Below are 56,702 nucleotides of genomic sequence, written 5' to 3'. Positions count from 1 at the left end.
CGCCGGTCGAGGCGCTGCGGCGGCATGGCGCGCACATCGCCGTGGCGACGGACTGCAACCCGGGCAGCTCGCCGCTCACCTCGATCCTGCTGGCGATGAACATGGCGGCGGTGCTGTTCCGCCTGACCGTGCCGGAATGCCTGGCCGGGGTGACGCGCGAGGCGGCGCGGGCGCTGGGCCTGCTGGACCGGATCGGCACGCTGGAGACGGGCAAGCGCTGCGACCTCGCCATCTGGGATATCGAGCGGCCGGCGGAGCTGGTCTATCGCCTCGGCTTCAATCCCCTGCACAGCCGCGTGCGCGGAGGACGGTGATGCGCTTCCTGGCCGAAACCGCGCTGCTGGACGGCGAAATCCGACGCGACGTCGCCATCATCCTGGACGATGCGGGGCGCATCGCCGGCGTGGCGGCGGACAGCGACGCGGCCGAAGGCGACGAGCGCCTGCGGGGCCTCGTCGTGCCGGGAATGCCCAACCTGCATTCCCATGCCTTCCAGCGCGCCATGGCGGGGCTGGCCGAGCGCGCCGGGCCGGAGGGCGACAATTTCTGGCGCTGGCGCGAAGTGATGTACCGCTTCCTCGCCGTGCTGACGCCGGAGGATGTCGAAGCCATCGCGGCCCAGCTCTACGCGGAATGCCTGCGCCAGGGCTACACCGCCGTGGCCGAGTTCCACTACCTGCACAACGCGCCGGACGGCACGCCCTATGCCGATCCGGCGGAGATGGCCCGACGCATCGCCGCCGGGGCCGAGGCGGCGGGAATCGGCCTCACCCTGCTGCCGGTGCTCTACCGCCACAGCCAGTTCGGCGGCGCGGAAGCGGCACCGGGGCAGCGCCGCTTCGTCCTGCCGGTGGAAACCTGGGCGGGGATCTGCCGGGAGGCCGCATCCTGGCCCGGGGTGCGGACCGGCGTGGCGCCGCATTCCCTGCGCGCCGTGATGCCGGAGGAACTCTCCGCCAGCATCGCCCTGGCGGCGGAGCTGGGCCCGGACACGCCCATCCACATCCATGTCGCGGAGCAGGTGAAGGAGGTCGAGGACTGCCTCGCCTGGAGCGGTCAGCGCCCGGTGCAATGGCTGCTCGGCCACGCGCCGGTGGATGCGCGCTGGTGCCTGATCCACGCCACGCATTCCGACGCCGCGGAAACCCTGGCCCTGGCACGGAGCGGCGCCGTGGCCGGCCTCTGCCCCACCACCGAGGCCAATCTCGGCGACGGTTTCTTTCCCCTGCCGGACTACGCGGCAGCGGGCGGGCGCCTCGGCATCGGCACGGACAGCAACGTTTCCACCAGCCCCATCGAGGAGCTGCGCTGGATGGAATACGTCCAGCGCCTGCGCCGCCGCGCCCGCAACGTCACCGAGACGCGGCCCGGCGCCTCGGTGGGCCTCGCCCTGCTGCAACGCGCGGCGCTGGGCGGCGCCCAGGCGCTGGGCCAGCCCATGGGGCGCCTGGCGCCGGGCTGCCGCGCCGACCTCCTGGTGCTGGACACGGAACATCCGGCCCTGATCGGGCGGGAAGGCGACGCGCTGCTGGATGCCTGGGTCTTCTCCGGCAACACCACACCGGTCCGCGACGTGATGGCCGGCGGCCGCTGGGTGGTGCGCGACGGCATGCACCACCGGCAGGCCGGGATCGCCCGCCGCTTCGCCCGGGTGATGCGGCGGATCCGCGACCTGGCCTGATAGGGCGCGCTGGTCCGCCTGCCCCCCGGGATCGAGCCAGGGGCCGACCTTGCCACCCCGAACCAACACAAGGCGGGGTCCGGGGACATGCCATGTTCCCGGCGGTGGGGCTTCCGGGGGCAGGCGGAGCCTCGGCCGGGGGCTGCCACGAGGCGCGGCGCTACGACACCGATGCCTGAGGCCCTGGCAGCGGCAGTTCCGTCGTCATCTTGATCTCCGACATCACGATGCTGGAGATGATCTCGCGCACGCCGGGAAGCTGCGACAGGTGGTGTCGGTAGAGGCGCTCATAGGCATCGACATCCGGCACCACGATCCGCAGCAGGTAGTCCGTCCCGCCCAGCAGGGAGAAGCAGTCCAGCACCTCCGGCCGGCGCCGCACCGCGTCCTCGAAGCCCGGCAGCGTGTCGCGGCCATGGGTGGCGAGCTTCACCTGGGCGAAGACCATCAGTTCCAGGCCAAGCAGCCTGCGGTCCAGCAGCGCCACGCGGCGCCGGACCAGTCCGGCCTCCTCCAGCCGTCGCACGCGGCGCCAGCAGGGCGCCTGGGAGAGCCCGACCTGCTCGGCCAGTTCGGTGCTGGAAAGCGAGGCGTTCCGTTGCAGTGCGGCCAGCAGGCGCAGGTCGATGGCATCCAGGGCTATGCGCATATTCCAATCGCCGCGGCGGCTTTCAGGGGAAGAACCATGCCCGATCCTCCCGCCGGATGCGGATCGACGCAACGAAAGATGAGAAAGACCGATGTAAGATAAAAGTCAAAAGAAGCAGGAGAAGCGTCCATGCAGCGATCCGTCGCCAGCGTTTCACCTCTTGTCTCCGGGGGAAAAATCCCGGCCCGCCAGGGTCCGGGGCACCGGGACCATCCCGGCATGGCCCGCATGCTTACCGGCGGGGCGCCGCGCCATGCTTGACGCGCCGCTTCCCGCCGCCGCCCCGGCCACGGGGTTGCGCTATCTTTCCGGCATCCAGGCGCTGGTGCAGTTGCCGATGCTGCAGCGCGAGCGCGATGCCGCCGCCGGGCTCGACACGGCGGGCTTCATCTCCGGCTATCGCGGCTCGCCGCTCGGCGGGCTGGACCAGTCGCTCTGGAAGGCGCGCAAGGCGCTGGAGGAGCACCGCATCCGCTTCCAGCCCGGGCTGAACGAGGACCTCGCCGCCACCGCCGTCTGGGGCACGCAGCAGGTCAACCTCTTTCCCGGCGCGAAACATGCCGGCGTCTTCGGCATGTGGTACGGCAAGGGGCCGGGTGCCGACCGCACCATGGACGTGTTCAAGCACGCCAATGCCGCCGGCACCTCCCCCTTCGGCGGCGTCATCGCCGTGGTGGGCGACGACCACGGCGCCAAGTCCTCCTCCCTGCCGCATCAGAGCGACCACATCTTCGCCGCCGCCATGATGCCGGTGCTGAACCCGGCCAGCGTGCAGGAGATCCTGGATTTCGGCCTGCATGGCTGGGCCATGTCGCGCTTCTCCGGCTGCTGGGTCGCGCTGAAGGTCGTGGCGGACACGGTGGAGACCTCCTCCGGCATCTCGCTCGATCCCTTCCGCATCGCCACCCGCATCCCGGAGGATTTCCCGCTGCCGCCCGACGGGCTGGGCATCCGCTGGCCGGATTCGCCGCTGGCGCAGGAGATGCGGCTGCAGCGCCACAAGGCCTATGCCGCCATGGCCTATGCGCGGCTGAACGGGCTGAACCACGTGGCGATCGACAGCCCGCGCCCGCGGCTCGGCATCGTCACCACGGGCAAGTCCTATCTCGACGTGCGGCAGGCGCTGGACCAGCTCGGCATCGACGACGCGCAGGCCGCCGCGATCGGGCTGCGCGTCTTCAAGGTCGGCATGCCCTGGCCGCTGGATGCCGAGGGCGTGCGCCACTTCGCCGAGGGGCTGGAGGAGATCCTGGTCGTCGAGGAGAAGCGCCAGGTCATCGAGTACCAGCTCAAGGAACAGCTCTACAACTGGCGCGAGGACGTGCGCCCGCGCGTCATCGGCAAGTACGACGACAAGGGCGAGTGGGAGCTGCCGGTGCATGACTGGCAGCTTCCCGCCGCGGGCGAGCTGACGCCGGCGCTGATCGCCCGCGTCATCGCCCGCCGCATCGGGCGCTTCCACGACCTGCCCTTCGCGCTTGGCGAGCGCATCCGCGAACGGCTAGCCTTCCTGGCGGCGAAGGAGGAATCCCTCGCCCGGCCGCGCACCACGGCGCTGCGCGTGCCGCACTACTGCTCCGGCTGCCCGCACAACAGCTCGACCGTGGTGCCGGAAGGCAGCCGCGCGCTGGCGGGGATCGGCTGCCACTACATGGCCACCTGGCTGCGCGCCGAGAGCACGCAGACCTTCTCCCACATGGGCGGCGAGGGCGTAGCCTGGATCGGGCAGGCGCCCTTCACGGAAACGAAGCACGTCTTCGCCAACCTGGGAGACGGCACCTACTCGCATTCCGGCCTGCTGGCGATCCGGCAGGCGGTCACGGCGGGCGTGCCGATCACCTACAAGATCCTGTTCAACGACGCGGTGGCGATGACCGGCGGCCAGCCGGTGGAGGGCACGCTCACCGTGCCGCAGATCGTGGCGCAGGTGCGGGCGGAGGGGGTGGAGCGCGTCGTGGTCGTCGTGGACGACCTCGCCCGCTATGACGGCGTGACGCTGCCGGGGGACGTGCCGCTGTTCGAGCGCCACGCGCTGGACCGGGTGCAGCGCGATCTGCGCGAATATTCCGGCGTTTCCGTGCTCGTCTATGACCAGACCTGCGCCGCCGAGAAGCGCCGCCGCCGCAAGCGCCGGCTGATGGCCGATCCGGCGCGCCGCGTGGTGATCAACGAACGCGTCTGCGAGGGCTGTGGCGACTGCTCGGCCAAGTCCAACTGCATGTCCGTCGTGCCGGTGGAGACCGAGTTCGGCCGCAAGCGGCAGATCGATCAGTCCTCCTGCAACAAGGACTTCTCCTGCCTCGACGGCTTCTGCCCCTCCTTCGTCACGGTGGAGGGCGGGCAGTTGCGCAAGGGCAAGGCGCTGGCTCCGATCGGCGGCCTGGGCGCCTCGGGCGGTCAGACCTCCGTGGAGGGCAAGGGCGATGCGCCCGCCGCTCCGGCGGAAGCCGCCGCCGCCCTCCCGGCCCTGCCCGAGCCGCCGAAGCCGGCGCTGGCGGAACCCTATGGCATCCTGGTGACCGGCGTGGGCGGCACCGGCGTCGTCACCATCGGCGCGCTGCTCGGCACGGCGGCGACGCTGGAGGGCAAAGGCATCTCCGCCCTCGACATGGCCGGGCTGGCGCAGAAGGGCGGGCCGGTCTGGTCGCATCTGCGCATCGCCGCGCGGCAGGAGGAGATCCACGCCGCCCGCCTCGCCGCCGGGGAGGCGCATCTCGTGCTCGGCTGCGACATCGTCGTGGCCGCGGCGGAGGAAAGCCTGACGCGGATGCGCGCCGGCCTCACCCATGCCGTGGTGAACAGCGACTTCTCCGTCACCAGCGACTTCGTGCGCGGCTTCGCGGCCCAGGCCCGCAGCGGCGACGTGGCGCGGCACCGCGACCCGCAGTTCCCGCTGGCGGAGATGGAGCGGCAGATCGACGAGGCCTGCGGCGGCGAGGGCGCGGCGATCTTCGTCGGCGCCACGCGGCTCGCCACCGCCCTGCTGGGCGATTCCATCGCCACCAACCTCTTCATGGTGGGCTATGCCTACCAGAAGGGGCTGATCCCGCTGGAGGCCGCCTCGATCCTCAAGGCGATCGAGATGAACGGCGCCGCGGTGGCGATGAACCAAGGTGCCTTCCAGTGGGGCCGGCAGGCGGTGCTGGACCTGGAGGCGGTGCAGCGCGCCGCCGACCCGACGGAGCGCCGCGTGCCCTCGCTGCGCCTTTCCGCCACGCTGGACGAACTGGTGGAGCGCCGGATGAAGGAGCTGACGGCCTACCAGGACGCCACCTATGCCCGCCGCTACGGCGATTTCGTGGCCCGGATACGCGCTGCGGAGGCGGAGCGCGTGCCTGGCCGGGTCGAGCTGGCCGAGGCGGTGGCGCGCTATCACCACAAGCTCCTCGCCTTCAAGGACGAGTTCGAGGTGGCGCGGCTCTTCACCGAAACCAGCTTCCTCCGCCGTGTCGAGGAGCAGTTCGAGGGCGACTGGCGCCTGAACTTCCACCTGGCGCCGCCGCTCTGGGCGCGGAAGGACCCGGAGACCGGCGAGCCGCGCAAGCAAAGCTACGGCCCCTGGATGCTGCGCGCGCTGCGCGTCCTGGCCCGGATGCGTCGCCTGCGCGGCACCGTGCTCGACCCCTTCCGCCACAGCGCCGACGGGCGGATGCACCGGGAGATCCTGGCCGCCTACGAGCAGGACATGGAGGAGGTGCTGCGCCGCCTCAACCCGCACAACCACGCCGTGGCGGTGGAACTCGCCGCCCTGCCGGAACAGATCCGGGGCTACGGCCCGGTGCGGGAGCGGCATCTCGCCCATGCCAGTCAGCGCCGGGCGGAGCTCCTGTCCCGCCTCCGGGGGGAGGAAAGCCTCCAGCCCCGCCCCGGCCACCCGGCCAGAGGAGCGCAGGTGGTCATGGCCGGCTGATCCCGGCAGGCCTTGCGCCGTCCCGGGGGGCAGGCGGGCCTCCCCCGGGGCCGGCCACAAGCAAACGCCACACCCCCGGAACGGAACCGGCGCCCGGGGAGATTCCTCCCCAGGCGCCGGATTGCTTTTCGGAATGAAGGCGGCGGACCGCCCGGATCAGAGCCGGTCGGAGGTCAACCGGCCGATGACGAAGCCGACCACGCCAATGATGGCGAGCGAGAGCAGCGGGCGCTCCTTGATCGTCTCGCCGGCCTGTCCAGCCTTCTCGCCGATCGTGTCGCGCGCCTGGTGTGCATAGTCGCTGGCCTTGTGGGCGGCGTCGTTTAGGGCGGGCTTCACGCGCTCGCGCATCAGCTCCTCGACCTGGGCGCGCAGGCGGGCGATCTCGCCGGTGGCCCCTTCCGCCGCGTCGCTCACCGCGGCCTTGGCCTGGTCATAGCCCTCGCCCGCCTTCTCGGAGAGCTTGGCGGCCCCTTCCTTCGCACCGTCCGCCGCGTCGGCAGCGGCCTCCTTGGCGTCGCCATAGGTCTTCTGGGCCTTGCCGGAGAACTGATCGGCCTTGCCTTCCGCCTGGGTCTTGGCATCGCCGGTCAGCTTGCCCGTGGCCTCCTCGGCCTTGCCGCCGAGGTTCCGGGCCGTGCCTTCGATCTTGTTCTCGTCCATGTCCGTGTCTTCTCCGGGAATTTGCTGGAAAACTTGCCTGCCGGGCCTTGTTGCGCCGCCGGGAGCGGGTGGCTCCCGGGCGTCTTCAGACGGTCCGCCGGCCGGCCACCGCGTGGTAGATCAGCAACACGATGATCGCGCCGATCACGGCCACGATCATGCTGTAGATGTTGAAGCCGGTCACACCGGCTCCGCCGAAGGCGCTGAACAGCCAGCCGCCGACCACGGCGCCGACGATGCCCAGGATGATATCGAGCATCACCCCCGAGCCCGTCTTGTTGACGAGCTTGCTGGCGATGAAGCCGGCGATCAGCCCGAGGATGAGCCAGCCGATGATCGACATGTTCCGCTCCAGATCGTTGCGCGGCAGGCCTCTTCAGGGAGGCTGCCATATCGGCAACAAGCGCGCAGGCCGCCTCGGGTTGCCATATGGGTCACACAAAGCCGGCCGGACTTCCGTGGGGCTGTCCCACGGATACCTTCGGGTCCGCCCACCGAGGTGCGTCCGGGGATGCCGCTCCGGAAAGCCCTCGCACAGCTCCGGACTCCCGGCTTTCGGAGTGTGGAAATCCGCCCTTCACTCGCGCGATGCGCGAGTTTGCCTCTTGCGCGGCGGGGCCGGGCCATGCGACCCACCTGCCATGCGCACCGCCTTCATCGGCGCCTACGGCTACGGCAACCTGGGCGACGAACTCTGCCTCATCGAGGCGATGCAGGAATTCCCGCCGGGAGAGCCTCCCTCCGGCGGCGCCTTCGCCTTCACGCAGAATCCCGCCTGGACGAATCGCTGCGTGCCGGGTCTTGCCGGCACCTTCGCCACGCTGGAGGAAATGCTGGCGCTGGATCCGCAGCGCGTCGTCTATGGCGGCGGCGGCATCGGCGGGCGGGCGGATTTCGAGGAGTACCTGCCCTGGATGGCGGCCGCGCTGGATCGCGGCATCCCTGTCCATGTCCACAACATCGGCATCGCCCGCATCGCCGGGGCAGGCATGGAGTACGGACCGGGCGAGGGCTGGCCGCATCCGCTGCTGGGCCGGGTGCTGGAGAACCTCGCCTCCTTCACCGTGCGCGACCACCGCTCGGTGGACATGGTGGCGGAATGGGGCGTGCCGGTGGTGCCGGGCGTCACCCGCTACCCCGAGCGCGCCATCGCGGCGGAGGGCGATCTCGCGGAGGCGATCCTGCCGCGTGGCCGGAAGCTGCTCGGCATCTCCATCATCAACACGAACCAGATGGCCCGCTGCCTGGAGGCGGATGGCGGCACGGTGCGCACCCTGCTCGCCCGCTTCCCCGACCATGCGGTGGTGCCGATCTGCTCCACCCTGCATGTCGATTCCGACGAGGAGGACGACGGCAGCGGCTTCCACCGCTTCGCCGGGATGTTCCTTGGGGACCGGGAGATCGTGGCGCCGCAGCTCACCGAGCGCGGCTTCTGGGGCAGCGAGGTCACGCCGCGCCGGCTGAAGGGCATCATCGCCCGGCTGGACACGCTGGTCTCGCAGCGCAAGCACAACTGCATCCACGGGCTGGGCGCCGGGGTGCCGACCATCGGCCTCTCGCCGATGGAGGATGACAGCGTGCGCCGCGTCTTCGTGACCCTGGCCAACCAGCTTCCCGCCGGCTCGGCCTGCATCGGGCTGGAGGAGCATCCGGGATGACGCCCGAACCCACCCTCTTTCTCGGCGAGTTCGGGCGCGGCGATCTGGCGGGCGAGGCGGCGCTGCAGCACGCCGCCGCGCCGCTGGGCCGGGCCGCCCTCGTTGCCACCGACGATCCGGAGGCGACGGCGCGCATCCTGCCGCTCGCCAGCCTGCTGCCGCCGAACACCCCGACCCCGGCCGAGGCGCGGCGCGCCCTGCTGACCGGGCCCATGTCGGACCACAACCGGGCGGTGGACCTGATCCTGCGCCTGGGCCTGCTGCGCGGGCGGGGTTTGCGGACCGGGCTGCGCAGCCTCTCCATCTTCCCCTGGGGGCCGCTCTACCGCCCCGCGCCGGAGGTGCGCGCGGTGCTGGAGGCGCTGGACGAGGCCAGTGCCCGCGACCACCGCACGCTGGGCTCGATGGTGGAATGGCGCTGTCCCTGGTGGGCGGGGCTGGAAGCCTTCCCCGAGGGCGACCTGTTGCCGGAACTGCCCCAGGCTTCCCCTCCCGGCCCGAGGCTGGGCCTCTCGGTCAGCGACAGCCAGAAGACGCGCGAGGTCTTCGCGAAGCACGAAGCCCTGGTCGCGGAATACCTTGCCCCCTATGACGGCTGGACCGTGGTGCCCTTGCCGGTGGTGCGGCAGGGCGAGGGCGGCAGCGACGACCTGCGCGCCATCCGCGACTGCGCCGCCCGCTTCCTGCCCCGCTCCCCGGTCGTGGAGATTGGGCCGGAGGACGCCGCCTCCTGGCGGCGGGAGATGACCCCGGCCCGCCTCAAGGGCTGGGTCGCCGCCTGCGACCAGGTGATCGGCGGCCGCGAACTGCCGGTCGCCTTCGCCGCCAGCGCCGGCATCCCCTGTCTCGCCCTGGCGCCGCATGCCGACCACGAGGTCGGCCGTGCCGCCGGAACCCTCGCCAACCGCCTCGCGCCCGGCAGCCGCTACCGCGTGCTGCCGAGTTGAAGGGCGCGGCCATAGACCTGCCGCCGTGGCAGGCCGGTCGCCGCCGCCACCATCGCCGCCGCGTCGCGCAGCGAGGCCCCGGTGGCCAGGGCGGCGCGGATCTGCGCATCCAGGTCGGCCTCGCCGGGGACGGCCTCGTCCGGCGCTGGGCCGATCACCAGCACGATCTCGCCCCGCGGCGCATGCACGGCGTAATGCGTGGCGAGCTCGCCCAGGCTGGCCCGGCGCACCTCCTCGAAGCGCTTGGTCAGCTCCCGCGCCACCGCCGCCGGCCGGTCCGGCCCCAGCCCCTCCGCCAGGGCGGCCAGGGACTCCGCCAACCGGTGCGGCGATTCGTAGAGGATCAGCGTCGCCCGCAGCCCGGACCGCTCCAGCCCGGCGATGCGGCCGATCTCGACGGTGCGCGCCGCCGCCTTGGCCGGAAGGAAGCCATGGAACAGGAAGGGATGCGGCGGCAGGCCGGACAGGGTCAGTGCCACCAGCGCCGCGTTCGGCCCGGGAATCGCGGTGACCGGCAGGCCCGAATCGATGGCGGCGCGGGTCAGGCGGAAGCCCGGATCGCTCACCAGCGGCGTGCCGGCATCGGAAACCAGGGCCAGCCGGGCGCCGCCCCGCAGCCTTTCCAGCAGCCGGGGCACCATGCTCGCCTCGTTGTGGTCGTGCAGGGGGATCAGACTGGTCCCTACCCCCTGGCGCGCGAGCATGGGTCCGGTCACCCTGGTGTCCTCGCACAGGATGACGTCCGCCCCCTTCAGGGCGGCGACGGCCCGTGGCGAGAGGTCGCCCAGGTTGCCGATCGGGGTGGCCACCAGAACAAGGCCCGGAAGGCTGGCGCCGGAGCCGCCGCCCGGCGAGAGTCCGGGGGAAGCGTCATGTGTCTCGTCAGGAGGAAGCTCAGCCGGTGAAGCCGCAACCCCCTCGTCCTCGTCGCCGGCCATTTGGGAATTCCCCATCCCGGTCCCCATTCTGGTCCCCATTCCGGCATCTCCCGCTGCTGGCTGCGGTCCTCGCACTCGGCGCCTGTGCCGCGCAACCCCGCAGCCCCGCGGCCGGCCCCTATGCGGCCGGCGCCACCGCCCCCAACGCGCCGGAGCCACCGCGCGCCAGGGTCGCGCTGCTGCTGCCCCTGTCCGGCAGCCAGGCGCCGCTCGGCCAGGCCATGCTGAACGCCGCCACCCTGGCCCTGTTCGAACAGGCGAGCCCCGGCGTGGACTTCGTGCCGCACGACACGCGCGGCAGCGCGGCCGGGGCGGCCGAGGCGGCGCGCGCGGCGGTCTCCGAGGGCGCACGGGTGATGGTCGGCCCCCTGACCTCGGGCGAGACCGGCGGGGCCGCCGCCGTGTCGCGCGCCGCCAGCATCCCGATGCTGGCCTTCACCAACGATGCGAATGTCGCGGGCAACGGCGTCTGGACCCTGGGCGTGACCCCGGCGCAGCAGGTCCGCCGCCTGGTCAGCGCCGCCACCACGGCCGGGGTGCGGCGCATCGGCCTCGCCGCGCCGAACGGGGCCTATGCGCAGCAGCTCGCCGCCACGCTCCGCACCGCCAGCCAGGAGGCGGGGCTGCTGCCGCCGCTGATCTCCACCTATCCCGCCGGAGCCCTGCCGGCCATGGCGGCCAAGGACCTCGCGGCACGGCTGAAGCCCCCCGCCCCGGTCGTCGCCACCGATCCCGCCGCGCCGCCGCCGGTGGCCGTGCCGGAGGCCGATGCGATCGGCCTGCTGATCCTGGCCGAGGGCGGCAGCCGGGCGCGGCAGTTCGCCGCCGCCCTGGCCGAGGCCGGGGTGGTGGTGCCGCCGCTGCGCCTCGCCGGCACGGCGCTCTGGGCGCAGGACGCGGCCACGCTGGGCCAGGAGCCCGCGCTGGCTGGCGCCGTCTTCCCTGGCCCGGACAACACGGCGCACGAGCAGTTCAACAGCCGCTACCGGCAGGCCTTCGGCGACACGCCGCCGCGCCTGGCCGCCGTGGCCTATGACGCCGCGACCGTGGCGGCCCGGGCCACCCAGGGCGGGCCCAACGCCCCCGCCACCCTGCCGATCGGGGAGATCGTCCTGGGTGCCGATGGCGGGCTGCGCCTGAGCCCGGATGGCCAGACCCAGCGCGCCCTGGCCCTCTACGCCCTGCAGCTGGGCGGCGAGCCGCGGGTGGTGGAGCCGGCCACGCTGCCCGAGGCCGGGCTCTGACCGGCCCCGCCTGAACCGCGGCGTCGCGCCTGTTTCCGCTCCCCGGGGGAGGCGCCGCCCGCCCCCGGAACCCCTGTCGCTGGGGGCGTGGTATTTTCCTCCAGTCCCCGCCTGGGATTGGCCCGGGGTGGCGGGACTGCTGCGCCCCGATCCCGGCAAGGCGGCGGACCAACGAGGCCCTTTTCGAACCTTGTCCCGGCGTGACACCCGCCTGACAGATCCGTCACATAATCCCGGATGCCTCCCAACTCTGCTATCTGATATATTAGGCTCGCTGCTGCGGAGATAAGCCCCGGACAGGGTGTCACGAAGGGCGGCGGTCGAGCCTGGACCGCGTGCAGCGCGTCCCGGGCGCGAACGGAACAAGTGAGCGATACCCCGGCCGCCAAGGCCGGGATTCCCGAAAAGCCGGAGGAAACCGATGTCGTCTGCTCTCGCGGCCGAAGGGACGCGTGTCGGCCGGGTGCGTTTCAGCATCGTGGCCATGCTCTTCGCGGTCACCATCGTGAACTATGCCGACCGCGCCACCCTGGCCATCGCCGGCCCCGTTCTGTCCAAGGACCTGGGCCTCAGCGCCGTGGAGATGGGCTTCGTCTTCTCCGCCTTCGGCTGGTCCTACGTGATCGGGCAGATCCCCGGCGGCTGGCTGCTCGACCGCTTCGGCTCGAAGAAAGTCTATTTCTTCAGCATCTTCATCTGGTCGCTCTTCACCCTGCTGCAGGGAGAGGTGGCCGTGGTCGGCCTCGCCGCGGCGGCCTATGCCCTCTTCGTGCTGCGCCTGCTGGTCGGCTTCGCGGAGGCACCGTCCTTTCCGGCCAACGGGCGCATCGTGGCCGCCTGGTTCCCGGCCAGGGAGCGCGGCACCGCATCGGCCATCTTCAACTCGGCGCAGTACTTCGCCACGGTGCTCTTCGCCCCGATCATGGGCTGGCTGACCTTCACCTACGGCTGGCCCTCCGTCTTCTACTTCATGGGCTTCCTCGGCATCCTGGTCAGCTTTGTCTGGCTGAAGGTGATCTACGATCCCAAGGATCACCCGCGCATCACCCAGGGTGAGCTGCGCTACCTGGAGGAAGGCGGCGCGCTGGTGAACATGGACCAGCCCGCGAAGGCCGGCGACCAGGCCAGGGCCGCGACCTTCCGCTGGTCCTACCTCGCGGACCTTGTCAGCAACCGGATGATGCTCGGCATCTATCTGGGCCAGTTCTGCATCAACGCGCTGACCTACTTCTTCATCACCTGGTTTCCCGTCTATCTCGTGCAGCAGCGCGGCATGTCGATCATGAATGCCGGCTTCGTCGCCTCCATCCCGGCGATCTGCGGCTTCCTCGGCGGCGTGCTGGGCGGCGTCTGGTCGGATTCCCTGCTGCGGCGCGGCCACTCGCTGACCGTGGCGCGCAAGGTGCCGATCGTCGCGGGCATGCTGCTGTCGATGAGCATGGTGATCTGCAACTACACCGACGAGCAGTGGCTGGTGGTGCTGATCATGGCGCTCGCCTTCTTCGGCAAGGGCATCGGCGCGCTGGGCTGGGCGGTGATCTCCGACACCGCGCCGCGCCAGATCGCGGGCGTCAGCGGCGGGCTGTTCAACATGTTCGGCAACATCTCCTCGATCACCACGCCGATCGTGATCGGCTACATCATCCAGACCACCGGCTCCTTCAACGGCGCCCTGGTCTTCGTCGGTGCCAACGCGCTGGTGGCGATGCTCAGCTACCTCGTCATCGTCGGACCGATCCGGCGCATGGAGCTGCGCTGAGCGGCCGGATTGCCCGATGCCGGTGCGCGTGATGGGATGCCCGGCATGGCACGGCGCAGGACAGCGGCGATATCCGGCGACCCGGCCGGGGAGCAAGCCGGGCCGGGGCTGAGCATCCGCCTCGACCCCGCCCCCGGGCTCCGCATCGGGCCGGGGAAGGTACGGCTGCTGGAGGAGATCGGCCGCAACGGCTCGATCTCGGCCGCCGGGCGGGCGCTGGGCATGTCCTACCGCCGTGCCTGGGAGCTGGTGGAGGACCTCAACCGGGGCCTGGGCCGGCCCGTGGTGGAGACGGCGGCCGGCGGGGCTGGGGGCGGCGGCGCGCGGCTGACCCGGCTCGGCGAAAGGGTGATCCGCGAGTACCGATCCATCGAGGCAGAGGCCCATGCGGCCGCCCTGCCGCGCCTCCTGGCCCTGCTCCGGCCCGAGGAGGACGGGGAGCCCGGCGGGGCCTGATGGGGCCACCCCCTGGCTACCCCCTGGCCACCCCCTGGCCACCTAGCGGCAACCCGTGGCGCGGCGGATTCGTTTTCCTTCCACCACGGTGCTCCGCAAGCATCGTGACCCCTTATCGGCGAACGACCATGCGGAAGGAAACAGGATGAGCACCACGATCGGCGACCCCAACCTCTCCGGCATCCCCGCCGTGAGCACGCCGGCGAGCCCGGAAGGCGACGTGCCGAACCGCCTGATCTCGGCCAGCAAGGTCGAGGGCACGGCCGTCTACAACCGCGAGGGCGAGCGCCTCGGCACCGTCGAGGACGTCATGCTCGACAAGGTCAGCGGCAAGGTGGCCTTCGCGGTAATGAGCTTTGGAGGCTTCCTCGGCATCGGCGAGAAGTACCACCCGCTGCCCTGGTCCACCCTGACCTACGACACCGCCCAGGGCGGCTATGTCGTGGACATGACGCGGGAACAGTTGCAGTCCGCGCCTTCCTACGGGGCGGATGAAGGCATCGACTTCAACGACGATGCCTATGGGCGCCGGGTCTACGACTACTACAAGGCACCCTACTGGAACGCCGGCTTCTGAACGGCGATCCGGTCCGGTGGCTGGAAAGGGGGCGGAGGAAACTCCGCCCTTTCTTCATGCCGGCCTTTCCGCGGAATGATGGCTGCGCCCGCTGCGCTCGCCGGGCCGGCGATGGACGCCGCCCCTGATCTGTTGCATGGGCCGGCGCCGGGCGAACCGCGCCCGGATGGGACAAGGCAGGGATGTGATGGCTGCAGCGGAGACGAGCCAGGTGGCGGCACGGATTGGGATCCTGGGGATCGCGGGCCGCATCGGTGTCCTGCTGGCCGAGGAAAGCGCGAAGGCCGGTGCCATTGTCTCCGGTGGCACGCGCCGTTCCGGCGAGGCCGGGCCCTACCGCATCTTCCCCGATGCCGCTTCCCTCTGCGCAAACAGCGACGTGGTGATCGACTTCACCCGCGCGGAGGCCGTGGAGGCGCACCTCGCCGCCGCGATGGCGGCGAAGCGGCCCCTGGTGCTGGGCACCTCCGGCCTTTCCGCGGCGCAGGAAGCCGCCGTGGCCGAGGCGGCGACACAGATCCCCATCGTCTATGCGGCCAATTTCGCGCCGGGCGTGAACCTGCTTTTCGCCCTGGCCGAGCGCATGGCGGCGGCGCTGCCACCGGAGCAGTACGATGCCGAGATCGTCGAGATGCACCATCGCCAGAAGGTGGACGCCCCCTCCGGCACGGCGGTGGCGCTCGGCCGTGCCGTGGCGCGCGGGCGCGGCACCACGCTGGAAAAGGCAGGCACCGAGAGCGGCCGCGATGGCCATACCGGCCCGCGCCGCACCGGCGCCATCGGCTTCGCCGCCTTGCGCGGTGGGCAGGTGGTGGGGGAGCACACGCTCCTCTTCGCCGCCGGCACCGAGCAGATCGCCCTGACCCACCGCTCCTTCGACCGCCGCGTCTATGCCACCGGCGCGGTGCGGGCAGCGCTCTGGCTCCTGGGCCAGTCCCCGGGCCTTTACGACATGAAGCACGTGCTGGGCATGGGCTGATCCGGCGGGTTCCAGGGGCGTTGCGCTTCGTGGTTGGCCGCCGGAGGAGAGGCTCCGCCTCTCGCCCCGGGGACAGAGCGACGCAGGAAGTGATGCGTGACCGCCGACGGGATTTGACCCGGCGCCGGCGGGACGGCATGAGCCTTCACCATGTCCCTCGACCCTGATGCCCTGATCGACCGGCGCCGCCTGAAGCGGAGCCGGGCGCTGTGGCGCGGCGGCGCCGTGCTGGCGGCGCTGGCGCTCCTGGCCGTGCTCTTCGCGCCCCGGGACATGGAGGGGTTCGGCACCGGCTCGCCCGTGGCGCGGCTGGTGGTCAGCGGCACGATCACCGACGACCGCGACGTCGTCCGGGCGGTGGACCGCGCGGCGGAACGGGCCGGGACGCGTGCCCTGCTGCTGTCCATCGACAGCCCCGGCGGCACGGTGGCGGGGGGCGAGGCGCTGTATTCGGCGCTCATGCGCTTCCGCGAATCCGGCAAGCCGGTGGTGGCGGTGATGGGCGGCACGGCGGCCTCGGCGGCCTACATGGTCGCCATGCCGTCGGAGCGCATCTTCGCGCGCGATGCCACGCTCACCGGCTCGATCGGGGTGCTGCTGCAGAGCTTCAACGTGAACCAGCTGATGGACACGCTGGGGGTGAAGGCGGAGACGCTGACCTCCGGCCCGCTGAAGGCGCAGCCCAGCCCCTTCTCGCCGCTGACCGAGCAGGGGCGGGAGGTGCTGCTGGGCGTGGTGGCGGATATCCAGTCGCGCTTCGTGGAGATGGTGGCCAAGGGCCGCAACCTGCCGGAAGCGCGGGTGCGGGAGCTGGCGGACGGGCGAATCTACACCGGGCGGCAGGCTTTGGCCCTCGGCCTGGTGGATGCCATCGGCGGCGAGCGCGAGGCCCGGGCCTGGCTGAAGGAGAAGCACGGCATCCCGGAAACGCCCGAGGCGCGTGACCTGGATACAACGGGACGGCGTGGACTGTCGCGCTACGTCACCTCCTTCGCGAAAAGCCTTGTTTCCGAAGGGCTTGCATCGATCGGGATCGTTGACGGCGCCCTGGCGCTTTGGCAGCCTGCCGCACGCTGACCGGCTGCGGGGGGTTTTGGACGGGATGACCAGATCGGAGTTGATCGCCGCGCTGGCCGCGGCGAACCCTCATCTGCGCCAGCCCGATGTGGAACTGATCGTGGCCACCATCCTGGAGGAAATCTCCGCCGCCCTGGCACGGGGCGACCGGGTGGAGTTGCGCGGTTTCGGCGCCTTCACCGCCAAGCGCCGCGATCCCCGGACCGGCCGCAACCCCCGCACCGGCGAGGCGGTGGAGGTCACCGGCAAGGCGGTCCCCTATTTCAAGCCGGGCAAGGAGTTGCGGGAACGGGTCAATGGCGGCCCGTTGCAGAGCCGGGGCGGCAAGGAACGCCCGGTCGCCGGGGACTGAGGCGCGGTCACGGGCGCGGGTCGCGGCACCGCCAGGGCGCGCGGCCACAGGCCCGGCCAGGCGGAGCCGGAAGGCGGCCCCCGGGGTGCCCCCGGCACCCCTCGTTCCCGGCACTTTCCTGGCAGCGGAGCCGGCCTCTCCCCGTTTTGCCCTTCCGGACGCCCCGAGGGCCTTGCCCCTGCGGCCCAAGGGGGGCACTTCTCCGGAAGCCTGGGGATCGGCGGGGCTGAAACAGAAGCGGAGTGACGAAGACGATGTGGCGCTGGCTGTTGATCGGGCCCCTTTTGCTTGTCCTGGTGCTGTTCGCCCTGTCGAACACGGCGCCGGTCCCTGTCCGTTTCTGGCCCTTCGACCTCGCCTGGGAAACGCCGCTCGCCGTCGCGGTGCTGTCGGTTTCTGCCTTCGCCTTCCTGCTGGGCGCGCTGGTGACCTGGATGGCCTCGCTGGGCGCCCGCCGGCGGGCGCGGCGCCTGGCCCAGACGGTGCGACAGCTCGAATCGGAACTGGCGCAGCTGCGGGCCCAGGTGGCGCGGCAGGTGCCGGAGGGCGGCGAGGCGATGGGACGCCGCCCCGCCAAGGTTGCGCTACCGGCCCCCTGAGCGAGCCCCTATAACCCCGGCAGCCGGCCGGGCCGGAGCGGACCTGCTTCCGCACCGCGCGATCCGGCCGGCTTCCTCCTTCGCCTCCCGCCCATGCCCGCCCCGAGGCAAGGGGCGATCCAGACCCGTCCCGTTGCCCCCGAGGTGCCTATGCCCCTGATCGCCCGCCCCCGCCCCGGCCGGAAGCAACTGATCGTGGCCATCGACACGCCCGACCCGGCGAAGGCCGCCAGCCTGGCGCGGCACCTTTCGCCCGAGGTGGGGCTGCTGAAGCTCGGGCTGGAGTTCTTCGTGGCTGCCGGACCCGGCGCGGTGCGCGACGTGGCCGGGGAGATGCCGGTCTTCCTGGACCTCAAGCTGCACGACATCCCCAACACCGTGGCCGGCGCGGTCCGCTCGGCCTGTGCGGTGCGGCCGGCCATGCTGACCATCCACGCGGCGGGCGGGGCGGCCATGGTGGCGGCGGCGCGGCGGGCGGCGGAGGAGGCTGGCGGCGAGGCGCGCCCGGCCATCCTGGCGGTGACGGTGCTGACCAGCCTGAGCGCCGCCATGCTGGCCGAGACCGGCGTGTCCGGCGGCACGTCGCAGCAGGTGCTGCGCCTGTCGCGGCTGGCGCTGGAGGCCGGGGCGGACGGGCTGGTCTGCTCGCCGCACGAGGCCGCGCTGATCCGCAACGCTTTCGGCGACCGGCCGATGCTGGTGGTGCCGGGGGTGCGGCCCGCCGGTGCGGAACCGGGCGACCAGTCGCGCGTGGCCACGCCCGCCGACACGATCCGCGCCGGTGCGGACTGGATCGTGCTGGGCCGCCCGATCACCAATGCCGCGGACCCCGTGGCGGCGGCACGGGCGGTGGTGGCGGAACTCGCCCCGCTGGGCGACGCGCCCTGAGGTCCCGGCGATGACGCTGGTCAAGGTCTGCGGCATCAACGACCCCGCCGCCATGGCGGCGGTGCGCGAGGCGCGGGCCGAGATGCTGGGCTTCGTCTTCTTTCCCCCCTCGCCCCGCGCGATCTCGCCGGAACGGGCCGCCGAGCTCTCCGCCCTGGCGCCTGCCGCCGCGGAAGGCGGGCCGCTGCGGGTGGGGCTCTTCGTCGATCCCTCCGAGGAGGCGGTGGCGGCCGTGCTCGCCGCCGTGCCGCTGGACATGCTGCAACTGCATGGGGCGGAAACCCCGGAACGCTGCGCCGCGCTGCGTGCCCGCTTCGGCCTGCCGGTGATGAAGGCGCTGGGGATCGCCGTGCCGGAGGACCTCGCCGCCCTGGCCGGCTACGCCCCTGTGGTGGACCGCTTCCTGCTCGACGCCAAGCCGCCCGCCGGGGCCACCCTCCCCGGCGGCAATGCCGTCACCTTCGACTGGCGCCTCCTGGCCGGACGGGACATCCCGCGCCCCTGGCTGCTGGCCGGGGGGCTCACCCAGGGCAATGTCGCGGCGGCGGTGCGGCAGGCCGGCGCCCCGGGGGTGGACCTTTCCTCGGGCGTGGAGCGCGCGCGCGGGGTCAAGGACCCGGCGCTGATCGCCGCCTTCGTGCAGACGGTGCGCGAGGGCGGCCGGGCGGGCTGATCCGGCCGCGCTTCCCGTCGGCCTCGCCCCACACCGGCTCCGGCGCTCCCGCGGTCCTCAGCCCAGTGCCTGGCTGACCAGGGCGAAGCGGCGCAGCGTGCCGTCCAGGCGTGGCGGCGTGCCGTGCGCCATGCCGGTGGCGGGCCCGGCATCCTCCAGCCCGAGGCTCCGCAGCCAGCCGGGCAGGCCGGTTTCCGCCGGCACGTCCAGCCGGATGAACTGCCCGGGACGCGAGGACAGCCAGTGCGCGACCAGCGCCCGCGCGCCGCCTTCGTCCGGCGCCACCACCGGGCCGATCACCTGCCCATGGCCGAATCGGCGCAGCAGCGCGAAGCCCACCGCCTCGCCCTCCCGCTCCAGCACCACGCCCTCCGCCACGGACAGCAGCGCCGCGATCAGCGCCTGGCGCGGCATGCCGGTGGCGCGCTCGTCCAGCGCCGCCAGCATGGTGCCGTCGCGGGGGTCCAGGGGGCGCAGCCGGTGCCCGGGCGGTGGCGCCACCGATGGCGGGGAGAAGGATGCGCCCTGGAACTGGCGGATCTCCCATCCCGGTGCGAAGCCCAGGGAGCGGTAGAGCGGCAACCCGTCGCGCGTGGCGTTCAGCAGCACGGTGCGGCGTCCCAGCCGGTCCAGCACGGCTGCGGTCAGCGCGCGGCCGATGCCGCGTCCCCGCGCCGCCTTGGAAACGATCACCAGCCCGAGCGTGGCGAAGCCCGGCCCATAGCGCCAGCCGAGCGCTGTGCCGGCGAGTTGTCCGTCATGCTCCGCCGCCACCCCTTCGCCGAGTCCGAGGACGAAGCGCCAGTCCTCTTCCCGGTGCGGCCAGCCCTGGGCGGCGGAAAGGGCCCGGGCCGCCGGCAGGTCCGACAGGACCAGGGAGCGCAGGATGGGGCGCGCGACCGCGCCGCCGGGCGGGGGGCTTTCCTGCCGGTTGGCCATGCGTCACTCCTCGGATCTCGCCATGCTCACCGGAGAGGCCCCCCAGGAAGGCGCCGGCACCGGAGGAACAGCCATAGAGGCGGGACGGCGGCAAGGGCATCCGTTTTCGCGCCGCTCCGCCAAAGGGGAATGCACGCGGCCCGGGCTTCGCGGATAGGATCGCCCCCGTCCCGGCCAGCGCCGGATTCGGATGGAAAGGCAGCGCCCCATGCCCCGCCTGCGCCCCAGCTTCATCACCTTCGACTGCTACGGCACGCTGACGAACTTCCGGATGGGGGAGGTGGCGCGCGCGCATTTCGCCGGCCGCGTGCCGGCAGCGGAGATGGACGCCTTCCTGGGCAGTTTCAGCGCCTATCGCCTCGACGAGGTGCTGGGCGCCTGGAAGCCCTATGCGGAGGTGCTGGACAACGCCATCCGCCGCACCTGCCGCAAGCACGGCATTGCCAGCCAGGAGGGCGACGGCGACGTCTTCTACCGCGCCGTGCCGGGATGGGGGCCACATCCGGACGTGCCGGAGCCGCTGAAGCGCGTGGCGAAGGAATTCCCGCTCGTCATCCTCTCCAACGCCTCGGACGAGCAGATCCACAGCAACGTGGCGAAGCTGGAAGCACCCTTCCACGCTGTCTTCACCGCCGAGCAGGCGCAGTCCTACAAGCCGCGCATGAAGGGCTTCGAATACATGCTCGACCGGCTCGGCACCCGGCCGGAGGAGGTGCTGCATGTCTCGTCGAGCTTCCGCTACGACCTGATGACGGCTCATGACCTCGGCATCACCATGAAGGCCTGGGTCAACCGCGGGCACGAGCCGCGCGGCAACACCTTCTACGGCTACCACGAGATCCCCGATATCGGCGGCCTGCCGGGCCTGCTCGGCCTCTGAGCCGGTAGGCGCCGCCCACCGGGTCGCGCTTCACGGTCTGGCGTTGCGCTGTCCCGGGGGACAAGGCTCCGCCTTTTCCCCCGGACCCCCTTATTCGCCAGGACACTGCGTGCCCTGGACCCGATGAGTTGGTTCTCGCTGACGCCGGATCGCGCCGGAGAGCATGGCTCTCCGGCGGACTGCCGGTGCCACGGGCGTGGACACGGTATGCGGGTCAAGGCCTACGGGCAAAGCGAACTGCCGCGCAACAAGACCGACAAACTGGACGCAGCCTCAATCGCCCGGTCCTGCCGGGCACATGACCCTTCGGCCTGGGTGCCACCGGCCACTCACCTGCGGGGGTTGCGCGAATTGGTGCGCCGCTGCGAGGGGCTGAAGGTCGCAAGAGTCCAGGAGATAAATCGCCAGAAGTCCGGAACAGCATCACCTGCGGTTGCTGCTTCGATCGCGGCTCACCTGGATTGGCTGGATCGGGAGATCGAAGCTGTCATGAATGCGGTGCAGGAAGCGGTGGCATCCGATCCTGTGCTGAGCCGTAACCATGAGCTGTTATTGAGCATACCAGGGATCGGGACAGTCACTGCCCCTGTGCTGCTGGCCGAAGTGCCAAACATTGATAGGTTCCCCCCGAAGGCCCTTGCAGCCTTTGCCGGTTTGTCCCCTCAGGAGTACAGCTCCGGCAGCACAGTACGCCGCCCAGGCCGCATCAGCAGGATGGGATCGGAGCGCCTTCGTCGTGCGCTGTACATGTGTGCGCTTAGCAGCAGGCGCCGCAAACCTGCCTTGGCCGACTTCGTGCAGCGCATGAGGGCGGCGGGTAAGCCCCCAAAAGTCATTCTATTGGTGATCGCTCGGAAGCTCCTGGTCTTCGCGCACGCGATAGTTCGATCGCAAAAGCCTTTTGCATTGAAAGCCGAGAACCATGACGGTCATCTAATCCGGGGAAGCGCCGGGTAAGGTGGACAGCAGACTTAGCTTCGGCGGCAAGCCGCTTCCGAAAGGCCCTTAACGAGCAGACACGGTCAGCCCTTGGCCAAACCTAGCAGGTGACCGAAGCGGCGCCGTACGGCGCCGTAGCACTCGCAGGCGACGGCTTCGAGGCCGTCGCGATCGGCGATCACGATCCGGCCCTGGCCGTAGCGGATCAGTCCAGCTTGCTGGAACAGCCGAGCCGCCACGGTGACGCCAGGACGGTGCACGCACAGCATCAGGGCGAGGAATTCCTGCGTCATCGGGAACTCGCCGCCCTCGGCCCGGTCGTGGGACATCAGCAGCCAGCGCGCCAGCCGCTGGTCCAAGGCGTGGTGGCCGTTGCAGGCCGCGGTCTGGGTGACCTGCTCCTGGAAGGCCAGGGCGTAGCGCATCAGCAGCCGCTCCAGCTCGGGGATCTCCTCCAGGGACTGTTGGAAGGCGCTGGCGCCCAGCCGCAGCATGGTACCGGGTCCCTGCACCAGGGCCTCCACGGCGCCGCTATCAACTCCCAGCAACAGTGGCAGGCCAATCATGCCCTCGTTGCCGATGAGGCCGACCTCGGCGGAGTTGCCGTCCGCCAGCAGTGCCAGCATCGAGGCCCAGCCCACCTCGGGAAAGTAGACCGCCGTGATCGGCTCGTCCGGCATCATCAGGTTCTGCCGGACGGCCATCTCGACCGGCTCCAGCTGGGGCCAGAGCCTATTGAGGCTCTCGGCTGGGAGGGCAGCGAGCAGACGGTTGCGCGGCACGGGCGTGGACGAATGGGCCAAGAACAGATCCCAGGCGACAGGTGTCGGCGGGAGCGCTTGGCATCTCTCAGCCACCCGCGCCGGAGGGTCTCCGCAGGTGATGCCCAAGACATAGGGGACAGAAGGTCTTGAGCAAACCCTCGGCCCAGAATTATTGGTGAATCGCATCTCCCCCAGTTGGATCCGATGATGCTGGCTTGCCCGTGCCAAGTGTACGGAAGCCGACAGTCAACCGCTGCCGTGACTGGCAGGGGAGAGGCCCTGCGAACGTGTTACGTGGAGCCTGCGAGTGTCGACGGAGCCTGCCACCGGTGCCACACCGAACCTGGACGGGCACACCTCCTCCGAGACGTCCTCACCCTGGGTGGACGGAGGCGGGCATCAGCCTGATGAGCTATCGTCCGACTCTGTCGCGGCCCTCAGAGCCGAGAACAGGATCCTGCGGGCGAAGCTCGAGCACGCCGAGCGGCTGCTGCACAGCGCGACCGACTACGCCGTGATCACTATGAACCTCGGCGGGCGGATCACCGGCTGGAACGCCGGGGCACGCGCCATCCTGGGCTACGCTGAGCCCGAAATCCTCGGCCGCTCGGGCGAGGTGTTCTTCACCGCTGAGGACCGCGCCGCCGGCGTATTCGTGGGCGAGCTGTGCCGGGCGAGGGAGCACGGGCGCGCGCTCAACGAGCGCTGGCACCTGCGGCGTGACGGCGCCCGCTTCTGGGCCAGCGGGTCGATGATGCCGCTGACCGACGGCGACGGGCGCGTGGAGGGCTTCCTCAACGTGTTCCGCGACGACACCGCGGGCCGGACCGAGGAGGAGCGCCGGGCATTGCGGCTGGCCGAGATGGGGCACCGGGTAAAGAACGTCCTGGCCACCGTACAGGCGGTCGCGGGCCAGACCCTGCACCGGGCCGGCGTGAGCCCGGAGGTGCGGGACGTGCTGACCGCCCGGCTAATCGCCCTGGCGCGCTCGCACGAGCTGCTCACCAGCGGCGACGGGGACGGGGCTCCGCTGGCCGAGGTGGTGGAGCGCGCACTGCTGCCTTACGGCGACGCCGAACGCGTGACCCTGGAAGGGCCGCCGGTACGGCTGCCGGCCAGCGCGGTGGAGATGCTCGGGCTGGCCTTCCACGAGCTGGCCACCAACGCGGCGAAGTACGGCGCGCTGTCGGTGCCCGAGGGCGGCGTGGCTGTCCGCTGGAGCCTGCGCAAGGGCAAGGGGGGCAGCCGGTTCGTGGACATCCTGTGGCGCGAGCACGGCGGCCCGCCCGTTATCCCGCCGCCCAGCCGTGGCTTCGGTTCGAGGCTGCTGGAACGCGGGCTGGTGCATGATCTCGGCGGCACGGTGAAGCTCGGCTTCCATCCCGAAGGCGTGGAGTGCCACATCTGCTTGCCAATCAGCGTGGAAGCAAACTGACATCGTGGACGGAAGCGATGGCCCGCTTTCGGTCGGGAGCACGTATACCCTCTCATCCCTCTTGCCCTTCAACACGGTGTCTTTCTTTTCAGGCACCCCGTGTCTCCACCTGCGCCCAGGGATCAACCCGAGGGCTGACGGCCACCATGTGGAGCCAACGCAAGCCCGGGGTCCGGGGACCGGCTTCGGTCCCCGGCGAAGAGGGGGTCCGGGGCGAGAGGCAGAGCCTCTCCCCCGGGGGCCAACCCGGAGCGCGACGTGGACCGGTCAGCCGCGCGCGGCGGTGACCACCACCTCGATCAGCGTGTCCGGTCCGAGATCGGCGACGCCGATGGTGGCGCGGGTCGGCAGGTCCTCCGCGCCGAACCATTCGGTCCAGGCGGCGTTCATCTCGTCCTTCAGCGCCATGTCGGTGATGTAGAGCGTGGCGGCCAGGACCTTGCCCTTGTCGCTGCCGTTCTCCTCCAGCAGCTTGCCGACCTTGGCCAGGATCTGCGCAGTCTGGCCCTTCATGGAAAGGGAACGGTCGTCGGCGACAATGCCGCCGAAATACAGCACGCCGTTATGCTCCACCACGCGGTGCATGATGGGGGTGCGGGCATGGCGTCGGATCATGGAATGACTTTCGGTTGGTGGCAGGAATTCCGGGCGGCGCCTCCGGCCACCCGGTCAGCGGGAAGTGCCCTGCTGCCTGCCGCCGCCGGATGCCGGCGGCGGCAGGCGCTCAGGCCACTTCCTCCGGCGGCAGGGCAGCGAGCTCGCCCACCGTCAGCGGCTTGAAGGGCGCGCGGGGGCGCAGGGTCCCGGCATCCTCGATGGAGATGCCCCGCTCCGCGGCGATCAGCGCCGCCACGGTGGTGCCGCACATCCGCCCCTGGCAGGGTCCCATGCCCGCGCGCAGATAGGCCTTGGCCTGGTTGGGACCGGTGGCACCCAGGCGGGCGGCGAGGCGGACCTGCCCCGCCGTGACCTCCTCGCAGCGGCAGACGACTGTGGCGTCGTCGCGCGGGGCCAGAACCTCCGGTGCCGGGGCATAGAGCGCATCGAGGAAGGGGCGCAGCGACAGCGCGGCGGCGAGGGCGGCGTGATGCGGTCCGGCGCGGTGGTCGCGCTCGGCCTCGGAGATCCGGCCCAGCCGCCGTGCCGCGTCCAGAGCCACGAGCCGCCCGGTGGCCAGCGCCGCCTCCCAGCCGCCGATACCACCGCCATCGCCCGCGATGGCGATGCGCTCCTGGCTGGTGGCGCCCCAGGCGTCGAGCACCGGGCGCCAGCAGAGCTGCGCCGTGTCCCAGCGGTGCTCCAGCCCGATGGCGCGCGAGACATGGGTGGAGGGGATCACCCCCTCATGCAGCAGCAGGGTGTCGCAGGGCAGGCTGCCGCTCTCCCAGCGCACGCGCTCGACCCGCGCCTCGCCCTCGGCACGGAGGCCGCGGACGTTGCGCACCACCCTGAGCCCGCGTCGCTTCGCCTCGCGCACCAGGGCAAGGCCCTTGAGCAGCAGCCCGCGCCCGTTCCACAGCCCGCCGGGATGCCGCAGCCCGACCCCGGCCGCGCCGCCGCGCGTGGTTTCCAGCAGGGTCACCGGCCCCGCCCCGGCGCGCAGGAGCTGCACCGCCAGCAGCCAGGTGAGCGGCCCCTGCCCGGCCAGGACCACCGGCCCTTGCGGCACCGCGCCCGCAGTCTTGAGCAGGATCTGCGCCGCGCCCATGCCCATCACGCCCGGCAGCGTCCAGCCAGGGATCGGCACCGGCCTTTCCTGCGCTCCGGTCGCCAGCAGCACGCGCCGCGCCTCGATCTCCGAGGAAGCGCCGCCATGCAGCACCGAAAGCAGCCCGGCTTGCCGGTCGAGGTGCCAGAGCGTGGTGGAGGGGCGGTAGCCGATGCCCTTCGTGGCCCGGAACTGGCGCGCCAGCGCGGCGCCCTGGGTGGCGAATTCGCCCTGGAGGGCCGGGTCGCCGGAGGCGGCCTCCACGGCGCGGAAGACCTGCCCGCCCGGCGCCGGCTGCTCGTCCAGCACGGTCACGGAAAGGCCCAGTGCCGCCGCCTCGATGGCGGCGCCCATGCCGGCCGGACCGGCACCGACGATGGCCAGATCGACAATGGAACCGGCGGCCATCACGCGCCCTCCCCCACCATCTCCGGCCGCGCCCGGCGCGCGCCCTGCTGCGGCACGATCCGCATGCCCGGCGCCACCGTCACCATGCAGGACTGCCGGTTGGCCACGCCGTCGATCTCGGCGAGGCAATCGAAGCAGACGCCCATCATGCAGTAGGGCAGGCGCGGCGAGCCCTTCACCGGCGTGCTGCGGATGGCGGGAAGGCCCGCCAGCAGCACGGCGGCGGCGGCGGAAGCGCCTTCCGGCACCTGCACGCTGCGCCCATCCACGAAGACCTCCACCTGCGCCGCGCCGGGCGCGCGGGCCTCAGGCCGCTGTGCGAACATCGTTGAAACGCCTTGCGCTGAAGGGGGCCATCTCCGGCGGAAGCTCGCCGGCGGCGATCATCGGGGCCAGCCGGTTGGCATGCGCCCCGGCCAGGGTGACGCCGGAATGGCAGTTGGCGATGAAGGCACCGGGGAAGCGTTCGGACTGCTCATAGAGCGGCAGCCCGTCCGGCGACATGATGCGCAGCGCCGACCAGGCGCGCACGATGTTCAGCTCGGCGATCCAGGGAAAGGACAGCACCGCGCGCCGTGCCATGCCGCGCATGATGCCGGGCGTCTGGGTCAGGCTGTCGTAGCCCGCCTCCTCCTTGCTGTCGCCCATCATCACCGAGCCCTCGTCGGTCTGCCGCACCGTGGTGGTGGGCATGGGCAGCAGCATGCGGGTGCGCTCCGTCACCAGCACCTCGCCCCGCTGCGGCCGCACCGGCGCGGAAAGGCCGAAGCGCGGCGCCAGCTCCAGGTTGCCCAGCCCGGCCGCCAGGACCAGCCGCGGCGCGCGATGCGCCTCGCCCGCCGCCGTCACCGAGAAATCCCCCGGCGCGGCGGTGCTTTCCTCGACCTTCGCATTCGGCTTGTACACGCCTCCGGCCTCGCGGAAGGCGGCGTGCAGCCCGCGCAGGAGGTAGAGCGGGCTGGCATGGCCGTCATAGGGCGTCCAGCTCGCGCCCACGACCGCCTTGCCGATGCCGGGCATCATGTCGCGGACCTCGGCATGGCGCAGCATGCGGTATTCCATGCCGAGATTCCCGGCCTCCCGCTGCAGCCGCGCCATGTAGCCGGCGCGGGCCTCGAACTCCTCCTCGGAGAGGCAAATGTGCAGGCCGCCCGGCTGGTGCAGCGCCGTGTCGAGCCCGGTGCGCTCCGCCAGCTCCCGCGCCAGCGCCGGCCATTCCTCGGCCGAGCCGCGCGTCCAGCGCTGGTAGTGCGGCGCGCCCAGCCCTTTGGACTGGACCCAGACCAGGCCGAAATTGCCGCGGCTGGCGCGGTGGGCGACATCGCCCTCATCCAGCAGCAGCGTCGCGAGGCCCTGCTTCGCCAGGCCATAGGCGATGGCGGTGCCCACCAGCCCGCCGCCCACCACGATCGCGTCGTGGGTGCTCATCGGTTATCGTCCTTGTTGCAGCGGGGATGCCTTGTCGGGCCCCAGGGAAGGCTCTGCCTCCCCCAGCCCCCCTCCGCCGGGGAGAGAGTGTCTCCCCGGACCCCGCCTGAGTTTGGCGCCGCCTGGAACGCCGGGGCCGGATGCATTTCCGGTGCTTTGGCGGACAGGCGGGACTCATGGAAGTAACAGACCGGCCTCAGCGCGCGTGGCACCGGCAGTTGCCGAAGGGCGAGGCCCTTCGGCGCGATCCGGCAACAGCTGGAATCAGCGAATGGGAGGTCCAGGAACCTCAGGTTCCTGGCGGATAGGGGGTCAGGGGGAAAGGCGGAGCCTTGCCCCCGGGACGGCGAGACGCCGGACAACGCAACGCGCATCACCGCCGCTCCCCGGTCAGCAGACGATCGATCGGGTAGAACCGATCCAGCACCACCAGCACCAGCGCGGTCAGCCCGATCAGCGCGGCGGAGACGGCGGCCACGAGCGGGTCCGTCATCTGGTCGATATAGGTGAAGAGCCGCACCGGCAGCGGGGTGGAGGAGGGCGAGGCAAGGAAGAGGCTCACCGTCAGCTCGTCGAAGCTGGTGATGAAGGCCAGGATCCAGCCCCCCGCCACGCCGGGCAGGATCAGCGGCAGGGTGATGCGGCGGAAGACGGTGAGGCGCCCGGCGCCCAGGCTCTCGGCGGCGCGTTCGACACGCGGGTCGAGACCGGCGAGGCCGGCGGTCACCAGCCGCACCATGTAGGGTGTCACCACGATCAGGTGCGCCGCCACCAGCCCGGCAAAGGAGCCCGCGAGGCCGAGGCCGGAGAAGAAGCGCAGCAGCGCCACGCCCAGCACGACATGCGGGATCATCAGCGGCGAGACCAGGAAGGCCGCGATGGCGTCGCGGCCAGGAAAGCGCCCACGTGCGATGGCCAGCGCCGCCGGTACGGCGATCAGCGCGGAAAGCGTGGCCGAGACGAGGCCGAGTTGCAGGCTGACCCAGAAGCTGTCCAGGAACTGCGGATTTTCGGCGATGGCCCGGTACCAGCGCAGCGATGCACCGTCGAAGGGCATCGCCATGAAGCCCTTGTCGGTGAAGGAGACCAGGATCACGACCACCAGCGGCGCCAGGATGAAGGCGATGAAGAGCCAGTGGAAGGCCAGGGACAGCGGACCGTTGCGGTTCATGCCCCGACTCCCAGCCGGCGCAGCGCGCGGCGTTCCACCAGCCGCGTCCAGAGCAACGTGCAGAGCAGGATGGCAATGAGCAGCAGCACGGCGATGGCGGCGCCCAGTGGCCAGTTCAGCGTGTTGAGGAACTCGTTGTAGGCCATGCTGGCCACCACGCGCAGCCGCTTGCCGCCCAGCATGGCGGGCGTGGCGAAGGCGGAGGCCGAGAGGCAGAAGACCATCAGCGCGCCGCCGAGAACGCCCGGCATGATGTTGGGCAGGATCACCCGGCGGAAGGTGGTGAGGCGCCCGGCGCCGAGGCTTTCCGCCGCGCGGGCCAGGGCGGGGTCGAGCCGCCCCAGGCTGGCCCAGACGGACAGCACCACCAGCGGCACCATGACATGGACGAGGCCGATGACGATGGCGAGCTCGGTGAACATCAGGCGGAAGGGCGCGCCGGGGATGCCAATGGCCACCAGCGCGTCGTTGACCAGCCCGTTGGTGCCGAGCAGCACCATCCAGCCGAAGGTCCGCACCACGACGGAGACCAGCAGCGGCCCGACCACCACCAGCAGCATCAGCCCGCGCCAGCGCGGCGCCATGCGGTGGACGATCCAGGCCTCCGGCACGCCGATCAGCAGGCAGATGGCGGTGGTGACGAGGGAAAGGCGGAAGGTGCGCTCCAGCACCTCGCGGAACAGCGAATCCGTGGCTAGGTCGGCGTAGTTGGCCAGGTTCCAGCGCGGCAGGATGCCCTTGTCGAAATCGAAGCCCTGCAGGCTGAGCACAGCGACGCCGATCAGCGGCAGCAGCAGCACCAGCGCATAGACGAGGCCCGAGGGCAGCGTCAGCAGCAAGGGGGAGGCGAGGCGCCTGCTCATACCGCCCCCCTCATGCCGCCAGCCGGCGCAGGCTGTGCGCGTCCCAGTCCAGGGAAACGGGGGAGCCTTCCTCGACCGGCGCGGCGCCGGTGTTCTGCGCCGTCACCATGACCGCGCCCAGCGCCGTATCGACGCGGTAGAGCCAGGAGCCGCCCAGGAAGACACGCGAATGCACCTCGCCGCGCAGCCCGGGCTCGGTGGCGGGACGCAGGCGCAAGCGTTCCGGGCGGATGGTCAGCAGGATGTCACCGGGGGCGGCGGCGAGTTCCGGCGGCAGGGCGAAGCGGTGCCCGCCGGCCTCGGCCTCGCCCCGCCCGGTGGCACGGGCCGGCAGGCGGTTGCTGCGGCCGAGGAAGTCGGCGACGAATTCGCCCGCCGGCTCCTCATAGGCACGCCAGGGCGCGTCGATCTGCATCAGCCGCCCGCCCTGCATCACCGCCACGCGATCGCAGAGCGCCATGGCCTCGTGCTGGTCATGCGTCACCATGACGGTGGTGACGCCGACGCGGCGCTGCAGCTCGCGCAGCTCCACCTGCATCTCCTCGCGCAGCTTGGCGTCGAGGTTGGAGAGCGGCTCGTCCAGCAGCAGCAGGCGCGGCTCGATCACCAGGGCGCGCGCCAGGGCCACGCGTTGCTGCTGCCCACCCGACATGTTGCGCGGGAAGCGGTCGGCCAGGTGCGCGAGATGAACAAGGTCCAGCGCCTCGCGCACCCGCTTCGCGCGCTCCGCCTTCGGCACCTTGCGCATCTCCAGCCCGAAGGCGACGTTCTCCGCCGCGGTCATGTGCGGAAAGAGCGCGTAGGACTGGAAGACGATGCCCATGCCGCGCTTCGCCGCGGGCACGGCGGCGAGGTCGCGGCCCTCCAGCACGATGCGCCCGGCACTCGGCGCCTCGAAGCCCGCGATCATCTGCAGCGTGGTGGTCTTGCCGCAGCCGGAGGGGCCGAGCAGGCCCAGGAACTCCCCCTGGGCCACGCGGATGGTCACGTCCTGCACCGCCGTGACGGGGCCGTACTGCTTGCCGACCCCGTCCAGTTCCAGAAAGGCGGGCGCCATGCTCAGCGCTCGACCTCACGCTGCCAGCGGCGCGTCCACTCGGTGCGGTTCTTGTTGATCACGTCCCAGTCCATGGTGACGAGCTGCTTCACCTGGTCCTCGCCATAGATGACGCGCCTGGCGACATCCTCGGGCAGCTTCACCTCCTTGTTGGTGGGGCCGGAGCCGTAATAGGTGGAGAAGGCCACCTGCACGGCGGGCGAGAGCAGGTGCGCGACGAATTTCTGCGCCAGCTCCGGCTTCGGCGCGCCCTCCACGGCGCAGGTCGCGGTCATCAGCACCACCGCGCCCTCCTTGGGCCGCACGATCTCCAGCGGGAAGCCGGATTCCTTCATCGCCGCGACGCGGGAGGAGCCCCAGACGGAGAGCCAGATCTCGCCGGACTGGAACATCTCGCTCATCTTGCCCGGGCTGCTCTCATAGGCGAGCACGTTCGGGTTGATCTTCTCGCGCATTACCTTGAAGCCCGGAGCGATGTCGTTCTCGCCGCCGCCATTGGCGCGGGCCATCATCACCAGCGTGTGCAGGCCATAGGTGTTGTCGATGCCGGGGATGGAGAGGCGCTGCTTGTATTCCGGCTTCGCCAGATCCATCCAGGAGGCGGGAACCGGCAGGTTGCGCTGCTTGAACAGGTCGGCGTTGTAGGCGATGCCGGTATAGCCGAAGCCGGTGCCCACCGCCTTGCCGCCGCCCATCACCGCGATGGGATAGACGCTGTCCAGCGCCTTCCGGTCCGAGACCTGCTGGCAGAAGCCGAGCGAGACGGCCTGGGCCATCGGCCCGTCATCCAGCAGCACGACGCCGATCTCCTGCCGCCCGCGCTGGGCCTGCAGCCGTGCCAGGCTGTCCGAGGAGTTGCCGGCGAGGTAATCGACCTTGACGTTGTTCGCCTTCTCGAATTCCGGGATCACGCTTTCCCGCATGATCTTCTCGTAGGAGCCGCCATAGGCCGCCACCACGAGCCGGTCCTGCGCCGAGGCTGTGCCCGCCGCACCGATCGACGCCCCCATCAGGGCCGTCGCCGCCAGAAGCAGTCTGCGCATCATTGTCGTCTTCCCTGCTGCCATCCCCGGGCCATCCCCGGACGCCCGATCCGTTGCTGCACGTGCGAAAGGCGCATCGCCCAAAACCCATGCATCCCGGCACCGGATCGGTCCCGCATGCCTTCCAGGCTGGCATTGGCGGGAACGGAAGCGCAAATTCATAATCGTCCCGGTTTCATTCCCTGAGGTAGCGAACCCGCCATGACGCCCCGCCGACTGCACCAGCTGGAAGCATTCCGTGCCGTCATGCAGAGCGGTTCGGTCACGCGCGCGGCGGAGATGCTGAGCCTGTCGCAGCCCGCCGTGACCAAGCTGCTGCGGGCGCTGGAGGAGGAGACACGGCTTGCCCTCTTCGACCGCAGCCGCCGCCGCCTGACGCCGACGCACGAGGCGCGGCGCTTCGAGGCGGAGGCGGAACGCTTTTTCGCCGCCGCCACCCGCATGGACCGGATCGCCAACGACATGCGGAGCGGCGGGATGGGCGAGCTGCGTGTCGCCACCCTGCCCTCCTTCGGCTTCAGCTTCGTCCCCAGTGTGCTGGCCCGCTTCGCACGGCAGGTGCGGCAGCTCCGTGTCTCGGTGACGGTGGCCAGTTCGCTGGAGGTGCATGAGATGGTGGCGGGCGGTCTGGCCGATCTGGGCTTCGCCCTGTCGCTCTCGGCCGCACCGGCCAGTGCCGTGGCGGAGCCCATCCGCCTGCCCGGCATCCTCGTCCTGCCGCCTGGGCACCGCCTGGCACGGCGGCGGCGCGTGATGCTGGCGGAGCTCCAGGGGGAGCCCTGCATCTCCCTCGGGCGCCAGTACCGGCTGCGCGACCTGGTGGACGAGCTCTTCGAGCGGCACGGTGTGGCGCCCGTCCCGGTGGCCGAGACGCAGAATGCCGCGGCCGCCTGCGCCATGGCGGCGGAAGGGCTGGGCTTTACCGTGGTGGAGGCCATCACGGCGGCGCAGTTCGCCGGGCGGGTGGTGCTGCGCCCGCTGGAGCCGACGGTGGAATTCCCGGTGAACGTGCTGGCCCCGCCCGGCCGGCCCGTCGCCGTGCTGGCGGCGCGGTTCCTGGAGATGCTGCGTGCCGAGGCCGCAGCGCAGTCCGCCCGGGCCGGCCGGCGATAGGGGAGATGGCGGGCGGCCCCGGCGGAATCGCGGCACCGGGGCGACGGCAGGCGGCCCGGCGATGTAGGCTGGCGGGCGGATGCTGTTGACTGCGATCAGCCCTGTCAGGGAGTACCGTCCGGCGTGACCTCTTCGCGGCAGAGTTTCATCGGCCTGTTCGACCTGTTCCGGATCGGCATCGGCCCTTCCAGTTCCCACACGGTGGGGCCGATGGTGGCCGCGCGGCGCTTTCTGGAGGAAACAGCGGGAGCCGGGCTGCGGATCGCGCGGCTGCGGGCAGAGCTGTTCGGCTCCCTGGCCCTGACCGGGCGCGGCCATGCCACGGATACGGCGGTGCTGATCGGCCTGACCGGCGCCCAGCCCGACACAATCGACCCGGACGAGGCGGCGGAACGGGTGCGGCGGCTCCGCGCCACGCACCGCCTGCCCCTGCCGGATGGGCGGGAGATCGCCTTCGACCCGGCGCAGGACCTCGTCTTCCACATGCGCGAGAGCCTGCCGCGCCACCCCAACGGGCTGCGCTTCACCGCCTGGTCAGGGGGCTCATCGGAGGGCCTCGCGCGGGAATACTTCTCGGTCGGGGGCGGCTTCGTCGTCGGCGCGGCGGAGGAGGCGCCCACCGATGCCTCCGGCGGCGTCCCGGAGGTTCCGCACCCCTTCGCCGATACCGCGGAGCTGCTGACCCGGGCGGCGGGGGCTCGCCTGTCCATCGCCGCGTTGATGCGGGCCAACGAGGAAAGCCTGCGCCCGGCCGCCGAGGTCTCCGCCGGGATCGCGCGCCTCTGGGCGGCGATGCGCGCCTGCGTCGAACGCGGTTTGCGCGGGGAAGGCGAATTGCCCGGCGGGTTGCGGGTGCGCCGCCGCGCCCCGGCCTTGTGGCGCGCCTTGCAGGCGCGGGAGGGGCGCAACGAGGCCGACCCGCTGATCGGCATGGACTGGGTGAACCTCTATGCCCTGGCGGTGAACGAGGAGAACGCCGCCGGCGGGCGGGTGGTGACCGCGCCCACCAACGGTGCGGCCGGGATCGTGCCGGCGGTGCTGCATTACTATGAACGCTTCGTCCCCGGGGCGGGCGCGGCGGGGGTCGAGACCTTCTTCCTGGCCGCCGCCGCCATCGGCGCCATCATCAAGCGCAATGCCTCCATCTCCGGCGCCGAGGTCGGCTGCCAGGGGGAGGTCGGCTCCGCCTGCGCCATGGCGGCGGCCGGGCTGGCCGCGGCGCTGGGCGGCAGCAACGCCCAGGTGGAGAATGCCGCGGAGATCGGGCTGGAGCACAATCTGGGCCTGACCTGCGACCCGATCGCCGGGCTTGTGCAGGTGCCCTGCATCGAGCGGAACGCCCTGGCGGCGGTGAAGGCGATCAACGCCGCGCGCCTCGCCCTGCATGGGGACGGGGCGCATCTGGTCAGCCTGGATCAGGTGGTGCGGACCATGCGCCAGACCGGGCTCGACATGTCGCACAAGTACAAGGAGACCTCGCTGGGCGGCCTCGCGGTGAATGTCATCGAATGCTGAGACGGCCGCCTATGGTCTTTGGAGACACGCACGGCAACGTGGGGTTCCGCTGCCCACAGGAACATGGCTAGGCTCTTTGCGGCAACAATTCCAGCAAGCGAGATTCCATGGCGATCAAAGTCAGCGAGCCAGCCTGGGTGCGCGAGTTCAAGACCTTCATTCAGCGCGGCAATGTCGTCGACCTGGCCGTCGGCGTGGTCATTGGTGCCGCCTTCACCACCATCGTCGGCAGTCTCGTCGAGGACATCATCAACCCGATCATCGGCCTCCTGGTCGGCGGGATCGACTTCTCCAACGTCTTCGTCGTGCTGTCCGGCGAAAGGCAGCCCTCGCTCGAAGCCACGCGCAACGGCGGCGCCGCGGTGCTCGCCATCGGCCGGTTCATCAATGCCATCATCAAGTTCGGCATCGTGGCCCTGGCCATCTTCTTCCTGCTGAAGCTGCTGGCGCGTTTCCACTTCACCACCGCGCTGGAGGAGAAGGCGCCCGCCGGGCCGACGCCGACCGAGAAGCTGCTGACGGAGATCCGCGACGAGCTGCGCCGGGATGCTCCGCCCTCGACGCTGCCGGCCTCGCCCGGCACCCTCTGATGCGGCGCCCAGGGCCGCTGGCTTTCCTGCTGCTGGCCCTGGCACTGACGGCCTGGCTGCCGCCGGGCCCCGCCCTGGCGCAGCCGGCCCTGGCCCCGGCGGCACCCCCGCCGGGCTTCGCCGACCGGGAACTGGTGATCGGCACGAAGGACGCGGCCCCCTTCGCGATGAAAAGCGCGGAGGGGCAGTGGCAGGGCATCAGCATCGATCTCTGGCGCCATGTCGCCGACGGGATGGGGCTGCGCTACCGCTTCGAGGAGTTGCCGACCGTCCAGGCCCTGGTCGATGCGGTCGCGGCCGGGCGTGTCGATGCCGGCGTGGCGGCGATCACCGTCACCGCCGCCCGCAAGCGCGTCATCGACTTCACCCAGCCCTTCTATGCCACCGGCCTCGGGGTGGCCGTGCCCTCCGAGGGGGTGACGGCCTGGCTGCCGGTGCTGCGGACCTTCCTGTCCTTCAGCTTCCTGCAGGCGGTGCTGGCGCTGCTCGGCATCGCGCTGGCGGTGGGTGTCCTGATCTGGCTGTTCGAGCGGCGGCACAACAAGCCCTATGGTGGCGGCCCCGTGCGGGGCCTGACGGCGGGGGTCTGGTGGTCCGCCGTGGCCATGACCCAGGCCGGTGCCGCGCAGGACGGACCGGTGACCACGCCGGGCCGCATCCTGGCCACGGTCTGGATGATCGCTTCGGTCGTGACCATCGCGGTCTTCATCGCCGGCATCAGCTCCGCCCTCACCACCCAGCGCCTGCAGGGCCTGGTCCGCAACGTGAACGACCTGCGGGGCATGCGGGTCGGCGTGGTGGAGGGCTCCTCCGCCGCGGAGTTCCTGACGGCGCAGAGGGTGAGTTGGCGCGGCTTCCCCAGCCCCCGGGAGGGGCTGGCGGCCGTGCAGAAGCATCAGGTCGATGCCTTCGTCCACGATCGCCCCCTACTGAGCTGGATGATCCGGCAGGATTTCTCCAGCCTCCAGCTTCTCGGCATCAATCTCGACGTGCAGAACTACGCCGTGGCCCTGCCGGAGGACAACGCGCTGCGCCGTTCCCTGGACGTGGCCCTCCTCGACTCGCTGCGGGGCGAATGGTGGCAGCAGACACTGTTCCGCTATCTGGGCTCGGCGGAGATAGAGGGCGCCGGGCGGTAGGGGGCTGCCAACCTCTCGGCCCAGGTACCTGACCTGCTTTCCCCGGGGAATGGTTCCGTGCCCGCCACCTGCCGTGCTTGGCCATCGGTGCCTGCCTGGAACGCGGCTTCTCGGCAAAATGTCAGCGATTTCACCGGCGATCGGGTCCGCCTTCCCGGGCAAACCATGGGCAGTACGCGCCAAGGTTGCTGTGATGAATACATAGGCAGATGGCGAAAGCCAAGAGCATTGGAAATATACTGACGGCTATGGCAAGGATTTCCTCAGGTCAGCATGAAAAATTCGCGCTTTTCGGGAGAAATTTTCTACTTATTCTTTGTTGCTATGCAGCATTTATGAGATTTACATAATGCGCTATTTTTAATTCAAGCAAAAAATAATTTCTAATACTTAACACGAGTAAATAAAAATAAAATTGAGAGAAATAATATAATAACTACATGAATTTTTTGAAAACAATGCGTTTTTTATTGTTCTATTCAAAAAAATTTCTTTGTGATAATAGTTTATTACATTGCCTGCTTCGTAATTACAACATAATGTCCACAGAATTTTTTGCGCTTGAAGTATAAATGCAGCAGGTTGCTCCCGCACAACAACAACACCGCAATCTCAAACTCACGAAAAAAGTATCATTAATGATACGTCGTTACGATTTTTGATGTTGATTTTTGTCTCTTAACCATGCACACCCTTTTTCGGAACCCGCCCTGGCCCGGCACAACCGCCACCGGAGCCGAGACAACCCGTAGGAACAACCTGGAGGCCACAAAGTCATGACCTCGCGCTTCGGCGTGCCTCTTTGCTCTCCATCAAAGAGATGCGGCGAGAATGAGGCTGGCATGCCCAGTCTCCGGTTGAATTCGGCCCGTGGCACGAAGAAGCCGGTCGCCGGCCCGTGCGGCGCCGCGGCCGATCGACTTTATACCCCGGCCTTCGGCCAAGGTCATGATTCCAGGTCCGCCGCCAACCGCTCCGAGTGGAAGAACGCCATGAGCCCCGTCCACGCCATCCCGCGAGGCCCCATGCGGGCCACTCAATTGTTGGAACCGGCCCATCCAGTGGCCATTTGCCCGGAGAACGCCGCATGAACATGCTGCCGAGTTCCAACCAGCCCCAGAATGTCCGCGCGGAGATCGTGCAGAACGCACCGCGCGAGATGTCGATCGGCATGGTCATGCAGTCCATCTGGCGCCACCGCTTCTTCATGCTGGTCTGGCTCATCCTGGTGGTCGGCCTGGCCTCGCTGGTCATCTTCAACCTGCAGGCCAGCTACCGCTCCACCGCCCTGGTGGCGCTGGACACGCGCCAGATCCGCTTCACCGAAGTGAGCGCCACGCTCGCCAACCCGTCGGCGCCGATGGATTCCAACGTCGTGCGTACCGAGGTGGAGATCCTGAACAGCGATGCCGTGGCGCGGGAGGTCGTAAAGGACCTGGATCTCGTCAACGATCCGGAATTCCTGCCGCAGCCTTCGCTGCTGACGCGAATCGCCTCGCGCATCCCCTTCCTGGCGGGAATCCTCCCTGCCGCCGAGGAGGAGAAGCCGGTGGACGCGGACACCCGCCTGGCGCAGGTGGTGAACGCCTACAGGAACCGCCTCACCATCTTCAATGACGGCCGTTCCTATGTGATCTCCGTCTCCTTCGAGGCCTCCTCCCCGGCCGATGCCGCGCGCATCGCGAACCGCCATGCCGAGGTCTACATCGCGCGCCAGCGGGCGGTGAAGGACCAGGCCCTGGCCAGCGCCACGAGCTGGCTGGACCGTGAGGTCGCCACCCTGTCCGACCGGCTGAGCCAGTCCGAGCGGGCGATCCAGGCTTATCGCGAGCGCAACGGCCTGCTCAGCCTGGGCGGCGGTGCCGGCGGCGGCAACCGCGCCGGCTCCACCCTGGCGCAGCAGCAGCTCGCCGACGTGGCCGCGCAACTGGCCCAGGCCCGCGCCGACCTTGCCTCGCGGGAAGCGCGCCTGCGCCAGTCCCGTGACCCGAGCACGGCCGGCAGCGTGACCGAGGTGGTCAATTCCGACGCCCTGAGCCGCCTGCGCGACGCCGAGGTGCAGGCCCGGGCCCGGTTGGCCGAGGTTGCCGGTCAGGCCGGTCCGAACCTCCCGACCGCCCAGCCGCTTCGCGCGCAGATCGCCGAGATCCAGCGCATGATCGGCGCCGAGCAGGCCCGCATCCAGCGCAGCCTGGCCAACGAGGCGACCATCGCCCGGACCCGCGTGGCCGAGCTGACGCAGACGGTGCAGAGCCTGCAGTCGCAGCTCGCCACCAGCGAGCGCAGCGGCGCCGAGCTGATGGGGCTGGAGCGCGAGGCCTCGGCCACCCGCGCCCTGTATGAGAGCCTGCTGAGCCGCCAGAAGCAGGTGGCGACGCAGGTCGGCATCCAGCAGGCCGATGCGATCCTCACCTCCCGCGCCACGCCGGCCCTGTTCCCCGCCTTCCCGAACAAGAAGATGTTCCTGGGCGTGGCGATCCTGGTGGCCGTGGCAACGGGCGCGATGGTCGCGCTGCTGCTCGACCGCCGCCGCAAGGGCTTCGAGACGGTGGAGGAGACGGAGGCCGAGATCGGCGTGCCGGTCCTGGCCGCCCTGCCCAAGCCTGCCCGCCGCAACATGACGCTGGCCAACGAGGTGGCCGACCATCCGCGCTCCATCGGCGCGGAGGCGGTTCGTACCCTGCGCAGCATGCTGGCCACGCGGGAGGGCGGCATCCCGCCGGTCCTCGCCGTGACCTCCTCGCTGCCCGCGGAAGGCAAGACCAGCGTCGCCCTGTCGCTGGCGCGCAGCCTGGCCAGCTCCGGCTTCCAGGTGCTGCTGATCGAGGCGGATTTCCGTCGCGGCAACCTGGCCCGGACGCTGTTCAAGAAGCCGGTCGATGTCGGCGCCATCGCGGTGCTGGAGCAGCGCGTCTCCCTGGTCCAGGCGACGCGGGAGGACCCCTCCTCGCCGCTGCACGTGCTGGCCTCGGAGGGCACCAACGCCACGCCGCAGGACCTGCTGGAGCCGTCGCGCCTGCGCCCGCTGATCGTCGCGGCCCGGTCCACCTACGACTACGTCATCGTGGACACGCCGCCGGTCTCCGCCGTCTCCGACGCGCTGCTGATCGGCCGCTCGGTGGACGAGACGCTGCTGGTGGTGCGGGCGGGCTCCACGCCGTCCGCCGCGGTCGCCGCCACGGTGAAGGCCTTCCGCACCGCGCGGCTGCCGATCGCGGGCTTCGTGCTCAACGCGACCGACCCGAAGCGGACCGGCCCCACCGGCTATCCGACCAACCAGCTCTCGCTTTCCTACCTGAACGGCTGAAGCAGAACTCCATGACCGCAGTGTCCCTGCCAAACTCCGCCTTCGCGTCACGCCTGGAGCGCGACGCGGCATGAGCGGGCGGAGCGAAACCGGGGGGCGCCTGCTGGGCCTTCGCCAGGGTTCCACCCGGCTGGTCCGGGGCGTGCTGGGCGGGCGGGGCACCAGCTTCGCCTTCGCCCAGACGCTGCTCACGCAGTTCCTGGTGCTGGCGCTGAACGTGGGGACGGGCATCATCACCGCTCGTCTCCTCGGGCCGGAAGGTCGGGGCGCCTTTGGCGCCATCACCCTCTGGCCCACCTTCCTGTCCACCATGATCATCGGCGGGCTGCCGCTGGCGCAGGTCTACTACATGCGCAACGCGAAGCCCGAGGAGCAGGCGGAGGTGCTCGGCGCCTCCATCCTCCTGGCCTTCGTGCTAGGCATCATCGGCGCGGTGGCGGCGGTGGTGGCGATCCCGCTGGCCATGTCCGGCCATTACCCGGCGGAGGTGGTGGCGCTGGCACCCTATGCCGCCGTGGTGACGGTGATGTCGCTCTTCGCCGTGTTGCTGAAGAACTCCTTCACCGCGCTGGACCGCTTCGGCTCCTTCAACACGATGAGCTGGCTGGACCCAGCGCTGTACCTGGTCTTCCTGGTGGCTGTGGCCTTCGCCATCGGGCTGACGCCGGCGGTGTCGGCCTTTGCGATGTGGACCTCGACCGCGGTCTGCCTTTGCGTGATCGCGTACAAGCTCTGGCGCATCCTGCCGCCGCGCTTCAGCCATCCGGGCCGCTGGCTGCCGGGGCTCGTGTCCTACACCGTGCGCGCGGTGGGCATCGGCACGTTGGGCAGCCTGACCTTCTACCTGGACCGGCTCTTCCTGGTGGCGGTAATCTCGCCAGAGGAGTTCGGCCTCTATCTCGTGGCCTTCAGCCTGTCGCGCCTGCTGATGGTGCTGCAGACCGCGGCCAGCGCCGTGATGCTGCCCGCCATGGCCGGCAAGTCTCCCGAGGAGGCGAGCGCCCTGCACGACCGGACCTTCCGCCTGATGCTGGTGGCGGTGATCCTGGCCGGCATCGGCGTCTGGGTGCTGGGCGGTCCGGCGCTGTCCCTGCTCTACGGCAAGGAATTCGGCGCGGCGCATGCTCTCTTCCTGGTGCTGGTGATCGAGGAGGCCTTCTCGGCCCTTGCCCAGGTCTCCAGCCAGCTCTACCTGGCCATGGGGCGCCCCGGCTATGTCTCGATCGCCCAGGTGGCGGCCTTCGCCACGTTGGGCCTGGGGCTGTTCCTGCTAGTTCCCGTGATGGGGGCGATGGGTGCCGCGGTGGCGGCGACCATGTCCTCGCTGGTGCGCATGATCATGATGCTGGCCGGCATGCCACGCGTCCTTGATCTGCCCCGTCCCCGCCTTTCCGTGCTGCCTGCAGAGCTGCTGGGCTATGCACGGAAGCTCGCCCGGTCCTGACCGAGCACAGAAACGAGGTTCGCTGGCGTGTCGATCACCTTCACTGCCGCAAGAAGCCGCTATTCCCGCCCGACGCTGGATGATCGGCTGGCCGATCCGGGGCTGCTGAGCCTCGGCGCCTTCCTGTCGGTATCGGCGGCGCTGCTGGTCCCGATCGTCCTCTATCTCGGCGGGGCGGCGCCGCTGGCGCGGATCCTCTATCCGGCCATGGCCCTGTTCCTGGGCGGCTTCCTCTACCTGCACCGCTCGCCCTGGTATATCGGCTACACGATCCTGCTCTTCTGCTTCGCCTCGCTGGTGCGGCGGCTGGCCGACTACCAGGGCGGTTTCCAGGTCTCCAGCCTGATCCTGACCGCGCCCTACCTGATCTGCATGCTCGGCGCCTTCTCGGCCCTGCGGTACCTGGCACCGGGGCGCAACCCCTATACGGGGCCCTTCCTGGCCATCCTGTGCAGCATCGCCTATGGCGCGTTGCTCGCCGTGCTGCAGGACCGCTTCATGCTCGGCATGACCGACCTGCTGAAATGGGCCTCCGGACCGCTGGTCGCGATCCACATCCTGTCGCAGTGGCAGCGCGGCGCGGCCATGCGGCAGGTCATCACCTCCACCCTGCTGGTGGTGGCGCCCGTCATGGGCATCTACGGGCTGATGCAGTTCATCTATCCCACGCCCTGGGATGCGGAATGGGTGAACAACGTCCGGTTGCTGGGCTTCGATTCCGTCGGCGTGCCCGGCGCCTTCTCGCTGCGCGTCTTCTCCACCATGAATGCCCCGGGCTCCATGGCGGCCTATCTGATGATCGCGCTGCTGATCGCGATGAGCCGGTCGTTCAGCATCTCGGTGCCGGTGATGATTGCCTGTGCCCTCGGCCTCGCCCTGGCACAGTACCGCACGCTCTGGGGGGCGACATCGCTGGGCCTGGTCCTGCTCCTTCTGTGGGGCACACCGCAGGAGAAGATGCGGATCTCCCTTGGCGCCATCGTGCTGGTCTTCAGCGCCGGTTTCCTGGCCCTGATACCGGAGATGCAGTTCGCCCTGGAGCAGCGGTTGAATTCGCTGAGCAGCCTCAACTCCGACGCGAGCGGAGCGGAGCGCATGATGCAGTACGTCCGCTTCTTCATCGACAACGACAACCTGCTGATCGGCGACGGCTTCGGGCTGAACTACTATGCCAGTGTCAGCGGCTCGGCGAACGCGGTGGTGGACAGCGGCATCCTGGACAGCGTCCGCGCCCTGGGCATCTTCGGCGGTGCCTTCTACTTCATCAGCCTGTTCATGCTGATCCTCTCGACCTTCCAGTCCGATCCGACACCCGGTTCCAAGCTCTATCTGTACCGCGTGCTGGTGATCATCGCCTTTATCCAGATTCCGCTGGGGGCCGTGCATATCGCCGAAGTCGGTGTCCTGAACTGGATCATGCTCGCCACCGCCCTGACCTTCACGGCCAGCCGTGTTAGGATGGCTTCATGACGGCGATGGCCGCATGACAGTGCGGTGAAGCACAGGTGGGGGAGCCCCAGGCTATGACGAACGCATCGCCCGCGACATCCCACCGGATCGAGTGGATCGAAGCCATGCGCGGCCTTGCGGCTGTGCTGGTCGTGCTGTTCCATGCGCAGGTTGTCGTGGGGCAGAACCCGGTTGACGGGATCATGGGACGCATCCTGTCCAACGGCGCCCTCGGCGTGGACATCTTCTTCGTCCTGAGCGGCTTCATCATCACCCTCGTCCACCAGGCGGATCTCGGGCGGCCGGACCGTTGCGCACGCTATCTGTGGCGCCGCTTCTCGCGCATCTATCCCGCCGTCTTCATCATGAGCGCCCTGGCCCTGGCCACCTATCTGACGGGCGCGCATGCCAGCGAAACGCAGAAGCTCAATGCCTGGAGCGTGGTGGCGAGCTTCCTGCTCCTCCCCCAGGCCAACATCCCGCTGGTCAACGTGACCTGGACGCTGGTCTATGAGGTCTTCTTCTACGCGGTCTTCGCGCTGGCCATCCTGAACCTCCGTTTCGGCATGGGGTTGATCCTGCTCTGGCAGGCACTCATCGTGCTGCTCCATCTGATCGGCGCCGACCTGACCGCGCCCTGGGCGCAGTTCCTGCGGCCGCAGGCCCTGGAATTCGGGATCGGCGTGCTTGGCGCCTGGCTGGCCTTGTCGCCGCGGCTCCGCGGCAGCCCCTTCGCCGGCATCCTGTTGCTGGCCCTGGGCTGCGCCGGCCTGTTCTGGCTGATCGCGCTGCGGGCGCCCGAGCCTACCAACACCCTCGACTTCCACACCGCGATCCTGGCCGGCGGCTTCTCCGGTGCGGCGCTGCTCGGCGGCACCCTGGTGGAATGGCGTGGGAAGCTGCGCATGCCGGCATTCCTGATCATGCTCGGTGCCATCTCCTATTCGGTCTATCTGGTCCACTTCAGCACGCTCGTGCTGATGGGCAAGTTCATCTGGAAGTACGGCCTCATGCCGGCAGGCTTTCAGGTTCCAGTGATCCTGGTGACCTCGGCGATCGCGATCCTGATCGGCTATGCCTTCCATCACCTCGTCGATACGCCGCTGCAGCAGGCGGCGCGCCGCTTCGGGCAGTCCTATTTCGGCGCCCCGAAGGCGAAGCTCGCCCCCGCCTGGCCTGCCGCGGCCTCCGATCCCTCCGACCGGCTGCGCTGAGCGATGCCCGACCGGAATCCGCCCGTAGCGGGCACCCCCATCTTGCCAGGACCGGTCCGTGCCGGCCGATGGCCATCGCAGGCGATGCCCCGGCGGGCAGTGCCCATGGCCAAGGCCGTCCCGGCGGAACCGCGACGTCAGTGAGGCGCTGATCCATGACCACCCGGAAGCCCACCATCTTCATCGTGCATCCGTCCGACCTGCTGACGGATCATCGCCTCTACGGGGATGGGCTGATCGCCTGCGGCTTCCTGCGCGAGCTCGCGAACCGGGGCTACCGCCTGCATGTCGCCTGCCAGGAGGTGGACCTGAAGGAGCCCATGCCGGGCAACGTGACCTTCCATCCGATCCGGCAGTCCTGGCCGGGCCCTCTGAAGCGCCTGGAATACATGGTCCGGACGCGGCTGCTGCTGGAGAAGCTGCGCAAGGAAGAGACGATCGACATCGTCCACCAGATGAATCCCGTCTTCGTCGGGCTCTCGCTCGGCATGGTGGCATGCGGGCTGCCCGTGCTGCTCGGCACCTATGTGGCACGCTGGCCGGACCAGAACCGCGACAGCCTGAAGGTGCGGCTGGAGACCGGTGTGCGCTGGGCGATCTGCTTCCTGCAGCAATGGCAGGCAACGAACCTGATGCTGACCACCCCGGCCGCGATGGACCGAATCGCCGCACCGGGAATGGTGAAGGACAAGATCGTCACCATGCATCACGGCATCGATGCCGATCTCTTCTCCCCCTCCGGCGAACCGCCGGAGAAGGGGCCGCTGAGCATCCTCTTCTACACCAGCGTCGCCCGCCGGAAGGGCATCTTCGACCTGCTCAAGGCCTTCGAGATCGTCAGCCGCGAGGTGCCCGAGGCCACGCTCAGCATCATCGGGCGGGGCGATCACTGGGAGGAGGTGAACGCGCTGATCGCGACGCTTCCCTGCCGCGACCGCATCCATACCAAGGGGCATGTTCCCCGCGACAGCTCGGTGGAGTTCTTCCGCCAGCACGCGATCTACGTCCTGCCTTCGCATGGCGAGCCCCTCGGCACGACGGCGATCGAGGGCATGGCCTGCGGCAAGCCGCTGGTGGTGACGAACACGGGCGGCCTGCCGTATCTCCTCCCGCCCGACGGCTCCGGCGGCTTCATCGTGCCGCAGGAGGATCCTGAGGCCATGGCCGGGGCGCTGCTCAAGCTGCTGCGCTCGCCGGAAATGCAGCAGCGCATGGGGGCCGCCAACCGCACCTATGTCGAGAAGCACTATGCCTGGACGAAGGTGGTGGACAGGCTGGAGGAGGTCTATGCCGGGCTGGTGACGGAGCGCCATTCCGGCGCACCGGTGCCGCTGGCTTCCTGACCGCCTTTCCAGGCGGCGAGACTGCGGCCAGCTGGGTCCGCGGGTTGTCTCTTCCCGCGGCCATCCAGGCTGGGGGCGGAGCTATCCCGGCCCCGTTCTCAGGGCAGGGTCTCGGCCGCCAGCACCGTTTCCCAGTCCAGGGCGCTGCGGATGATGAAGTCCAGGGCCTCGTAGCGGGGCCGCCAGTCCAGCGTCCGCTGCAGCCGGTCGACGGCGGCGACGAGCGACGGCGGATCGCCGGCGCGGCGCGGCGATTCGACGACCGGCAGCGGTGCGCCGTTCACCCGCTCCACCGCCGTCAGCACCTCCCGCACCGAATAGCCCCAGCCATAGCCGCAGTTCATGGTGAGATTGACCGGGTTCCGCAGGATATGGCGCAACGCCGCGACATGGGCATCGGCAAGGTCCGAGACATGCACATAGTCGCGCACGCCGGTGCCGTCCGGCGTCGGGTAGTCCGTGCCGAAGATCTCGACCTTGTCGCGCTTCCCGGTCGCCACCTCGCAGGCCACCTTGATCAGGTGCGTCGCCTGGTGCGAACGCTGCCCCGCCCGTCCGGCCGGATCGGCGCCCGCGACGTTGAAGTAGCGCAGCGTCACGGTGGAAAGCCCGAAGGCCCGCGCGACATCGAGGATCATCCGCTCCGCCGCGTGCTTGCTGGAGCCATAGGGCGTGATCGGATCGCAGGGCGCATCCTCGGGCACCGGCAGCGTCTCGGGGATGCCGTAGACCGCCGCGGTGGAGGAGAAGACGAGGTGGCGGACGCCGCTGCGCAGGCAGGCGCCGAGGGTGGCGGCGACACCGCCCACATTGTTGCGCCAGTATTCCAGCGGCTGCTCGACGCTTTCCGGCACGATCTGGAAGGCTGCGAAATGCATCACCGCCGAGACACCGTGCCGCAGCATCGTCTCGGCCATCAGGTCCTCGTCGCCGACGGAGCCCTGGACAAAGGGAACATCCGCTGGCACCGCCTGGCGGAAGCCGGTGGACAGGTCATCCAGCACCACGGGCGCGAAGCCGGCATCGCGCAGGGCCAGCACGGCATGGCTGCCGATATAGCCGGCGCCGCCGGTCACCAGGATGCTGCCCATCTCTTCTCGTTCCTTCACTGGGAGATCCGTCCCGCGCCTTTCGCCGGAAAGGGCGAAAACGTCATGTCCTGGAGCACGACACCCTGGTCCTCGCCGTGATAGCGGGAAAGCCGTTTCGCGAGAGGCAGGGGAATTGGACGGAGTCTCATGTTTCTCATAAAATAACAGTTCATGCGATGACCCGGCGTGCTGCGCGCCGGTGGGTGCCCGTCGTGAAGCGGGTTCCCCGATATCCCAGCCTGCCCCTTATCGCCGGAGTTCTTCCATGACAGGAATGTCTCTCCAACGCCGTTCTGGCATGCAGCAAATCCCCAGCCCCCGGACAAAGGCGTAGCACGCCCGTGACACAGCGCATCTTCCAGGTCGGCAGCGGCTGGTTCCCGGAACACAAGGGCGGCGCCGAGAACGTCTTCTACAACCTCCATCTCGGCCTGGAGAAACTGGGCTTCGAATCCTGCGGCATCGTTCCCGGCAAGGGACAGGCCGAGATCGACACGCAGGGCCGTTTCCGCAGCTTCCCGGCCGACGCGTCGATGTTGAGCCGCGCCCGCGCGATCCGCGCGGCGACGGACGAATTGCTGCGGCCCCGCCCCGCACTCGCGACTTCGCATTTCGCGCTCTACACCCTGCCCATCCTCGACAAGCTGCGCGCCCTGCCGCTGGTGGTGCATTTCCATGGCCCCTGGGCGCTGGAAAGCGCGGCGGAAGGGGCGAGCAGCCATTCGGTGCGCGTCAAGAAGCTGATCGAGACAGCGGTCTATCGCCGGGCACAGCGGGTGATCGTGCTGTCGGAAGCCTTCGGCCGGATCGCGCAGGAGCATTACGGCGTACGGGATTCCGCGCTGCGGCTGGTGCCGGGCGGGGCCGATCTCTCGGCTTTCACCACGCAGGGCAGCCGCGCCGAGGCACGGACCCGGATGGGCTGGGTGGAAGACCGCCCCGTGCTGCTCGCCGTGCGGCGGCTGGTGCGGCGCATGGGGCTGGACCGACTGATCGAGGCCATGGCCACCCTGCGGCAGAAGCAGGTGGATGCCGTGCTCTACATCGTCGGTAAGGGGCCGGAGCGTCTGGCGCTGGAGGAACTGGTGCGGCGGCACGGGCTGGAGGACACGGTCCGCTTCGCCGGCTTCGTGCCGGACGAGCTGCTGCCGGTCGCCTACCGGGCCGCCGACCTCGTCGTCGTTCCCACCGCGGCGCTGGAGGGCTTCGGCCTGATCGCAGTCGAGGCCCTGGCCTCGGGCACGCCGGTCCTGGTGACGCCGGTCGGCGGGCTTCCGGAAGTGGTTTCCGGTCTTTCGCCCGATCTGGTCCTGCCCGGAAGCGATGCGGACAGCATCGCCTCGGGGCTGGCCGCATCGCTGACCATGCCGGGCCGCCTGCCGGACGAGGCAGCCTGCCGCCGCTATGCCGAGGCCAATTTTGCCTGGCCGGTGATCAGCGAAAGGATCGCGGCCGTTTATCGCGAACTGATCTGACGCAACCGTTCCGCCCCGCCTGATACAGGCGGCGGTTCTTGCTGGCCCTTTTGCGCGTCATGGGTCAGCCGCGTGCCGGGGGCAAGGCGTTGCCTCGCCCCCAAACCCCCACTCCGCCAGGACGCTGCGCGCCCTGGACCCCATTCGTTGGTGCCCGGCAATGCTGGATCGCACCGGGAAGCATGGCTTCCCCGCCGCTGCGGGCGCCACCAGCGCGGGCGAGATGTTTCTCTCCCGGGAGCCCCGCCGACCCACCTGCTCGCCAGGGGCAGCCACGGGCGCGGCGCCGAAGCTCAGGTGGTGTCGGTATTCGCCTGAAGCATCCCCTTGACCGGAGCATGTGCCTCGCTCCGGAGCACCCGGCATTCCGGAGGGGTGCATCTCCTCCGAACCGGCACCTTAAGGCTTTCTCAACCACGATCGCCGATGATCCGGCCAAGGGCATCTGCCGCAGCCTCGCGGTCGGTTCCTGAAAGGAAGTTTTTTCACTGTGGTCTTGAGACTTTTAGATCACTTCCTATAGTTGTATTTGCTCTTTACGACTTCGCGTGCTGGGGATTAAATCCAGCGAGCCTCGTGTCGGAGACACCCATCGTGACGGACGCATTGGATCTGTCACCCCGCGCCCCAAGCCAGCCGGAGCAGCTCCGGCGCCCCTTGTCGCGCAACTCGACCTATCCCTTTCCCTGGCCCACGCCACGGCAAAGCGAAATTCCTGTTGCCACCCCGGACGATGAACAGGCCGGGTCGCTATGGCGGGGGTTGGCCTGGGCCTCCGCGCTGGGGGCCATCTTCTGGCTTCTGGTCGGTCTCGTGGCCTACTGGATGTTCTGACAAAAAATCCCCCTTCCTGTTCAGGAAGGGGGACCGGTAGGTCGGGTGGGTTCCAGGCATTCATGCCTGAACCCGTCTGGCAAGGGCCGCAGTACGGAGAGGCGAAGTCTCGCCGCGCCGGCCCTTTGTGGCCTCAGTCGGCCTTCAGCGTCGCGAAGCCGCCGAACACGGTCTTGAAGATGATCTTCAGGTCCAGGGTGATCGACCAGTTGTTGATGTACCAGAGGTCGAGATCGACGCGGCGATAAGCCTTGTCCAGCGTATCCACCTCGCCGCGGGAGCCGTTGACCTGGGCCCATCCGGTCAGGCCGGGCTTGACGCGGTGGCGCAGGCGGTAGTGCTCCACGGCCTCGAAGTAGTAGTTGCCCTCGACCTTCATATGCGTCGCGTGCGGTCGCGGGCCGACCAGGGACATGTCGCCGCGCAGCACGTTCAGCAGCTGCGGCAGCTCGTCGATGCTGGTGCGGCGGAGGATGCGGCCGACCCGGGTCACGCGCGAGTCGCGTGCCGTGGTGCGGGCCTCGCCGGTGGTGTCGCCGCGGTCCGTGTACATGCTGCGGAACTTCAGGATCTGCACGGGCTGCGTGCCGAGGCCGAAGCGCCACTGGCGGAAGAAGACCGGGCCGGGCGAGTCCAGCTTGATCGCGATGGCCGCCATGATCAGCACCGGCGCGATGAGCGGCAGGGAAGCCATCACCAGGGCGATGTCGAGGCCCCGCTTCACCGAGTCGCGCCAGTCGTCGAACTGGCCCGGCAGCAGGCGCAGCAGGACCGGATCGTCCAGGTGGCTGGAACCCCGGGCGGCGCGCTCCAGCGCCACCGCGTCGAAGCCGACGCAGATGTGCACGGGGCGATCGCCGAATTCCTCGCAGATGGCCTGGATGCCTTCGGCGTCCATGCCGGCCAGGGCAATGATGTCCACCTCGCCCTGCTCGATCAGCTGGTCGAGCATGACCATGTTCTCGGGCATGTCGTCCTGCAGCACCGCCAGCACCTGGCGGTGGCCACGGCTGCGCTCGGTCAGGATGCGCGCGAGGGCACCGGCCTGGGGCGAAGGGCCGAGGACCACGATATTGGTGGTCAGGCTCTCCGGTCCGGCGATCAGCCGCGTGCCCAGGAGGCGCAGCGCCGCGGCGAGCGCGGTGGAGATGACGGCCCAGCTCATCAGCAGCAGCAGGTCGCCGCCCAGCCCGGTCGTGGAGCCCAGCAGCAGGCGGCCCACGGCGATACCGCTGAAGGCGATCATCACCGCCGCCGCGCTGCGCACGGAAGAGACGTAGGTGGAGCCGACATGGTGGGCGCTGGTGCGCCGCAGGCCGCGCCGCACGAAGAGAGCCAGCGTTGCCGCCAGGAGGCCGATTCCGGCCACACGGCCGGGGCTCAGGTTCAGGTCCGGTGCCGGAGCAGCCTGGAAGGCGAGGCAAAGAGCCAGGCCCACCGCCAGAACCTGCGCATAATCACCAATCGCCATGAACAGCCGGAGCGTGCCCCGGCGGGGTCGCTGCCGCCGCTGCGGGCGGAAGGCTGCCGGCTGGGACAGCATCTTCCGGATCGCCGGATTGGTCTTAATGCGTCTTGGGTCGCCCATGTTGTATCCCTCAACACAATACCGGTCAGTTGAACGCGAACCGGATGTTCGACTTCTGGAGTGGTCGTGCTGTCACGGTTCGTGGGGTCGCCCTATCTTTTGCACTGCAATATGGGCAAAAGCGAGCAAAACTTTTCGAACAATCTTGATAAAGATACTCGGATCATTTTCCGAAAACAACTCTTACTTCGAGTTGAGGAAGATATACTTTACTCAACCAGGAGTTGATCTTGGCTTGCCTGTGATCGATGGATGAAACATGCACACCCGTTGAATCGCCCATCTTCGGGCCGATCAAGGAACGTCCTATGGAAAGCGAACAAGCCGCGTGACCGTCCTCAACAGGAAACCGACAATGCGCATAGCCCTCGTGAGCGACTCGATTTCTGCCTATGGCGGTGCGGAGCGGGTGATCGAGCAGATCCTGTCGCTCTACCCACAGGCAGACATTTTCGCCGTGGTGGACGTGGTGCCACCCGACCAGCGGGGCTTTCTTGGCGGGCGACCGGTGCGGACGTCCTTTCTCCAGAAGATCCCGAAGATCGAGCGCCTGTATCGCTCATTGCTGCCGCTGTGGCCGCTGGCCGTCGAACAATTCGACGTGACCGGTTACGACCTTGTGATCAGCAGCCATCACAGCGTGGCCTATGGCGTGCTGACCCGGCCCGACCAGCCGCATGTGTCCTATGTGCATTCGCCGATGCGCTATGCCTGGGACCTGCAGCACGAGTACCTGCGCGAGGCGAAGATGGAAAGCGGACCGAAGAGCTGGCTGGCCCGACGCATGCTGCATTCCGCCCGGATCTGGGATTTCTGCGCGGCGCAGCGGCCCGAGACGATGGTGGCCAATTCCGCCTTTGTCGCCAACCGGCTGCGGCGCACGCACCGGCGGGAGGCCGGAGTGGTACACCCACCGGTCTATGTGGACACGCTGCCGCCGCCCGGCTCGGTGGAGAAGGAGGACTACTACCTCTCCGTCTGCCGGCTCGTGCCCTACAAGCGCGTGGAGCTCCTGGCCCGCGCCTTCGCCCGCATGCCGGAGAAGCGTCTGAAGATCGTCGGCAACGGGCCGGAGCTGAAGCGCCTGCGGGAGATGAAGGTGCCGAATGTCGAGGTCCTGGGCCGCGTGCCGACGCCGGAGGTGCATCGCCTCCTGGCCGGGGCGCAGGCCTTCATGTTCGCTGGCATCGAGGATTTCGGCATCACCGCTGTGGAGGCCCAGGCCGCCGGCACGCCGGTGATCGCCTATGGCGCCGGCGGCCTGGCGGAAACCGTGCTGCGCCCCGACCATGACGCCCCGACCGGGCTCTTCTTCGCCGAGCAGACGGAGGACGCGGTGATCGCCGCCGTCCATGCCTTCGAGGGTAGCCGGGCGCGCTTCACGCCGGAGAACTGCCTGGCCAATGCGCAACGCTTCTCCACCGAACGTTTCCGCAGCCGCTTCAAGGCCGTCGTGGACGATGCGCTGGAACGTGCCCGGGCCCAGGCGCCCGCCGGGCTGCACGGGGGCGATGCACCGCGCCAGCCGTTGCCCGGGGCGCGGTTGGCGGCGGCCGAGCCGGTCCAGTCGTGACGATGCGGCGCGGCGACACCGGCCCGACGCGGCGGCAGGTCGGGGCGGGACTGCTGGCGGCCGCAGCGGCCATGGGGGCGGCGGGAACCGCTCCGGCCCTGGCGGCGCCCGGGCCGGGCGGCGCGGAGGGCCCGGGGGGGAGCCAAGGCCTCCAGGCCATGGCCGCCGACTCGCTCGTGGACAGCATCGGCGTCAACATCCATTGCTGGCCCGGCAACAGCTACATCGAGGGCGATCGCTGGGAGAAGGTGATCCTGCCGGCGCTGCGGGAGCTGCGCATCCGCCACGCACGCGATGGCGTCGGCCTCGACCGCGGGGTGCTGGCCCGGCTGCGGCAGGTGGCCCAGCTCGGCATCCGGCTGACCCTGCTCAGCGGGCCGGAGGCGACCTCCTCGGTGGAGCTGTCCCGGGCGCTGGACGAGGTCGGCCGCGAGAACATCGCCATGCTGGAGGGCGTGAACGAGCCCGATGGCTGGTGGGGCGGCCGTCCCGGCCATACGCCGGAGATGGCGATCGACCACCAGCGCATCCTGTCCGGGATCGGCCGGGCACGGGACATCCCGGTGATCGCCTCGGCGCTGATCCAGGCGGGCAACCGGGCGCGCTTCGCCCGGCAGGGCCCCTATGCCCAGTATGGCAACGTCCACCCCTATCCGGCCGGCCGCATGCCGGAGACCGGGGGCTGGGGCGACAACGGCTATGGCAGCCTGCGCTGGGCGCGCGACCTGCTGGTCACGCCGCTGCTGGGGCCCAAGGCGCCCTTTGTCGCCACGGAAGCCGGCTACCACAACGCCATCACGCAGAAGGCGCGGTCCACGAACCCGCATTCCGGCTGCCCGGAAGCCGTCTCCGCCGCCTATGAGCCGCGCCTGTTCCTGTACTACCGCCGCTTCGGCGTGGCGCGGAGCTTCAAGTACGAGCTCTTCGACCAGGGTACGGACAAGGACGATCCGGAGCAGAATTTCGGCTGGCTGCGGCATGACGGGTCGCGCAAGCCGGCTTTCCATGCCATGCGCAACCTGATCGCCGCCTTCTCCGACCCGGGTAAGGCCTTCGCCCCCGCCCGGCTGCCGGTCGGCCTGTCCGGGGAGATGGAGGGGCTGGAGACCGCCCTGTTCCAGAAGCGCGACGGCAGCTTCCTTCTGGCCCTCTGGCTGGCGAAGTCGCTTTGGGACGTGCACAGCTTCACCGAAACGTCGGTGCCGCCGCAGCAGGTGCGGATCGCGTTGGGCGACCGTATCCGCCAGGCTGCGGTGAACCGGCCCAACGAGGATTCGCGCTTCCAGGAGGCCGCCCTCGCCGGCGGCGGCATCACCCTGCCGGTGACGGCCCAGGTCACGCTGCTTCGCCTCACCCCGCGCTGAACATCCCCTCGCAACCCCTGCCCGCGCCCTTCCCGGTGCGGGCCCGAACCGGATAGGGCACTGGACACGGCATGGACGGCCACGACCTCCCCTCGGCGACCGCATCGGACGCCCGGCCTGCGACGGCGGGCGCCGCCACGGCGCCGCGCGTGCTCTTCGTCAACCATTCCAGCCGCACCGGCGGAGCGGAGTTCATCCTGCTCGCCAACCTGCGCGCCTTCGGAGCCGAATCCTCGGTCTGGCTGTTCGAGGACGGGCCGCTGAAGGCCGCCCTGGCCGATTACCCGCTGCGGGTCCTGATGCCCTCGCGCCCTTCCGGCTTCACGGACATCAAGCGCGACCAGGGCATGGCGCGCGCCGCGCTGCCGATGCTGGGCGGCATGCTGCGGATGGTGCGCGAGATCGCGGCCGCGGCGCGGCGGCACGACATGGTCTATGCCAATTCGCAAAAAGCCTTCGTGCTTTCCGCCCTCGCGGCGAAGCTGGCCGGGCGGCCGTTGGTCTGGCACCTGCACGACATCCTCACCCCGGCGCATTTCGGCGGCGGCCAGCTCAGGCTGCTGCGCACGCTGGCGCCGCTCGCCACCCGGGTGATCGTGCCGTCGCAGGCCGCGGCGGATGCCTTCATCGCGCTGTGCGGCCGGGCGGACCGGGTGCGGGTGGTGCCCAATGGCGTGACCCTGCCGCCCGACCCGATGGCCGGCACCGGCATGGCGCAACGCCGCGCGGCGCTGGGCCTGCCGGTGGAGGGCTTCCTGGCCGGCGTGTTCAGCCGCCTGTCGCCCTGGAAGGGGCAGGCGGTGCTGCTGCGCGCCGTGGCGAAGGTGCCCGGGGCGGTGGGCATCGTCACCGGCGACGCCCTGTTCGGCGAGGACGAGTACGCCGCCGGCCTCAGACGCCTGGCGGAGGAGCTGGGCATCGCCGGACGCGTCCATTTCCTGGGCCACCGCCACGACGTGCCGGCGCTGATGCGCGCCATGGATGTGGTGGTGCATCCCTCCACTGACCCGGAACCCTTCGGCCGCACCCTGGTGGAGGCCATGCTCTGCCGCACGCCGCTTGTCGCCGCCGCGGCCGGCGCCATCCCGGAGATCGCCGGGGACAACGAGGCCGGGCTGCTGGTCCCGCCCGGCGACGATTCGGCCCTGGCGGCGGCGCTGCTGCAGATCCGGGACGACCCCACGGCCACCCTGGCCCGAGTCGAGGCCGGCGAGCGCCGCGCCCTCGCCTTGTTCAGCGAGGACCACATGCGGGAAGGTGTGCTGTCCGCGGTGCGGGAAGTCTCCCGGCGGCACGGGGGCTGAAAGCCGCTACCTGTGCGTGTCAGGCTGGAATCTGTGGCCGGAAAGCCATAACCGGCGCCGCAGAACGTTACGGCTCTATTATTCCTCCGGATTCTGTCCCCCCGGAGCGGCATATGCTGTAAGCTGTGTCTCTCCGGATGAAACGAATCGTGGATCATGGGATGTTTTTGAGGGGCGGAAGCGGGCTTCGGCGCAGTCGGACAGGCAGGAACCAGGGCCAAGCCCGGTCTGCCATGCCCGGTAAGACCTCCCGGCAGGATGGCGCCAGCCTTGCCCCGGGCGCGACGGCCCCGAGCATGACGACTCCGGGAATGACGGCCCTGGGCGCGGCCACCCTGGGCGCCACCGTCCTGGGCGCCGCCACGCTCCTCTGCCCTACCTCCGCCCGTGCCCAGTTGCTCGACCAGTACCTGCCCAACAACTACTACTCCCGCTTCTCCCTGGAGGCCTTCCCGGAGAACGTGCGGCCCGAGGACATGGACGTCACCCAGCGCCCGCGTCCTGAGGTGCAGCCGCTCGGTGTCCGTCTCGGGGCCTTCACCCTCCGCCCCAGCCTGGGCGAGTCCATGGGTGTCGACACCAACCCGATGGGCACCAAGCGGGGCGACACGATCGGCACCTTCAGCACCGATGCCGGCCTGGATCTGCGCTCGAACTGGGCGCGCAACAGCCTCTATGCCAGCGCCGGCGTGGATGACCGCCGCGTGACCGGGCGCAATGCGGAAACGCCCGATCCCAGCCGCACCAACTTCAGCACCACGGTCGGCGGCTCCTACGACATCGGTCGCGACACCCTGTCGGCCAGCGCCTCCTATTTCCGCCTGCACGAGGAAGCGACGGCCTTCGACGCCCAGACGGTGGCCGAGCCGCGCGCCTTCAACGCCTACGACCTCCGTGCGGCCTATCGCGCGGCCTTCAGCAACGTCTCCATCACGCCGGACTTCATCTTCCGGGCTTTCCGCTTCGTGGATGCCTTCGACGGCAACAGCACCTTCAACCAGAAGCTGCGCGACCGGAACGTCTATGACGGCGGCGTCACCGCGCGCTACGCCGTGGCGCCCCGGCGCGACCTGGTCGCCGTGGTGCGCGGCGGCCGTTCCGACTACGTGAACTACGACCCCAACTACGGCAAGCTGGGCTCCAACACCGTGCTCGCCCTGGCCGGCTTCGACGACAGCAGCGGCGCCGTGTTCCGCTACCGTGCCCTGGTCGGCTACCAGGTCCGCTTCTTCGACGCGACGGGCGCCAAGAACCGCTCCTCGCCGGTCTTCGAGGCGGCGGTCGCCTGGTCGCCAACGCGGCTGACCACGATCAGCGGCCTCGCCTCGCGCCGGATCGAGGACACCTCCACCGACACGCTGCAGGGCTATACCTACAACCAAGCCCAGATCGCGCTGGACCACGAGCTGCTGCGCAACGTGCTGATCGGTGCGCGGGCCGACTACCTGCACGCCAAGTACACCGGCGGCGGCGACAGTACCGTGATCGGCACCGGCGCCTATGCCACCTGGCTCGTGAACCGCAACATCTCGCTGCGCCTCAGCTACGACTTCACCAACCGCGACGGCAGCGACAGCGGCTCCAACTACGACCGCCACCTCGCGCTGCTGCGGGTGGGGTTCGGCCTGTGAGGATCGGACAGCGTCCCCCCCGGCGCACCGGCACCCCTCGCCCATGCTCCCCACCCACCGGCTCCGGCCGGTCCGGGCCGGGGAGCCTTCCTGCCCTCAACCCCTCGGAGGAACTTCTGTCCGTGCCGCACTCTTCTCCCTCTTCCGCCACGCGAGCGCGGCCCCGCCGGCCCTTCCGCCTGGCCACCGCCGCCGTGCTGGGCCTGAGCCTGATGGCCAGCGCCTGCGCCCCGGGCCGTGACCTGCAGCCGCTGACCGAGGCCCAGCCCTCCGCCTACCGCCTCGGCGTCGGCGACGGGATCCGCGTAACCACCTTCGGCGAGGACCAGCTGGGCGGCGAGTTCAGGGTGAACGACGCCGGCAACATCGCCTTCCCGCTGCTCGGCAGCGTCAAGGCCGCGGGGCTGACCTCCTCGGAGCTCTCGGCCCGGCTCGCCGCCGAGATGAAGCGCCGCCAGCTGCTGCGCGACCCGAACGTGGTGGCCCAGGTGCAGACCTACCGCCCGGTCTTCGTGCTGGGCGAGGTGGCGAAGCCCGGCGAGTATCCATACCAGCCCGGCATGACGATGCTGACCGCCGTGGCGGTGGCCGGCGGCTTCACCTACCGCGCCGTGACCGACCGCGCCTCCGTGGTGCGCATCACCGACGGCAAGGGCCAGGAGGGCCTCGTCGCCCGCCAGAGCCTGATCCAGCCGGGCGACGTGATCAACGTCTTCGAGCGCCGCTTCTGATGCGCGGGCGGCTCCTGCCGCCCGTCGCCGGCGCGTGATGGTGACCGTCTCGCGTCCCGGAGGAAAGGCTCTGCCTTTCCCCCGGCCCCCCTATCCGCCAGGACCCTGAGGGTCCTGGACCTCCCATTCGTTGCCTCTTCGCTGCGGGCCGGATCGCGCCGGAGAGCATCCGCTCTCCGGCGGACTGCCGGTGCCACCAGCGCGGACAGGGTGCCTTTCTTCTTTCCGGGAGCCCCGCGTCTCCACCTGCTCCACGGATCAACCCACGGGCTGACGGCCACCACGCGGAGCCAACTCAGGCCCGGGGTCCGG

Annotated in this window: 50 protein-coding genes (1 of these 50 cut by a window edge); 34 read left to right on the top strand and 16 right to left on the bottom strand. The window is 70.0% G+C overall.

Annotated features, from left to right (window positions below; translation table 11 throughout):
* Window positions 1-314: the 3' end of an imidazolonepropionase gene (gene hutI, locus BT98_RS0121105; RefSeq protein WP_027297498.1), read on the top strand. 937 nt of this gene lie to the left of the window's left edge; the window shows 314 of its 1,251 coding nt (coding positions 938-1,251); its start codon lies off the left edge, out of view; its stop codon occupies window positions 312-314.
* Window positions 314-1,681 carry a formimidoylglutamate deiminase gene (locus tag BT98_RS0121100; protein ID WP_019462939.1) on the top strand — a complete coding sequence of 456 codons (1,368 nt, stop codon included), beginning with the start codon at window positions 314-316 and terminating at the stop codon, window positions 1,679-1,681. Before hutI ends, BT98_RS0121100 begins: the two co-directional genes overlap by 1 nt.
* A 160-nt stretch (window positions 1,682-1,841) precedes the next feature.
* On the opposite strand, the gene BT98_RS0121095 is transcribed toward BT98_RS0121100, so the two are convergent.
* On the bottom strand, window positions 1,842-2,330 hold the full coding sequence (locus BT98_RS0121095) for an Lrp/AsnC family transcriptional regulator (protein ID WP_019462938.1): 489 nt from the start codon (window positions 2,328-2,330) through the stop codon (window positions 1,842-1,844).
* 253 nt (window positions 2,331-2,583) lie between these two features.
* Here BT98_RS0121095 and BT98_RS0121090 point away from each other — a divergent pair, with 253 nt between their 5' ends.
* A complete protein-coding gene (locus BT98_RS0121090) occupies window positions 2,584-6,240 on the top strand; it encodes an indolepyruvate ferredoxin oxidoreductase family protein (protein ID WP_019462937.1) in 3,657 nt (1,218 codons plus the stop codon).
* Window positions 6,241-6,396: 156 nt separating this feature from the next.
* Here BT98_RS0121090 and BT98_RS26955 read toward each other — a convergent pair whose 3' ends face one another.
* Entirely contained in the window at window positions 6,397-6,903 is a 507-nt protein-coding gene (locus BT98_RS26955) for a CsbD family protein (protein WP_019462936.1), read from the bottom strand.
* An 85-nt stretch (window positions 6,904-6,988) separates the two neighbouring features.
* Entirely contained in the window at window positions 6,989-7,246 is a 258-nt protein-coding gene (locus BT98_RS0121080; RefSeq protein ID WP_019462935.1) for a GlsB/YeaQ/YmgE family stress response membrane protein, read from the bottom strand.
* Between the two features lie 298 nt (window positions 7,247-7,544).
* Between BT98_RS0121080 and BT98_RS0121075 the strand changes: the two genes are divergently transcribed.
* Together BT98_RS0121075 and BT98_RS0121070 are read left to right on the top strand one after the other, a co-directional pair.
* Window positions 7,545-8,561 (top strand): polysaccharide pyruvyl transferase family protein, encoded by a 1,017-nt coding sequence (locus BT98_RS0121075; RefSeq protein WP_019462934.1) that lies wholly within the window; start codon window positions 7,545-7,547, stop codon window positions 8,559-8,561.
* Window positions 8,558-9,508, top strand: a complete 951-nt coding sequence (locus tag BT98_RS0121070) for a polysaccharide pyruvyl transferase family protein (RefSeq protein WP_019462933.1) — start codon at window positions 8,558-8,560, stop codon at window positions 9,506-9,508. The genes BT98_RS0121075 and BT98_RS0121070 overlap by 4 nt, the downstream gene beginning before the upstream one ends.
* Here BT98_RS0121070 and rsmI read toward each other — a convergent pair.
* Window positions 9,487-10,446: a 16S rRNA (cytidine(1402)-2'-O)-methyltransferase gene (gene rsmI, locus BT98_RS0121065; RefSeq protein ID WP_019462932.1), complete on the bottom strand. Its 960-nt coding sequence runs from the start codon at window positions 10,444-10,446 to the stop codon at window positions 9,487-9,489. The genes BT98_RS0121070 and rsmI overlap by 22 nt on opposite strands.
* On the opposite strand from rsmI, the gene BT98_RS25560 reads away from it, so the two are divergent.
* From BT98_RS25560 to BT98_RS0121015, 10 genes are all read left to right on the top strand, one after another.
* Window positions 10,383-11,690: a penicillin-binding protein activator gene (locus tag BT98_RS25560; protein WP_081798696.1), complete on the top strand. Its 1,308-nt coding sequence runs from the start codon at window positions 10,383-10,385 to the stop codon at window positions 11,688-11,690. The two genes, rsmI and BT98_RS25560, sit on opposite strands and share 64 nt — an antisense overlap.
* 421 nt (window positions 11,691-12,111) lie before the next feature.
* The gene (locus BT98_RS0121055) at window positions 12,112-13,449 is read left to right on the top strand and encodes an MFS transporter (RefSeq protein WP_019462930.1); all 1,338 of its coding nucleotides are present in this window, start codon (window positions 12,112-12,114) and stop codon (window positions 13,447-13,449) included.
* A gap of 45 nt (window positions 13,450-13,494) precedes the next feature.
* Window positions 13,495-13,905, top strand: a complete 411-nt coding sequence (locus BT98_RS0121050) for a winged helix-turn-helix domain-containing protein (RefSeq protein WP_115359311.1) — start codon at window positions 13,495-13,497, stop codon at window positions 13,903-13,905.
* Window positions 13,906-14,050: 145 nt separating this feature from the next.
* On the top strand, window positions 14,051-14,482 hold the full coding sequence (locus tag BT98_RS0121045; protein ID WP_019462928.1) for a PRC-barrel domain-containing protein: 432 nt from the start codon (window positions 14,051-14,053) through the stop codon (window positions 14,480-14,482).
* Between the two features lie 187 nt (window positions 14,483-14,669).
* The gene (dapB, locus tag BT98_RS0121040; protein WP_037251935.1) at window positions 14,670-15,461 is read left to right on the top strand and encodes a 4-hydroxy-tetrahydrodipicolinate reductase; all 792 of its coding nucleotides are present in this window, start codon (window positions 14,670-14,672) and stop codon (window positions 15,459-15,461) included.
* A 150-nt stretch (window positions 15,462-15,611) separates the two neighbouring features.
* Window positions 15,612-16,538 carry a signal peptide peptidase SppA gene (gene sppA, locus BT98_RS0121035; protein ID WP_019462926.1) on the top strand — a complete coding sequence of 309 codons (927 nt, stop codon included), beginning with the start codon at window positions 15,612-15,614 and terminating at the stop codon, window positions 16,536-16,538.
* Window positions 16,539-16,563: 25 nt separating this feature from the next.
* A complete protein-coding gene (gene ihfB, locus BT98_RS0121030; protein WP_019462925.1) occupies window positions 16,564-16,890 on the top strand; it encodes an integration host factor subunit beta in 327 nt (108 codons plus the stop codon).
* Window positions 16,891-17,132: 242 nt separating this feature from the next.
* Window positions 17,133-17,489 (top strand): LapA family protein, encoded by a 357-nt coding sequence (locus BT98_RS25555; protein ID WP_237719418.1) that lies wholly within the window; start codon window positions 17,133-17,135, stop codon window positions 17,487-17,489.
* A gap of 150 nt (window positions 17,490-17,639) precedes the next feature.
* Complete coding sequence (pyrF, locus tag BT98_RS0121020) at window positions 17,640-18,377, top strand: orotidine-5'-phosphate decarboxylase (RefSeq protein ID WP_019462923.1); 738 nt, start codon at window positions 17,640-17,642, stop codon at window positions 18,375-18,377.
* A gap of 10 nt (window positions 18,378-18,387) precedes the next feature.
* Window positions 18,388-19,050, top strand: a complete 663-nt coding sequence (locus BT98_RS0121015; protein ID WP_019462922.1) for a phosphoribosylanthranilate isomerase — start codon at window positions 18,388-18,390, stop codon at window positions 19,048-19,050.
* Window positions 19,051-19,107: 57 nt separating this feature from the next.
* On the opposite strand, the gene BT98_RS0121010 is transcribed toward BT98_RS0121015, so the two are convergent.
* Window positions 19,108-19,989 carry a GNAT family N-acetyltransferase gene (locus BT98_RS0121010; RefSeq protein WP_019462921.1) on the bottom strand — a complete coding sequence of 294 codons (882 nt, stop codon included), beginning with the start codon at window positions 19,987-19,989 and terminating at the stop codon, window positions 19,108-19,110.
* Window positions 19,990-20,197: 208 nt separating this feature from the next.
* On the opposite strand from BT98_RS0121010, the gene BT98_RS0121005 reads away from it, so the two are divergent.
* Window positions 20,198-20,869 (top strand): haloacid dehalogenase type II, encoded by a 672-nt coding sequence (locus BT98_RS0121005; RefSeq protein WP_019462920.1) that lies wholly within the window; start codon window positions 20,198-20,200, stop codon window positions 20,867-20,869.
* Window positions 20,870-21,076: 207 nt separating this feature from the next.
* Window positions 21,077-21,826, top strand: a complete 750-nt coding sequence (locus tag BT98_RS26950) for an IS110 family RNA-guided transposase (RefSeq protein WP_076970188.1) — start codon at window positions 21,077-21,079, stop codon at window positions 21,824-21,826.
* 65 nt (window positions 21,827-21,891) lie between these two features.
* Here the strand turns inward: BT98_RS26950 and BT98_RS25550 are convergent, their stop codons facing one another.
* On the bottom strand, window positions 21,892-22,611 hold the full coding sequence (locus BT98_RS25550) for a Crp/Fnr family transcriptional regulator (protein ID WP_037251933.1): 720 nt from the start codon (window positions 22,609-22,611) through the stop codon (window positions 21,892-21,894).
* Window positions 22,612-22,879: 268 nt separating this feature from the next.
* Between BT98_RS25550 and BT98_RS0120995 the strand changes: the two genes are divergently transcribed.
* Window positions 22,880-24,007, top strand: coding sequence for a sensor histidine kinase (locus BT98_RS0120995; protein ID WP_239370906.1), 1,128 nt, complete (start codon window positions 22,880-22,882; stop codon window positions 24,005-24,007).
* A gap of 267 nt (window positions 24,008-24,274) precedes the next feature.
* Here BT98_RS0120995 and BT98_RS0120990 read toward each other — a convergent pair whose 3' ends face one another.
* From BT98_RS0120990 to BT98_RS0120955, 8 genes are all read right to left on the bottom strand, one after another.
* A complete protein-coding gene (locus BT98_RS0120990; protein WP_019462035.1) occupies window positions 24,275-24,622 on the bottom strand; it encodes a RidA family protein in 348 nt (115 codons plus the stop codon).
* A 109-nt stretch (window positions 24,623-24,731) separates the two neighbouring features.
* Window positions 24,732-26,123: an FAD/NAD(P)-dependent oxidoreductase gene (locus BT98_RS0120985; RefSeq protein ID WP_019462034.1), complete on the bottom strand. Its 1,392-nt coding sequence runs from the start codon at window positions 26,121-26,123 to the stop codon at window positions 24,732-24,734.
* Window positions 26,123-26,449 (bottom strand): (2Fe-2S)-binding protein, encoded by a 327-nt coding sequence (locus BT98_RS25545; protein WP_019462033.1) that lies wholly within the window; start codon window positions 26,447-26,449, stop codon window positions 26,123-26,125. The genes BT98_RS0120985 and BT98_RS25545 overlap by 1 nt, the downstream gene beginning before the upstream one ends.
* On the bottom strand, window positions 26,430-27,551 hold the full coding sequence (locus BT98_RS0120975) for an NAD(P)/FAD-dependent oxidoreductase (RefSeq protein ID WP_019462032.1): 1,122 nt from the start codon (window positions 27,549-27,551) through the stop codon (window positions 26,430-26,432). Before BT98_RS0120975 ends, BT98_RS25545 begins: the two co-directional genes overlap by 20 nt.
* A gap of 373 nt (window positions 27,552-27,924) precedes the next feature.
* Entirely contained in the window at window positions 27,925-28,722 is a 798-nt protein-coding gene (locus tag BT98_RS0120970) for an ABC transporter permease (protein WP_019462031.1), read from the bottom strand.
* Complete coding sequence (locus tag BT98_RS0120965) at window positions 28,719-29,585, bottom strand: ABC transporter permease (RefSeq protein ID WP_019462030.1); 867 nt, start codon at window positions 29,583-29,585, stop codon at window positions 28,719-28,721. The genes BT98_RS0120970 and BT98_RS0120965 overlap by 4 nt, the downstream gene beginning before the upstream one ends.
* Window positions 29,586-29,595: 10 nt before the next feature.
* Window positions 29,596-30,642: an ABC transporter ATP-binding protein gene (locus BT98_RS0120960; RefSeq protein WP_019462029.1), complete on the bottom strand. Its 1,047-nt coding sequence runs from the start codon at window positions 30,640-30,642 to the stop codon at window positions 29,596-29,598.
* A gap of 2 nt (window positions 30,643-30,644) precedes the next feature.
* Complete coding sequence (locus BT98_RS0120955) at window positions 30,645-31,685, bottom strand: ABC transporter substrate-binding protein (RefSeq protein ID WP_026033355.1); 1,041 nt, start codon at window positions 31,683-31,685, stop codon at window positions 30,645-30,647.
* A 201-nt stretch (window positions 31,686-31,886) separates the two neighbouring features.
* Between BT98_RS0120955 and BT98_RS0120950 the strand changes: the two genes are divergently transcribed.
* The 9 genes from BT98_RS0120950 to BT98_RS0120905 all read left to right on the top strand — a co-directional run bounded on the left by BT98_RS0120950 (window position 31,887) and on the right by BT98_RS0120905 (window position 44,799).
* Window positions 31,887-32,798 (top strand): LysR substrate-binding domain-containing protein, encoded by a 912-nt coding sequence (locus tag BT98_RS0120950; RefSeq protein WP_037251932.1) that lies wholly within the window; start codon window positions 31,887-31,889, stop codon window positions 32,796-32,798.
* Window positions 32,799-32,921: 123 nt separating this feature from the next.
* Complete coding sequence (locus BT98_RS0120945; protein ID WP_019462026.1) at window positions 32,922-34,313, top strand: L-serine ammonia-lyase; 1,392 nt, start codon at window positions 32,922-32,924, stop codon at window positions 34,311-34,313.
* Window positions 34,314-34,420: 107 nt separating this feature from the next.
* Window positions 34,421-34,903, top strand: coding sequence for a large-conductance mechanosensitive channel protein MscL (mscL, locus tag BT98_RS0120940; protein WP_019462025.1), 483 nt, complete (start codon window positions 34,421-34,423; stop codon window positions 34,901-34,903).
* Window positions 34,903-36,042: a transporter substrate-binding domain-containing protein gene (locus BT98_RS0120935; protein ID WP_019462024.1), complete on the top strand. Its 1,140-nt coding sequence runs from the start codon at window positions 34,903-34,905 to the stop codon at window positions 36,040-36,042. Before mscL ends, BT98_RS0120935 begins: the two co-directional genes overlap by 1 nt.
* Before the next feature lie 1,087 nt (window positions 36,043-37,129).
* Window positions 37,130-39,349 (top strand): GumC family protein, encoded by a 2,220-nt coding sequence (locus BT98_RS0120925; protein WP_019462023.1) that lies wholly within the window; start codon window positions 37,130-37,132, stop codon window positions 39,347-39,349.
* Between the two features lie 70 nt (window positions 39,350-39,419).
* A complete protein-coding gene (locus BT98_RS0120920; protein ID WP_019462022.1) occupies window positions 39,420-40,793 on the top strand; it encodes a lipopolysaccharide biosynthesis protein in 1,374 nt (457 codons plus the stop codon).
* A 27-nt stretch (window positions 40,794-40,820) separates the two neighbouring features.
* Window positions 40,821-42,263, top strand: a complete 1,443-nt coding sequence (locus BT98_RS0120915) for a hypothetical protein (protein WP_019462021.1) — start codon at window positions 40,821-40,823, stop codon at window positions 42,261-42,263.
* A 53-nt stretch (window positions 42,264-42,316) separates the two neighbouring features.
* Window positions 42,317-43,456, top strand: coding sequence for an acyltransferase family protein (locus BT98_RS0120910; protein WP_027297497.1), 1,140 nt, complete (start codon window positions 42,317-42,319; stop codon window positions 43,454-43,456).
* Between the two features lie 155 nt (window positions 43,457-43,611).
* Complete coding sequence (locus tag BT98_RS0120905) at window positions 43,612-44,799, top strand: glycosyltransferase family 4 protein (RefSeq protein ID WP_019462019.1); 1,188 nt, start codon at window positions 43,612-43,614, stop codon at window positions 44,797-44,799.
* Between the two features lie 98 nt (window positions 44,800-44,897).
* Here the strand turns inward: BT98_RS0120905 and galE are convergent, their stop codons facing one another.
* Entirely contained in the window at window positions 44,898-45,908 is a 1,011-nt protein-coding gene (gene galE, locus BT98_RS0120900; protein WP_237719387.1) for a UDP-glucose 4-epimerase GalE, read from the bottom strand.
* Between the two features lie 323 nt (window positions 45,909-46,231).
* Between galE and BT98_RS0120895 the strand changes: the two genes are divergently transcribed.
* Window positions 46,232-47,365: a glycosyltransferase family 4 protein gene (locus tag BT98_RS0120895; RefSeq protein WP_019462017.1), complete on the top strand. Its 1,134-nt coding sequence runs from the start codon at window positions 46,232-46,234 to the stop codon at window positions 47,363-47,365.
* 594 nt (window positions 47,366-47,959) lie between these two features.
* Window positions 47,960-48,199, top strand: coding sequence for a hypothetical protein (locus tag BT98_RS27515; protein WP_147292456.1), 240 nt, complete (start codon window positions 47,960-47,962; stop codon window positions 48,197-48,199).
* A 133-nt stretch (window positions 48,200-48,332) separates the two neighbouring features.
* On the opposite strand, the gene BT98_RS26355 is transcribed toward BT98_RS27515, so the two are convergent.
* Window positions 48,333-49,742 carry a sugar transferase gene (locus BT98_RS26355; protein ID WP_019462016.1) on the bottom strand — a complete coding sequence of 470 codons (1,410 nt, stop codon included), beginning with the start codon at window positions 49,740-49,742 and terminating at the stop codon, window positions 48,333-48,335.
* 400 nt (window positions 49,743-50,142) lie between these two features.
* Here BT98_RS26355 and BT98_RS25535 point away from each other — a divergent pair, with 400 nt between their 5' ends.
* The 5 genes from BT98_RS25535 to BT98_RS0120865 all read left to right on the top strand — a co-directional run bounded on the left by BT98_RS25535 (window position 50,143) and on the right by BT98_RS0120865 (window position 56,390).
* Complete coding sequence (locus BT98_RS25535) at window positions 50,143-51,360, top strand: glycosyltransferase (protein ID WP_019462015.1); 1,218 nt, start codon at window positions 50,143-50,145, stop codon at window positions 51,358-51,360.
* Window positions 51,361-51,518: 158 nt separating this feature from the next.
* Entirely contained in the window at window positions 51,519-52,724 is a 1,206-nt protein-coding gene (locus BT98_RS0120880) for a hypothetical protein (RefSeq protein ID WP_147292455.1), read from the top strand.
* Window positions 52,725-52,795: 71 nt separating this feature from the next.
* Window positions 52,796-54,028, top strand: coding sequence for a glycosyltransferase family 4 protein (locus BT98_RS0120875; protein ID WP_019462013.1), 1,233 nt, complete (start codon window positions 52,796-52,798; stop codon window positions 54,026-54,028).
* A 296-nt stretch (window positions 54,029-54,324) separates the two neighbouring features.
* Complete coding sequence (locus BT98_RS0120870) at window positions 54,325-55,659, top strand: outer membrane beta-barrel protein (protein ID WP_139341685.1); 1,335 nt, start codon at window positions 54,325-54,327, stop codon at window positions 55,657-55,659.
* Between the two features lie 122 nt (window positions 55,660-55,781).
* On the top strand, window positions 55,782-56,390 hold the full coding sequence (locus BT98_RS0120865; protein WP_019462011.1) for a polysaccharide biosynthesis/export family protein: 609 nt from the start codon (window positions 55,782-55,784) through the stop codon (window positions 56,388-56,390).
* Window positions 56,391-56,702: the final 312 nt, after the last annotated feature.

The sequence above is a fragment of the Roseomonas mucosa ATCC BAA-692 genome, from assembly GCF_000622225.1.
Lineage (GTDB): Bacteria > Pseudomonadota > Alphaproteobacteria > Acetobacterales > Acetobacteraceae > Roseomonas > Roseomonas mucosa.
The sequence above is the reverse complement of the archived record's forward strand: the minus strand, read 5'-3'. Positions and strand labels throughout refer to the sequence as shown.

What these genes read in the sequence shown, in the direction of transcription:
- BT98_RS0120970 (WP_019462031.1), bottom strand. Translation starts at nt 28,722, where the DNA reads ATGAACCGCAACGGTCCGCTGTCCCTGGCCTTCCACTGGCTCTTCATC.
- mscL (WP_019462025.1), top strand. Translation starts at nt 34,421, where the DNA reads ATGGCGATCAAAGTCAGCGAGCCAGCCTGGGTGCGCGAGTTCAAGACC.
- BT98_RS26355 (WP_019462016.1), bottom strand. Translation starts at nt 49,742, where the DNA reads ATGCTGTCCCAGCCGGCAGCCTTCCGCCCGCAGCGGCGGCAGCGACCC.
- BT98_RS0121070 (WP_019462933.1), top strand. Translation starts at nt 8,558, where the DNA reads ATGACGCCCGAACCCACCCTCTTTCTCGGCGAGTTCGGGCGCGGCGAT.
- BT98_RS0121095 (WP_019462938.1), bottom strand. Translation starts at nt 2,330, where the DNA reads ATGCGCATAGCCCTGGATGCCATCGACCTGCGCCTGCTGGCCGCACTG.
- BT98_RS0120925 (WP_019462023.1), top strand. Translation starts at nt 37,130, where the DNA reads ATGAACATGCTGCCGAGTTCCAACCAGCCCCAGAATGTCCGCGCGGAG.
- BT98_RS0120870 (WP_139341685.1), top strand. Translation starts at nt 54,325, where the DNA reads ATGACGACTCCGGGAATGACGGCCCTGGGCGCGGCCACCCTGGGCGCC.
- BT98_RS0121015 (WP_019462922.1), top strand. Translation starts at nt 18,388, where the DNA reads ATGACGCTGGTCAAGGTCTGCGGCATCAACGACCCCGCCGCCATGGCG.
- BT98_RS26955 (WP_019462936.1), bottom strand. Translation starts at nt 6,903, where the DNA reads ATGGACGAGAACAAGATCGAAGGCACGGCCCGGAACCTCGGCGGCAAG.
- BT98_RS25545 (WP_019462033.1), bottom strand. Translation starts at nt 26,449, where the DNA reads ATGTTCGCACAGCGGCCTGAGGCCCGCGCGCCCGGCGCGGCGCAGGTG.
- BT98_RS0121090 (WP_019462937.1), top strand. Translation starts at nt 2,584, where the DNA reads ATGCTTGACGCGCCGCTTCCCGCCGCCGCCCCGGCCACGGGGTTGCGC.
- BT98_RS0121080 (WP_019462935.1), bottom strand. Translation starts at nt 7,246, where the DNA reads ATGTCGATCATCGGCTGGCTCATCCTCGGGCTGATCGCCGGCTTCATC.
- BT98_RS0120965 (WP_019462030.1), bottom strand. Translation starts at nt 29,585, where the DNA reads ATGAGCAGGCGCCTCGCCTCCCCCTTGCTGCTGACGCTGCCCTCGGGC.
- BT98_RS0121010 (WP_019462921.1), bottom strand. Translation starts at nt 19,989, where the DNA reads ATGGCCAACCGGCAGGAAAGCCCCCCGCCCGGCGGCGCGGTCGCGCGC.
- ihfB (WP_019462925.1), top strand. Translation starts at nt 16,564, where the DNA reads ATGACCAGATCGGAGTTGATCGCCGCGCTGGCCGCGGCGAACCCTCAT.
- BT98_RS0120875 (WP_019462013.1), top strand. Translation starts at nt 52,796, where the DNA reads ATGGACGGCCACGACCTCCCCTCGGCGACCGCATCGGACGCCCGGCCT.
- BT98_RS0121100 (WP_019462939.1), top strand. Translation starts at nt 314, where the DNA reads ATGCGCTTCCTGGCCGAAACCGCGCTGCTGGACGGCGAAATCCGACGC.
- BT98_RS0120975 (WP_019462032.1), bottom strand. Translation starts at nt 27,551, where the DNA reads ATGAGCACCCACGACGCGATCGTGGTGGGCGGCGGGCTGGTGGGCACC.
- dapB (WP_037251935.1), top strand. Translation starts at nt 14,670, where the DNA reads ATGGCTGCAGCGGAGACGAGCCAGGTGGCGGCACGGATTGGGATCCTG.
- pyrF (WP_019462923.1), top strand. Translation starts at nt 17,640, where the DNA reads ATGCCCCTGATCGCCCGCCCCCGCCCCGGCCGGAAGCAACTGATCGTG.
- BT98_RS0120990 (WP_019462035.1), bottom strand. Translation starts at nt 24,622, where the DNA reads ATGATCCGACGCCATGCCCGCACCCCCATCATGCACCGCGTGGTGGAG.
- BT98_RS0120880 (WP_147292455.1), top strand. Translation starts at nt 51,519, where the DNA reads ATGGCCGCCGACTCGCTCGTGGACAGCATCGGCGTCAACATCCATTGC.
- BT98_RS0121055 (WP_019462930.1), top strand. Translation starts at nt 12,112, where the DNA reads ATGTCGTCTGCTCTCGCGGCCGAAGGGACGCGTGTCGGCCGGGTGCGT.
- rsmI (WP_019462932.1), bottom strand. Translation starts at nt 10,446, where the DNA reads ATGGCCGGCGACGAGGACGAGGGGGTTGCGGCTTCACCGGCTGAGCTT.
- BT98_RS25535 (WP_019462015.1), top strand. Translation starts at nt 50,143, where the DNA reads ATGCGCATAGCCCTCGTGAGCGACTCGATTTCTGCCTATGGCGGTGCG.
- BT98_RS0120905 (WP_019462019.1), top strand. Translation starts at nt 43,612, where the DNA reads ATGACCACCCGGAAGCCCACCATCTTCATCGTGCATCCGTCCGACCTG.
- BT98_RS0121045 (WP_019462928.1), top strand. Translation starts at nt 14,051, where the DNA reads ATGAGCACCACGATCGGCGACCCCAACCTCTCCGGCATCCCCGCCGTG.
- BT98_RS0120960 (WP_019462029.1), bottom strand. Translation starts at nt 30,642, where the DNA reads ATGGCGCCCGCCTTTCTGGAACTGGACGGGGTCGGCAAGCAGTACGGC.
- BT98_RS0121050 (WP_115359311.1), top strand. Translation starts at nt 13,495, where the DNA reads ATGGCACGGCGCAGGACAGCGGCGATATCCGGCGACCCGGCCGGGGAG.
- BT98_RS0121075 (WP_019462934.1), top strand. Translation starts at nt 7,545, where the DNA reads ATGCGCACCGCCTTCATCGGCGCCTACGGCTACGGCAACCTGGGCGAC.
- BT98_RS26950 (WP_076970188.1), top strand. Translation starts at nt 21,077, where the DNA reads ATGCGGGTCAAGGCCTACGGGCAAAGCGAACTGCCGCGCAACAAGACC.
- BT98_RS0120920 (WP_019462022.1), top strand. Translation starts at nt 39,420, where the DNA reads ATGAGCGGGCGGAGCGAAACCGGGGGGCGCCTGCTGGGCCTTCGCCAG.
- sppA (WP_019462926.1), top strand. Translation starts at nt 15,612, where the DNA reads ATGTCCCTCGACCCTGATGCCCTGATCGACCGGCGCCGCCTGAAGCGG.
- BT98_RS0120910 (WP_027297497.1), top strand. Translation starts at nt 42,317, where the DNA reads ATGACGAACGCATCGCCCGCGACATCCCACCGGATCGAGTGGATCGAA.
- BT98_RS0120950 (WP_037251932.1), top strand. Translation starts at nt 31,887, where the DNA reads ATGACGCCCCGCCGACTGCACCAGCTGGAAGCATTCCGTGCCGTCATG.
- BT98_RS0120935 (WP_019462024.1), top strand. Translation starts at nt 34,903, where the DNA reads ATGCGGCGCCCAGGGCCGCTGGCTTTCCTGCTGCTGGCCCTGGCACTG.
- BT98_RS0121005 (WP_019462920.1), top strand. Translation starts at nt 20,198, where the DNA reads ATGCCCCGCCTGCGCCCCAGCTTCATCACCTTCGACTGCTACGGCACG.
- BT98_RS0120985 (WP_019462034.1), bottom strand. Translation starts at nt 26,123, where the DNA reads ATGGCCGCCGGTTCCATTGTCGATCTGGCCATCGTCGGTGCCGGTCCG.
- BT98_RS0120955 (WP_026033355.1), bottom strand. Translation starts at nt 31,685, where the DNA reads ATGCGCAGACTGCTTCTGGCGGCGACGGCCCTGATGGGGGCGTCGATC.